Genomic DNA, 53301 nt, shown 5'->3' on the forward strand with positions numbered 1-53301 from the left:
CCAAACGCTGCCCTGGCGTTCGCCCAACCGTTCGTGGTGTTGCCATGAACCCGGTTGACCACCCACATGGTGGTGGTGAAGGTCGTACCTCTGGTGGTCGTCATCCGGTGTCTCCATGGGGCTTCCCGACGAAGGGCGCGAAGACTCGTGGTAACAAACGCACCGACAACATGATCGTCCGTCGTCGCAAGTAAATAGAGGGATACGACAGTGCCACGTTCTCTGAAAAAAGGTCCTTTTATTGATCTTCACCTACTGAAGAAGATCGAAGTGGCGGTGGAAAAGAACGATCGCAAGCCGGTGAAAACCTGGTCGCGTCGTTCGATGATCCTGCCACAAATGGTCGGTCTGACCATTGCTGTACATAACGGTCGTCAACATGTCCCAGTTCTCGTGAACGAAGACATGGTCGGTCACAAACTGGGCGAATTTGCCGGCACTCGTACCTATCGTGGGCACGTGGCTGACAAGAAAGCCAAGCGTTAAGGGGTTAGGAAATGGAAGTAGCCGCTAAGTTGTCGGGCGCTCGCATCTCCGCCCAAAAAGCCCGCTTGGTCGCCGACCAGATTCGTGGGAAGAAGGTGGGCGAAGCGCTCAACCTCCTGGCTTTCAGCAGTAAGAAAGCCGCCGAGATCATCAAGAAAGTGCTGGAGTCGGCTGTAGCCAACGCCGAGCACAACGAAGGCGCAGACGTTGATGACTTGAAGGTCAGCACCGTTTTCGTCAACGAAGGGCGTTCGCTGAAGCGCATCATGCCGCGTGCCAAAGGCCGCGCTGATCGCATCGTCAAGCGGTCTTGCCATATCACTGTCAAGGTTGCGGACAAGTAACGGAGTCGATCAGATGGGTCAGAAAGTACATCCCATTGGCATTCGCCTGGGAATCGTCAAGGAGCACACCTCCGTCTGGTACGCCAGCGGTCGGACTTATGCGGACTATTTGTTCGCTGATCTGAAGGTGCGTGAGTATCTCCAAGACAAACTAAAAAGCGCGTCCGTAAGCCGTATCGACATTGCTCGCCCGGCTCAAACTGCACGTATCACCATCCACACCGCTCGTCCCGGTATCGTTATCGGTAAGAAAGGTGAAGATGTTGAGAAACTGCGTCAGGACCTGACCAAGCAAATGGGTGTGCCTGTGCACATCAATATCGAAGAGATCCGCAAGCCGGAGCTCGACGGTATGCTGGTTGCGCAGAGCGTAGCTCAGCAGCTGGAGCGTCGTGTGATGTTCCGTCGCGCTATGAAACGCGCTGTACAGAACGCCATGCGCATTGGTGCCAAGGGCATCAAAATCCAAGTGAGCGGTCGTCTCGGCGGTGCTGAAATTGCACGTACCGAATGGTATCGCGAAGGTCGTGTGCCGTTGCACACCCTGCGTGCCGATATCGACTATGCCACGTACGAAGCGCACACCACTTACGGTGTGATCGGTGTCAAGGTTTGGATCTTCAAAGGCGAAGTTATTGGTGGCCTTAAAGAAGAGCTGAAACCCCAAGCGCCTGCGCCTCGTAAAAAAGCTGCTAAGTAAGGAGTACGCAAAATGTTGCAACCAAAGCGTACGAAGTTCCGTAAGCAGATGACCGGCCACAACCGTGGTCTGGCTCAGCGCGGTAGCAAAGTCAGCTTCGGCGAATTTGCTCTGAAGTCTGTTGCCCGCGGTCGTCTCACCGCCCGTCAGATTGAGTCCGCTCGTCGTGCTCTGACTCGTCACGTTAAGCGTGGCGGGAAAATCTGGATTCGCGTCTTCCCGGACAAGCCGATCTCCAAGAAGCCTCTTGAAGTGCGGATGGGTAAAGGGAAGGGTAGCGTTGAATATTGGGTAGCCCAGATCCAGCCAGGCAAAGTCCTGTATGAGATCGAAGGCGTTTCCGAAGAGTTGGCGCGTGAGGCTTTTGCCCTGGCTGCTGCAAAGCTGCCGCTCGCCACCACTTTTGTTAAGCGGACGGTGATGTGATGAAGGCGAATGAACTTCGTGAAAAATCAGCACAGCAGCTGAACGAGCAACTGCTCGGCCTGCTGCGCGACCAGTTCAATCTGCGTATGCAGAAAGCAACTGGCCAGTTGGGGCAGTCTCACCTGCTCTCGCAAGTTAAGCGCGACATCGCTCGTGTGAAAACTGTGCTCAACCAGCAGGCAGGTAAGTGATCATGGCTGAAGCCGAAAAAACAGTCCGTACGCTGACCGGCCGTGTCGTCAGCGACAAGATGGACAAGACCATCACCGTATTGATCGAGCGTCGCGTTAAGCACCCTATCTACGGTAAATATGTCAAGCGTTCGACCAAGCTGCACGCACACGACGAAACCAACCAGAGCAAGATCGGTGACAAAGTTTCCATTCGCGAAACTCGTCCCGTTGCCAAGACTAAGTCTTGGGCGCTGGTTGAGATCCTCGAACGCGCAGTGGACGTCTAAGGGCTAAGGGTCGGAGAAATTATATGATTCAGACTCAATCCATGCTCGACGTCGCTGACAACAGCGGTGCTCGTCGCGTTATGTGTATCAAGGTGCTGGGCGGTTCGCACCGCCGTTATGCTGGCATCGGCGACATCATCAAAGTCACCGTTAAGGAAGCAATTCCGCGCGGTAAAGTGAAGAAAGGCCAAGTGATGACTGCTGTTGTAGTCCGCACTCGTCACGGCGTTCGTCGCCCTGATGGCTCGATCATTCGCTTTGATGGCAACGCTGCTGTTCTGCTGAACAACAAGCAAGAGCCAATTGGCACTCGTATTTTTGGGCCAGTGACTCGTGAACTTCGTAATGAGAAGTTCATGAAGATCGTCTCGCTCGCCCCTGAAGTGCTCTAAGGAGATCCGACATGCAAAAGATTCGTCGTGACGACGAGATCATCGTGATCGCCGGTAAAGACAAAGGTAAGCGTGGCAAGGTGCTCAAGGTTCTCGCTGACGACCGTTTGGTCGTTGGTGGGATCAACCTGGTGAAGCGCCATACCAAGCCGAACCCAATGTCGGGCGTTCAGGGCGGTATCGTCGAGAAAGAAGCGCCTCTGCACGCTTCTAACGTGGCCATCTTCAATGGCGAAACCAACAAGGCTGATCGCGTTGGTTTCAAAGTAGAAGAAGGTAAAAAAATTCGTGTCTTCAAGTCGACCCAAAAAGCGGTTGATGCTTGAACACTGCTAGGTAGAAGACCATGGCACGACTAAAAGAGATTTACCGGAAAGAAATCGCTCCCAAGCTTAAGGAAGAACTTAAGCTTGCTAACGTGATGGAAGTTCCGCGCATCACCAAGATCACCCTTAACATGGGCCTGGGCGAAGCAATCGGTGACAAGAAAATCATCGAGCACGCTGTTGCCGACCTGGAAAAGATCACCGGTCAGAAAGTCGTTGTGACTCATGCCCGTAAGTCGATTGCAGGCTTCAAGGTTCGTGAGGGCTGGCCGATCGGCGTCAAAGTCACTCTGCGTCGCGAGAAGATGTATGAGTTCCTGGATCGTCTGCTGTCCATCTCCCTGCCGCGCGTGCGTGACTTCCGCGGCCTGAATGCCAAGTCCTTTGATGGTCGTGGTAACTACAGCATGGGCGTGAAAGAGCAGATCATCTTCCCGGAAATCGACTACGACAAGATCGATGCTCTGCGTGGTCTGGACATTACCCTGACCACCACTGCCCGTACGGATGATGAAGGTCGCGCCTTGCTGCGTGCTTTCAAATTCCCGTTCCGCAACTGATTGGAGTTGGATCATGGCCAAAACCAGCATGAAAAACCGCGAGCTGAAGCGTCAGCAAACGGTAGCCAAGTACGCTAAGAAGCGTGCCGAGCTGAAAGCTACCATCGCCGATCTGAACGCCAGTCCAGAAGCGCGTTGGGAAGCACAAGTAGCGCTGCAGAAGCAGCCGCGTGACGCCAGCGCTTCGCGCCTGCGTAATCGCTGCCGCATTACCGGTCGTCCGCACGGCGTTTATCGCAAGTTCGGTCTGTCGCGTATCAAGCTGCGTGAAGCTGCAATGCGTGGTGATGTACCAGGTCTGGTTAAAGCCAGCTGGTAAAAAACAAAGCCGGCCTAGTGCCGGCTTTGTCTTATCTGTGAATCAGGCCCCTTTGGGGCTTGATTCATTTTTGATCAGTCTCTAGAATGCTCGGCTCGCCTGAGCCTGGGTTCAATTTTTCCCAGAATTCTCAGCGACTGTAGCCGCAAGGCTAATTCTTTTTGTATCAGGAGCGTCTAGCCCATGAGTATGCAGGACCCGTTAGCGGACATGCTAACTCGTATCCGTAATGCCCAGATGGCTGAAAAGTCCGTCGTAAGCATGCCGTCTTCCACGTTGAAGGTGGCTGTAGCCAAAGTTTTGAAAGACGAAGGTTATATTGCGGGTTATCAGATCAGCGGTGAAGTTAAGCCGCAGCTGTCCATCGAGCTGAAATACTTCGAAGGCCGTCCGGTTATCGAAGAAGTTAAGCGCGTTAGCCGTCCAGGCCTTCGCCAATACAAATCCGTCGATGATCTGCCGAAAGTTCGTGGCGGTCTCGGTGTATCCATCGTCTCCACCAACAAGGGTGTGATGACGGACCGCGCTGCGCGCGCTGCCGGTGTCGGCGGCGAAGTGCTTTGCACAGTGTTCTAAGGGGGGATAAGCATGTCTCGCGTTGCTAAGAACCCCGTAAAGCTGCCCGCTGGTGTTGAGGTCAAACTCGCCGGCCAACAGCTTTCGGTAAAGGGTGCCAAGGGCACTCTCGAACTGAACGTTCACTCGTCCGTTGAAGTTCTGCAAGAAGCTGGTGAGCTGCGTTTCGCTGCTCGCAATGGCGATCAGCAGACTCGTGCAATGGCCGGTACCACTCGCGCCCTGGTCAACAATATGGTGATCGGTGTTAGCACTGGCTTCGAGCGTAAGCTGCAGCTGGTTGGTGTTGGTTACAAAGCGCAAGCCAAAGGTCAGGTGCTGAACCTCGCTCTCGGCTTCTCCCATCCGATCGACTATGAGTTGCCGGACGGTGTAGTTGCTGAAACCCCGAACCAGACCGAGATCCTGATCAAGGGTGTCGACAAACAACTGGTTGGTCAGGTCGCTGCGGAGATTCGTGACTTCCGTCGTCCTGAACCTTATAAGGGCAAAGGTGTTCGTTACGCTGACGAAGTCGTCCGCCGTAAAGAAGCCAAGAAGAAGTAGGGCATAGCAAATGACCGACAAAAAAGTTACTCGACTGCGTCGCGCTCGCAAAGCACGCCTGAAAATGCACGAGCTCGAAGCCGTGCGTCTCTGCGTGTATCGCTCTTCGCAGCACATCTATGCCCAGGTCATTTCGGCCGACGGCAGCAAGGTTCTGGCCAGCGCCTCTACCTTGGACAAAGCACTGCGTGATGGGGCCACTGGCAACATCGACGCGGCCAAGAAAGTTGGTGGGCTGGTTGCCGAGCGTGCGAAAGCCGCTGGTGTAACTCAGGTTGCATTCGACCGTTCTGGCTTCAAGTACCACGGCCGCGTCAAGGCGCTGGCTGATGCTGCTCGTGAAGGCGGGCTGGAGTTCTAAGTTATGGCAAATAACGACCAAAAGCGCGACGAAGGCTATATCGAGAAGCTGGTACAGGTTAACCGCGTTGCCAAGACCGTTAAGGGTGGCCGTATCTTCACTTTCACCGCGTTGACCGTGGTGGGTGATGGTAAGGGTCGCGTCGGTTTCGGCCGTGGCAAATCCCGTGAAGTGCCTGCTGCCATCCAGAAGGCGATGGAAGCTGCTCGTCGCAACATGATCCAGGTTGATCTGAACGGCACAACTCTGCAGTACGCAATGAAGTCTGCTCATGGCGCCTCCAAGGTGTACATGCAGCCTGCTTCTGAAGGTACCGGCATCATCGCCGGCGGCGCTATGCGTGCCGTTCTGGAAGTGGCTGGCGTGCAGAACGTTCTGGCTAAGTGCTACGGCTCGACTAACCCAGTGAACGTGGTGTACGCCACTTTCAAAGGTTTGAAAGCTATGCAGTCGCCAGGTTCTGTTGCGGCTAAGCGTGGCAAGAGCGTCGAGGAGATTCTCTAATCATGGCTAATACCGTAAAAGTCACGCTGATCAAAAGCATGACCGGCCGTATCCCCAACCATAAGCTCTGCGTTAAGGGTCTGGGTCTGCGTCGCATCGGTCACACCGTAGAAGTACTGGATACTCCCGAGAATCGCGGGATGATCAACAAGGCTTACTACATGCTGCGAGTCGAGGGTTAATTCATGTACCTGAACGATTTGAGTCCTGCGCCGGGTTCCCGTCGCGAGAAGCACCGTCCGGGCCGTGGTATCGGTAGCGGTTTGGGTAAGACTGGTGGCCGCGGCCACAAAGGTCAGACCTCCCGCTCCGGTGGCACCATTGCTCCGGGTTTCGAAGGCGGTCAGCAGCCTCTGCACCGCCGTCTGCCTAAGTTCGGCTTCGTTTCTTTGAAAGCTATGGATCGCGCACAAGTGCGTACCTCCGAGCTGAATAAAATCGAAGGCGGCATTGTTACTCTGCAGTCGCTGAAGGATGCCAACCTGATCAACCAAAACGTGCAGCGTGTGAAAGTCATGCTGTCCGGTGAAGTTACTCAGGCAGTCACCCTTAAAGGTATCGCCGTCACCAAAGGTGCGCGCGCGGCTATCGAAGCAGCTGGCGGTAAGTTCGAGGAATAAATGGCTAAGCAAGGTGCTCTCTCAGCGCTCAGCAATGGCGGGTTGTCCGAACTCTGGGCTCGTTTGCGCTTTCTGTTCATGGCGATCATCGTCTATCGGATAGGTGCACACATCCCAGTTCCAGGCATCAACCCGGACCGGCTGGCGGACCTGTTTCGACAGAATGAGGGGACCATTCTTAGCTTGTTCAACATGTTTTCCGGCGGCGCGCTGGAGCGTATGAGCATTTTTGCACTGGGGATCATGCCGTACATTTCGGCATCGATCATCATGCAGCTCATGACCGCTGTTAGCCCGCAGCTGGAGCAGTTGAAGAAGGAAGGTGAAGCTGGCCGTCGCAAGATTAGCCAGTACACCCGCTACGGCACCCTCGTCCTGGCATTTGTCCAAGCTATCGGTATGTCCGTTGGTCTGGCCAGTCAGGGCGTAGCGTTTTCGGTTGATTTCGGCTTCCACTTCGTTGCAGTCACCACGTTTGTGGCGGGTGCGATGTTCATGATGTGGCTGGGCGAGCAAATTACCGAGCGTGGTGTTGGCAACGGTATTTCGATGCTGATCTTTGCAGGCATCGTAGCCGGTCTGCCGTCGGCGATTGGGCAGTCTTTCGAGTCTGCTCGCCAGGGTGATATCAATATCTTTGCCCTGATCGCCATCGGTTTGCTGGCAGTAGCGATTATCGGTTTCGTGGTGTTCATTGAGCGTGGTCAGCGTCGCATTGCGGTGCACTACGCCAAGCGTCAGCAAGGCCGTAAGGTCTTTGCGGCGCAGACTAGCCACTTGCCGTTGAAGGTGAACATGGCGGGGGTTATCCCGGCTATTTTCGCCAGCAGCCTTCTGTTATTCCCGGCTTCGCTGGGTGCCTGGTTTGGTCAGTCTGAAGGTATGGGCTGGCTGCAGGATATTTCACAGGCTATCGCTCCTGGTCAGCCGTTGAACATTTTGCTGTTTAGTGCAGGGATCGTTTTCTTCTGCTTCTTCTATACAGCGCTGATGTTCAACCCGAAAGACGTAGCGGAGAACCTGAAGAAGTCCGGTGCCTTTATTCCGGGTATCCGTCCCGGTGAGCAATCTGCGCGCTATATCGATGGCGTGTTGACTCGCTTGACCATGTTCGGTGCTCTGTACATGACGGCCGTATGCTTGTTGCCCCAGTTTCTGGTGGTGGCTGCCAACGTACCGTTCTATCTTGGCGGGACCTCGTTGCTGATTGTGGTAGTGGTTGTGATGGACTTTATGTCGCAAGTACAATCGCACCTCGTTTCGCACCAGTACGAATCCCTGATGAAGAAAGCCAACCTGAAGGGCTACGGCAGCGGCATGCTGCGCTGAAGTCCATAAGGTTCGAGGAGTTGGTGATGAAAGTTCGTGCATCGGTGAAAAAGCTGTGCCGTAACTGCAAGATTATCCGTCGCGAAGGTGTTGTTCGCGTTATTTGCAGCTCGGAGCCGCGTCACAAACAGCGCCAAGGCTGAGTGTGAGTGAAGTGACAAACCCGGCAGCTAGTGCGCTGCCGGGTTGATTATTTGTTTCTACAGCGCTAATATCTTGCGCCCTATTTCTTGGCTTCCGGGGCGTAGGTAGCTGTCAATTGGAGTTCCACTGAATGGCCCGTATTGCAGGCGTTAACATTCCGGATAACAAGCACACTGTTATCTCGTTGACCTACATCTATGGTGTTGGTCGCACAACTGCACAGAAAGTCTGTGCTGCCGCCGGCGTTAATCCGGCTGCAAAGATCAAAGATCTCTCTGATGAGCAGATCGAGCAGCTGCGTGGCGAAGTAGCCAAGGTGAATACCGAAGGCGACCTGCGTCGTGAAGTGAACATGAAAATCAAGCGCTTGATGGACCTGGGTTGCTATCGCGGCCTGCGTCATCGTCGTGGTCTTCCGGTCCGCGGTCAGCGTACCAAGACCAACGCGCGTACCCGTAAGGGCCCGCGTAAGCCGATCCGCAAGTAATCGCATTCGCGCATCGACAGGAATCTAGTCATGGCAAAACCTGCTGCTCGTACTCGTAAGAAAGTCAAAAAGACGGTGGTTGATGGCATCGCCCACATCCACGCCTCTTTCAACAACACAATCGTGACCATTACTGACCGTCAGGGCAACGCCCTGTCCTGGGCTACCTCTGGTGGTTCGGGTTTCCGCGGCTCGCGTAAAAGCACCCCGTTCGCCGCCCAGGTGGCTGCAGAACGTGCTGGTCAAGCTGCGCTGGAATACGGTCTGAAGAACCTCGACGTTAACGTCAAGGGTCCAGGTCCGGGTCGTGAGTCCGCTGTCCGTGCATTGAACGGCTGTGGCTATAAGATCGCCAGCATCACCGATGTGACGCCCATCCCGCATAACGGGTGCCGTCCTTCGAAGAAGCGTCGCGTGTAATCAGGAGACAGTGAGAAATGGCTCGTTACATTGGTCCCAAATGCAAACTGTCTCGTCGTGAAGGCACAGATCTTTTCCTGAAAAGCGGTGTACGCGCTCTGGAATCGAAGTGCAACATCGAAGCAGCCCCAGGTATTCACGGTCAGCGCCGTGGCCGTCAGTCCGACTACGGCACCCAGCTGCGTGAGAAGCAAAAAGTTCGTCGTATCTACGGTGTGCTTGAGCGTCAATTCAGCGGTTATTACAAAGAAGCTGCCGGCAAGAAAGGCGCTACTGGTGAGAACCTGCTGCAACTGCTCGAGTGCCGTCTGGATAACGTGGTTTACCGCATGGGCTACGGCGCAACTCGCGCTGAATCCCGTCAGCTGGTATCGCACAAGTCGATCAGCGTAAACGGTAAAACTGTCAACGTACCGTCCTACCAGGTTAAAGCTGGCGACGTGGTTGCAGTCCGCGAGAAATCGAAGAATCAGCTGCGCATTGTTCAAGCTCTTGAGCTGTGTGCCCAGCGTGGCCGCGTTGAATGGGTAGAAGTAGACACTGAGAAGAAGTCTGGCGTGTTCAAAAACGTCCCGGCGCGCAGTGATCTTTCCGCTGACATCAACGAAAGCCTGATTGTCGAGCTCTACTCCAAGTAAGGGCTAGAAAATAGGTGCATCCATGCAGATTTCGGTAAATGAATTCCTGACCCCCCGTCACATTGATGTGCAGGTGGTCAGTTCGACCCGCGCCAAGATCACTCTCGAGCCTCTCGAGCGTGGCTTTGGCCATACCCTGGGCAACGCGCTGCGTCGCATCCTGTTGTCCTCCATGCCTGGCTGTGCAGTAGTCGAGGCCGAGATTGACGGTGTACTCCATGAGTACAGCGCCATCGAAGGTGTTCAGGAAGACGTCATTGAAATCCTGCTCAACCTGAAAGGTCTGGCTGTCAAACTGCACGGTCGTGACGAAGTGACGTTGACTCTGGCGAAGAAGGGCTCGGGCGTAGTTACCGCTGCCGATATTCAGCTGGATCACGATGTCGAAATCGTCAATGGCGACCACGTAATCGCCAACATGGCTTCCACTGGCGCGCTGAACATGAAGCTCACCATAGCTCGTGGTCGCGGCTATGAGCCGGCTGATGCTCGTCAGAGCGATGAAGATGAAAGCCGCAGCATTGGTCGCTTGCAGCTGGATGCTTCGTTCAGCCCGGTACGCCGTGTGTCGTACGTGGTGGAAAACGCTCGTGTTGAGCAGCGTACTAACCTGGACAAGCTGGTTATTGACCTGGAGACCAACGGTACTCTGGACCCTGAAGAGGCTATTCGCCGCGCTGCAACCATTCTGCAACAGCAGTTGGCTGCGTTCGTCGACCTCAAAGGTGACAGCGAGCCTGTTGTTATCGAGCAGGAAGATGAGATCGATCCGATCCTCCTCCGTCCGGTTGATGACCTGGAACTGACTGTACGTTCGGCTAACTGCCTCAAGGCAGAGAACATTTACTACATCGGCGATCTGATTCAGCGCACCGAAGTAGAACTGTTGAAAACGCCGAACCTGGGCAAGAAATCCCTGACTGAAATCAAGGATGTTCTGGCTTCTCGCGGTCTGTCCCTCGGTATGCGCCTCGACAACTGGCCGCCGGCAAGTCTGAAGAAAGACGATAAGGCGACTGCCTGATCGTCATCATCACCGAACGTGAGTTTGGTAAGGAATTGAACCATGCGTCATCGTAAAAGTGGCCGTCACCTTAGCCGCACCAGCGCACACCGCAAGGCCATGTTCCAGAACATGGCGGTATCGCTGTTCGAGCACGAGCTGATCAAAACTACTCTGCCGAAAGCCAAAGAGCTGCGTCGCGTTGCCGAGCCGCTGATTACTCTGGCTAAAGAAGACAGCGTTGCCAATCGTCGTCTGGCCTTCGACCGTACTCGTTCGAAAGCTATCGTTGGCAAGCTGTTTAACGACCTGGGCAAGCGCTACGCCACCCGTCAGGGCGGTTACCTGCGTATCCTCAAGTGCGGTTTCCGTACTGGCGACAATGCTCCAATGGCTTATGTTGAGCTGGTTGACCGTCCGGTCGCTGGTGCAGCTGTAGACGCTGAGTAAGTCGTAGGTTGTACGAAAAACCGGGCCTTGGCCCGGTTTTTTTATGGCTGGAATAAGCCTGTCGTGGCGTTGCCATGGCCTCTGTGGCAGTGGGCTTGACCCGCTGGCTGTGGACGGCCAGCATTAGCTCATGTTGGATGTTTGTTAAGGAAAATACCCATGAAAGGCCACGTAGAAGTTATCGATTACCTCAAGCTGCTGCTCAAGGGCGAGCTGGCCGCTCGTGATCAGTACTTCGTGCATTCGCGTCTGTATGAAGACTGGGGATTCAGCAAGTTGTACGAACGTATTAACCATGAAATGGAAGAGGAGACTCAGCACGCTGATGCCATCCTCAAGCGCATTCTATTTCTTGAAGGTACGCCGGATATGGTTCCTGATAGCTTCTGTTTCGGACAGAGCGTGCCGGAGATGCTCAAGCTTGATCTGGCGCTGGAATATCACGTTCGTGCCGCGCTGAGCAAAGGCATCGCGCTGTGCGAGCAGCATCAGGATTACCAGACCCGCGACATCCTGCTAGTGCAGCTCAAGGACACCGAAGAGGATCACGCTTATTGGCTGGAAGTTCAGCTTGGCTTGATCGGTCGGATCGGCCTGGAGAACTATCTGCAGGCGCAGATGTAAGCGTTCAGTGGTCAAAAAAAGCCCCGCTACTGCGGGGCTTTTTCTTGGGGCGGGATTAGTCTCGATCACGTTCCAGCAGCGGCTTGAGGAAGTAGCCAGTGTGCGACTGCGGCATCTCGGCGACTTCTTCCGGGGTGCCGACAGCGATGATCTGACCGCCCTTGGAGCCGCCTTCCGGGCCGAGATCCACCAGCCAGTCGGCAGTCTTGATCACGTCCAGGTTGTGCTCGATCACCACCACAGTGTTGCCGTGGTCGCGCAGGCGGTGCAGTACGTCGAGCAGTTGCTGGATATCCGCGAAGTGCAGGCCTGTGGTCGGCTCGTCGAGGATATACAGGGTCTTGCCCGTGTCGCGTTTGCTCAGCTCACGGCTCAGCTTAACCCGCTGCGCCTCGCCGCCAGACAGGGTGGTCGCGCTCTGCCCTAGCTTGATATAGGACAGGCCGACATCCATCAATGTCTGCAGCTTGCGCGCCAGAGCCGGAACGGCGTCGAAGAATACCCGCGCTTCCTCGATGGTCATGTCGAGGACTTCGGTGATGCTTTTGCCCTTGTATTTTACTTCCAGGGTTTCGCGGTTATAGCGCTTACTCTTGCACACGTCGCAGGGTACGTAGATGTCCGGCAAAAAGTGCATTTCCACTTTGATCAGGCCGTCGCCCTGGCAGGCCTCGCAGCGCCCGCCCTTGACGTTAAAGCTAAAGCGCCCCGGGCCGTAACCGCGCGAGCGTGACTCCGGCACGCCGGCAAACAGCTCGCGAATCGGGGTAAATAACCCGGTGTATGTGGCGGGGTTGGAGCGCGGTGTGCGGCCAATCGGGCTCTGGTCGATGTCAACCACCTTATCCAAGTGCTGCAGGCCGTCGATACTGTCGTGAGCCGCTGCTTCCAGGGTAGTGGCGCCATTCAGTGCTGTGGCGCTGAGCGGGAACAGGGTGTTGTTGATCAGTGTCGACTTGCCCGAGCCAGATACGCCGGTGACGCAGGTGAGCAGACCAATCGGGATTTCCAGATCGACATTGCGCAGGTTGTTGCCGCGTGCCCCTTTGATCTTCAGCGAGAGCTTTTTGTCTCGTGGCGTGCGCTTCGCCGGTACGGCAATTTTCACGCGCCCAGAGAGGTATTTGCCGGTCAGCGAATCAGGGTGGGCCATGACTTCGGCGGCTGTGCCCTGGGCGACGATCTGCCCGCCATGCACGCCGGCACCCGGGCCGATATCGACCACGTAGTCGGCCATGCGAATGGCGTCCTCATCGTGCTCGACCACGATCACCGTATTGCCGATGTCGCGTAGGTGGCGCAGGGTGCCGAGCAGGCGCTCATTGTCGCGTTGATGTAGGCCGATGCTTGGCTCGTCAAGGATATACATGACCCCGACCAGGCCGGCGCCAATCTGGCTGGCCAAGCGAATGCGCTGGGCCTCGCCGCCCGACAGCGTGTCGGCGCTGCGGTCGAGGGTCAGGTAATCCAGACCGACGTTGACCAGAAACTGCAGGCGTTCGCGGATTTCCTTGAGGATCTTCTCGGCGATTTCGCCACGTCGTCCTGGCAAGCTCAGGCTGCCGAAGTACTCGGTGGCATCGCCAATCGGCATACCACTGACCGCGGGCAGGGTTTTCTCGCCAACCCATACGTGCCGTGCTTCCCGGCGCAGGCGGGTGCCGCGGCAATCCTGGCAGGCTTGGGTGCTGAGGAACTTGGCCAGCTCTTCGCGCACGCTGGTGGATTCGGTTTCGCGGTAGCGTCGCTCCAGGTTCGGCACGATGCCTTCGAAAGGGTGCGAGCGCTTGACGATATCGCCACGGTCGTTGAGGTACTTGAAGTCAACGTTCTGCGTGCCGCTGCCGAACAGGATGCACTTCTGGTGCTCGGCGCTGAGCTCGTCGAACGGTACTTCTAGGCTGAAACCGTAATGTGCGGCGAGGGAGCCGAGCATCTGGAAGTAATAGACGTTGCGCCGGTCCCAGCCGCGGATAGCGCCCTCGGCCAAAGTCATCTCGCCGTTCACCAGGCGTTTAATGTCAAAGAACTGCTTTACGCCCAGGCCGTCGCAGGTCGGGCAGGCGCCAGCCGGGTTGTTGAAGGAGAACAGCTTGGGTTCCAGCTCGCTGATCGAGTGGCCGCACACCGGGCAGGCGAAGCGTGCGGAGAAGATGATCTCTTCGCCTTCCTCACCCTCCATCGGTGCGATCAATGCTAGGCCATCCGCCAGTTTCAGTGCGGTCTCAAAGGATTCGGCCAGGCGCTGCTGCAGATCGCCGCGCGCCTTGAAGCGGTCAACCACGGCATCGATGCTGTGTTTCTTCTGCTTGTCGAGTTTCGGCAGTTCGTCCAGCTCGTAAATCTTGCCGTTGACACGTACGCGCACAAAGCCCTGGGCGCGCAGTTCGTCGAAGATCGCCAGATGTTCGCCTTTGCGCTCGCGAATCACTGGCGCAAGCAACATCAGCTTGCTGCCTTCGGGTAGGGCGAGTACCTGATCGACCATCTGGCTGACGGTCTGCGCTTCTAGCGGCAGATCATGGTCCGGGCAGCGTGGAATGCCGGCGCGGGCGTAGAGCAGGCGCAGGTAGTCGTAGATTTCGGTGATGGTGCCGACGGTGGAGCGCGGGTTGTGCGAGGTGGATTTCTGCTCGATGGAGATCGCCGGTGACAGGCCTTCGATGGTGTCAACGTCGGGCTTTTCCATCATCGACAGAAACTGCCGAGCGTAGGCCGACAGCGACTCGACATAGCGGCGCTGACCCTCGGCGTAGAGGGTGTCGAAGGCCAGGGACGACTTGCCGGAGCCGGACAGGCCGGTGATCACGATCAACTTGTCGCGTGGCAGGGTCAGGTCGATGTTTTTCAGGTTATGGGTGCGTGCACCCCGGATCAGAATCTTGTCCACAAACAGCGGCCTCGCATGGCGGGCGGAAAACCACCGAGTATACGGCTCGGGAGGCGGGCGCGGCAAAGCGTCACTGCTGTGCCGCGCTCATTGAGTGCTGATAGAATCGCCGCCTATTTCGACAGGGCATTTCCCATGCATGATCCGCACAGCGAGCGCATGAGCGGCAGTGAAACCCGCGCAGCCGGTGGTCTGGCGTTGGTCTTTGCGTTCCGCATGCTCGGTATGTTTATGGTGCTGCCAGTGCTGGCAACCTATGGCATGGAGTTGCAGGGCAGCACGCCAGCGCTGATCGGCCTAGCCATCGGTGCCTACGGGTTGACTCAGGCGTTTCTGCAAATTCCGTTCGGCATGCTCAGTGACCGCATTGGTCGGCGGCCGGTGATCTATGTCGGCCTGCTGATTTTTGCCGGCGGCAGCCTGCTGGCGGCCAATGCTGATTCCATCTATGGGGTGATTGCCGGGCGTATTCTGCAGGGCGCTGGGGCGATTTCGGCAGCAGTGATGGCGTTGCTGTCTGATCTGACCCGCGAGCAGCACCGCACCAAAGCCATGGCGATGATCGGCATGAGCATCGGCTTGTCCTTTGCCGTAGCGATGGTGGTTGGCCCGCTGCTGACCCGTGCCTATGGTCTGTCGGGCCTGTTTCTCGCAACTGCAGCCATGGCCCTGCTTGGTATTGTTATCGTCGCCGGATTGGTGCCAGGTTCTGCCGGTCCGTTGCAGCATCGCGAGTCCGGTGTGAGCAAGCAGGCGCTACTGCCGACGCTCAAACACACCGATCTGCTGCGTCTAGATTTCGGCATTCTGGTGTTGCACGCGATTCTGATGGCCAGCTTTATTGCCCTGCCACTGGCGCTGGTAGAGCAGGGCGGCCTGGCCAAGGAAGAGCATTGGTGGGTCTATCTGACCGCGCTGCTGGTTGGCTTCTTCGGCATGGTGCCGTTTATCATTTATGGCGAGAAAAAACGCCGGATGAAGCATGTGCTGCTCGGCGCGGTGACGGTGCTGCTGCTGTGTGAGCTGTTCTTCTGGTGGTTCGGCACTAGCCTGCGCGCGCTGGTGCTGGGCACGGTGGTGTTTTTCACCGCGTTCAACCTGCTGGAAGCCTCGCTGCCATCGTTGATCAGCAAGGTTGCCCCGGCGGGCGGCAAAGGCACGGCGATGGGCGTGTATTCCACCAGTCAGTTCCTCGGTGCGGCCATTGGCGGCATCCTCGGTGGCTGGCTGTATCAGCACTACAGCCTGTCGGGTGTGTTTGCGGGCTGCGCTGTGCTGGCTCTTTTTTGGCTGGCCTTTGCTGTTACTATGCGCGAACCGCCGTATGTCACCAGCCTGCGTCTGCCGCTTTCAGCTGCGGCGTTGCAAGAGGCGGGGTTGGCCGAGCGTTTACAGGCTGTGCCCGGAGTGGCGGATGCCATAGTGGTGCGCGACGAAGCCGCCATCTATATCAAAGTGGATATTCAACAATTGGACCGCACGTCCCTCGAGCGCCTCATAGAGCCGGTGCCGGTGGCGTGCTGAAAGCCTAGGAGAACGTTATGGCCCGTGGGGTTAACAAAGTCATTCTGGTCGGCACCTGCGGACAGGACCCGGAAACTCGCTACCTGCCAAGCGGCAACGCGGTCACCAACCTGAGCCTGGCGACCAGCGAGCAGTGGACCGACAAGCAGACTGGCCAGAAGGTCGAGAAAACCGAGTGGCACCGTGTTTCGCTGTTCGGCAAGGTTGCCGAGATTGCTGGCGAGTACCTGCGCAAAGGTTCGCAGGTATATATCGAGGGCAAACTGCAGACCCGCGAGTGGGAAAAAGACGGCGTTAAGCGCTACACCACCGAAATCATCGTCGACATGCAGGGCACCATGCAGCTGCTTGGCGGACGTCCGGATAACGCGGGTGGCGGCGACTCCGCTCCACGTCAGCAGCGCGCTGCACCGCAGCGCGAGCCGCAGCAGTCGGCACCACGCCCTGCGCCGCAACAAGCGCCTCAGCCAGCTGCGGATTTCGACAGTTTCGATGACGATATCCCGTTCTGATCAGCTGAGTTAGCGCTCTATCATGCGTATGCGGCTGATGCTGCTGGGTGGCGGTAATGCGCTGGGGCAGGCACTGATCCGCCTCGGCGCCGAGGAGGACATTGGCTTCCTTGCGCCGAAACCGCCGGAGTCAGGCTGGGATCCCGCCAGCCTGACCCAGTTGCTTGATGACACCCGTCCCGATGCCTTAATCAACCTTGCCTACTATTTCGACTGGTTCCAGGCCGAAGCTGTCAGCGAGGCGCACTTTGCTGCCCAGGAACGTTCCGTCGAGCGTCTGGCCGAACTCTGTCAGCATCACCAGATCCGCCTCCTGCAGCCGTCCAGCTACCGCGTGTTTGATGGCTCGCGGGCTACTGCCTATACTGAGAAAGAAGAGCCGCAGCCGCTGGGTGTGCGTGGCCAGGCGCTGTGGCGTTTTGAGCAGCGCGTGCGGGCGATCTGCCCGCGCCATGTGCTGCTGCGTTTCGGTTGGTTACTGGATGACAGTGCCGAGGGTTTGCTCGGGCGTTTTCTCATCCGCGCTGCACAAGATGAGCCGCTGATGCTGGCCGATGACCGGCGTGGCAACCCGACCCCAGTCGATGATGCTGCGCGGGTGATTCTCGCCGTGCTCAAGCAACTAGATTGCCAGACGCCGCTGTGGGGTACCTATCACTACGGCGGGCATGAGGCGACCACTTCGCTGGCGCTGGGGCAGGCGGTACTCAGTGAAGCACGCAACTTCCGCAGCAACCTGGTTGATGAGGTAAGCCCGCAGGCGCACAGTGCGCGGCCGGATGCTGCTGAGGAACCGCAGCATGCGGTGCTATCATGCAAGAAAATCCTTCACACCTTCGGCATCAAACCGCGAGCCTGGCGCTCGGGGCTGCCGAGCCTACTGGATCGTTATTATCGCCATGTCTGACTCACGCCCTGTTCTAGTTACCGGCGGTGCCGGCTTTATCGGCTCGCACCTGGTCGATGCTTTGCTGGCGCAGGGTTACCCCGTGCGGGTGTTGGATAACCTGTCGATGGGCAAGCTGGCCAACCTGCCGTTGGATAACCCGCAGTTGCAGTTTATTCAGGGTGATGTGGCTGATGCTGCCGTGGTGGCGCAGGCGGTTGCCGGCTGTGTGGCCGTGGCGCACCTGGCTGCGGTGGCCTCGGTACAGGCCTCGGTTGATGATCCGGTGGCTACTCATCAGAGCAACTTCGTCGGCACCCTGAATGTCTGTGAGGCCATGCGCCTGCATGGCGTCAAGCGCGTGCTGTTCGCCTCCAGTGCGGCGGTGTATGGCAACAATGGCGAAGGTCTGGCGATTGATGAAGCCACGCCGAAGGCGCCGCTGACGCCTTATGCGGCGGACAAGCTGGCCAGCGAGCACTATCTGGATTTCTATCGTCGGCAACATGGTCTGGAGCCGGCGATCTTTCGCTTCTTCAATATCTTCGGTCCGCGGCAGGACCCGTCTTCGCCGTACTCCGGGGTGATCAGCATTTTTACCCAGCGCGTCCAGCAGGGGCTGCCAATCAGCGTGTTCGGTGATGGTGAGCAGACTCGTGACTTCTTTTATATCGAGGACTTGCTGGCACTGCTGACCCAGGCGCTGACTGCGCCGCAGGTTGAGGAAGGAGCGGTGAATGTGGGCTGGAGTCAGGCGGTCAGCCTGAATCAGTTGCTGGCGCTGATCGGCGAGCTGTGCGGCGGCTTGCCAGCGGTCAATTACCAGGCTGCGCGGGCCGGCGATATTAGTCATTCGCGGGCGGATAACCAGCGCTTGCAGGCGCATTATCAGCTGCCGGCGGCAACGCCGATGCGCGAAGGCTTGCGGCGCTTGCTGGCGCAGTCTTGAATTTTCTCCAGACGACAAAAAACCGGCCATTTAGGCCGGTTTTTTATTACTGGGCTCTTAGAACTTGTAGCCCAGACCGACCATGTAAACGAACGGATCTACGTCAACATCAACCTTGACCTTTTCGCCGCCAAAAGAGGTGGTGCCGGTGGTGTCGATATCGATATAGCGCACCTGAGCGTTGAGCATGATGTTGTCAGTCAGCATGTAGTCCATGCCTACCTGCGCCGCTAGGCCCCAGGAGTCCTTCATGTCCAAGCCGCTGAAGCCTTTGTCTTCCGCTGCACTGCTCAGCTTGGTATCGAAGAACCACGTGTAGTTGATACCTGCCCCCACATAGGGCTGGAAAGCCGAGTTGGAATCCATTGGGTAGTACACCACGCTCAAGGTCGGCGGCAGTTGCTTGAGTTCGCCCAGCTTGCCATTCAGGCCGGCGAAACCACCAGGCATGCCTTTAACACCGACGTTATGGCTGAACGGCGTGGCCGCCAGCAGCTCAATGCCGATGTTGTTGGTCAGCATATAAGCGAAGTTCAGGCCCAGCTGGGTGTCGCTGTCCAGGGTCGCCTTGGTGCCGGCTACGTCGGTGTTGAGTGCGCCAACCCAGATGTCGCTGCTGCTTTCCTGTGGGTCAGCGGTGATTGCACCGGCTCGCACAATGATGTCGCCTGCTTGGTGCGCGTGTGCCAGTGGAGCGGCAATAGCCAGGGCCAGCAGTGAGGTGGTGAGAAATGAGGTGCGCATGGTCTGCTCCCATAAAACATCGGTTCGTATTGGTTGAATGCGATGGTAGAGAAGTCTCCAGGAGGTGCTGTTGATCCAGAGCAATAAAAGTAGCTGGCTATCTAATTGCGGATAGCTATGTTTACGATCTTGCATTAACCAATATGTTATATTGTTTCTTTTTGGCGTATTGCTGGCTGAATGAGTAGTGCTTATGGTTGCTTGAGAGACGTAATGCAGTTGATAATGCTTCTCTTTATGTACGTTCTCTTAACAAGGAATGCCCCATGATCCCTCTGCCGAAGCGCCTGTTGGCAGTCGCTCTGGTTCTGGCCAGTACGCCGCTTGCGGCGACTCCTCTGGATGCCGCGTTGGATGAAAGTCAGCAACTGGCTGCCGATGCCAAGGCCTCGCAGGCGCGCGTTGAACGGCTCGATGACGCCAGCCGGGAAATGCTTACCGAGTACCGAAATGCCCTGCAGCAGGCCGAGGCTTTGCAAGGTTATAACGCTCAGTTACGTGAACTGGTAGCAGCGCAGCGCAAAGAGCTGACCGGCTATCAGCAGCAGCTCGATGGCATCGAGCGCACTCAGGAGGCGGTGACGCCACAGATGCGCCGCATGGTCGAGGTGCTGGGTGAATTTATCGCCGCCGATCTGCCGTTCCTGCCGGATGAGCGCAGTGATCGCCTAGCTCAGTTGCAGGATTTGCTGCCGCGTGCGGATGTCAGCCTGGCCGAAAAATACCGACGCATCCTCGAGGCGTATCAGGTGGAGAGCGATTACGGCCGCACCCTGGAAGCCTGGCGCGGTGAGCTGCCAAGTGAGGGCACGTCGCGCAGCGTCGAATTCCTCCGTCTGGGGCGCGTGATGCTGTATTTCCAGACCCTTGATGGCCATGAAAGCGGCTGGTGGAACCCGCAAACCCGCAGCTGGCAGATCCTCGACGGCAGCGCCCGACGTCCATTGCGCCAAGCGATTGCGATTGCCCGCCAGGAGCAGGCCCCGGCCGTGCTTGACCTGCCCGTGAAGACCCTGGCGCTGGAGGCCAAGCCATGAATCGTCGCGTTCTCGCTTTTACCCTGGCCCTGCTGCCCGCCCTAGCTGGCGCTGCCGAACCCCTGAGCCCGGATCAACTACTGCAACGTATTCGCAGCGAACGCGCGGCTGAAGTCAGCGCCATGCAAGGCCGCGAGCAGGCCTTTATTGCCGAACGTGGCGAGCGTGCCCAGCTGCTGGCCACTGCGCGCAGCGCCCTGGCCACGCAGAAGGCCGAAGCCGAGCGACTGAAGGCTGAGTTTGACCGCCAGGAAGCCGAATTGGCCGATCAGGAAAAGCTCCTCAGTCAGCGCGCCGGTCACCTCGGCGAACTGTTTGGCGTAGTCCGGCAGAGCGCCGGGGATGTCGCCGGCCAATGGCAGGACAGCCTGCTCAATGCCCAGTACCCCGAGCGTCTGGCGCGTCTCAAGGCACTAGCCGAAAGCCGCACGCTGCCCTCGGCCGCCGACCTCGATGGTTACTGGATGCTGCTGCTCGAAGACCTCACCGCCAGCGGCCGGGTCGAGCGGCTGCAACTGCCGGTAGTGGCTGCAGATGGCACGCGTAATCCGCAGGATGTGCTGCGGGTCGGCGCGTTCTCCGCTTACGGGGCCGATGCCTTTCTGCGTTATGACGCCGATGCCGGCGAGCTGCTAGCGCCGCTGCGTCAGCCGTCAGGCCTGGGGCTGGTGGCGGATTATCTGGACAGCAGCGCCGCAGTCGCCAGTCTGCCGGTTGACCCAAGCCGCGGCACCTTGTTGGCACAGTTGCAGCGCGAACCCAGCTTGTGGGATCGCGTACAGCAGGGCGGCCTGGTCGGCTGGGTGATTCTGGTTCTCGGCGCATTCGGTCTGCTACTGGCGATCTGGCGCATGGTCTACCTGACCCGTGTGGGTCGTGGCGTCAGTGCGCAGATGCATGAACTCAGCGCCCCGCGTGGCGACAACCCGCTGGGGCGAATCATCGGCGTGCTGGGGCCTAAACCGCAGTTGTCCGATCTGGAAACCCTGGAGCTGAAGCTCGACGAGGCGATCCTGCAGGAAACCCCGCCGCTGGAAAAAGGCCAGGGCCTGCTCAAGCTGCTTAGCGCTGTGGCGCCGCTGCTCGGTCTGCTCGGCACCGTGACCGGCATGATCGTCACCTTTCAGGCGATTACCCAGGGCGGTGGCGGCGATTCGCGATTGATGGCTGACGGTATCTCGCAAGCACTGGTGACCACGGTGTTGGGTCTGGTGGTGGCGATTCCGCTGCTGTTCCTGCACACCCTGCTGGCCAGCCGCAGCAAGGGCCTGATTCAGCTGCTGGAGCAGCAAAGCGCCGGGCTGATTGCCCTGCACCTGTCCGGGGCGCCGCGCCGTGACTGATTGGTTGGCGCTGTGGTTGCGCCTGGTGGACAGCGGCCATGCCTTGCTCGATTTCATGAGCGCCGGTGGCGTGGTGATGTGGGCGTTGGCTGGCCTGTGCGTGGTGTTCTGGACCCTGGTATTCGAGCGTTTCTGGTACATGCGCCGGGTATTCCCGGAGTGGGTCAGCGAGCGCCGTCAGGCCTGGCAGCAGGTGCTGAGCGACGACACCGGCAACTGGCAGCGCGCGGTGCGCAGTGCCTGGTTGGCGCAGGCGCAGCAACACCTGCTTGGCCCGTTGCGCCTGAGCAAGACCCTGGTGGCGATGTACCCGCTGCTGGGCTTGCTTGGCACGGTCAGTGGCATGGTCGCGGTGTTCGACGTACTGACCATCAACGGTACCGGTAACCCGCGCGGCATGGCGGCTGGGGTCTGGCAGGCGACTCTGCCGACCATGGCCGGCATGGTATTGGCGATTAGTGGATTGTTCAGCCTGGCGCGTCTCGAACGCGATGCGCGCCGGGCCCTAGAGCGGCTGGCTGACCAGCTGCGTCACGACTGAGACTCGACACATGAGAATGCGCCGTCACCACCAGCAAGACGAAGACACCGGCATCGACCTGACGCCGATGCTCGACGTGGTCTTTATCATGCTGATCTTCTTTATCGTCACCAGCTCCTTTATCAAGGAAGCCGGCGTCGAAGTGCAGCGGCCCCAGGCGGAAACCGCCAGCCCGCAGGACAAAGGCAATATCCTCATCGCCATCACTGCCGATGGGCAGGTGTGGATGGACAAGAAAGTTGTCGACGTACGCAGCGTGCGTGCCCATGTCGAGCGCATGCGCGTCGACCAGCCGGACGGCGCCGTGGTGGTGCAGGCCGATCAGGACGCGCGTACCGGCCTGGTGGTGCAGGTGATGGATCAGGCGCGCCTGGCGGGCGTGCAGGACGTGGCTCTGGCGGCTACGGCGGGAGCGCTTTGATGCGTTTGCCACTGTCTTTTGTTGCGGCCTGTGTGATGGCGCTGGCGCTGTTCGGCCTGATGCTTTACATGGTCGCGCCGCCCAGCAGCAAGCCGAGTGAGGAACCGCTGACGGTGGCCAATTTCGTCCGTCTCGACGGCGACTCCAGCGACACCGCGACACGTACCCGCCAGCAGGCACCGCAACCGCCGCAAGCACAAACGCCGCAAACCCCGACACCCCCTACGCCGATGACGGCCACCCCGAGCGCCAACCTGCCGGCACTGGATCTGCCGGTGCCGAGCCTGAGCAGCGGCATTGCCGTCAACAGCGCGCCGACACCAAGCCTGACGGGGCTGGCAGCGGGTGCTTCGGCGCCAAGCGCACCAGCCCCGAGCGATGCTGGTGGTCAGCCAGGCGGCCCGGAAAGTGAAGTGATGCCGCTCAACGATGTCAGCCCGGATTACCCGCGCTACGCCTTGCAACGCGGTATCGAAGGCCACGTGAAGCTGGCGTTCACCATCAACCGCGCAGGTGCGGTAGAAAACGTACGGGTTATTGAAGCCAGCCCGCAAAACGTGTTCGAGCGCGAAGCCCGCCGCGCAGCTGTGCGCTGGCGTTTTGCGCCGCGCACCGAAGGCGGTCTGGCGGTGGCCCGTGAAGCGGTGAAAACCCTGTACTTCCGTCTGGAAGGAGCTCGCTGATATGTATCGTCTACTGTTGCTGATCGCGTTGTGTAGCGCTGGTGCCGCGCAGGCGGCTGGGCAGAGTGTTGATCCGGGCGTGTTTCGCGCGCTGGATGCGGCGCAGACCGCACAGAAGAAAGGCGACTACGCGGCCGCGCGCCGCGCTCTGGATGCTGCCAAGGGCACGCCGGGTAGCCTGGAAGAGGCGCTGCTGTGGCGCAGCCGCGGTTATCTGGCCTGGGCCGAAGGGCAGAACACCCAGGCCATCGAGCTGCTGGATAAGGTGCTGAAGAGTGGCAAGCTGGACGCCGAGCTGCAGGCCGCTGAAGAGCTGAACCTGGCCCGTCTGAACCTGGTCGAGCGCCGCTACGCCCAGGTGGTGACTCTGCTGGCGCCGGGGCAGGCCAGCGCCAATGAAGAGGTGCTGCAGATGCTGGTGCAGGCCTATCAGGGGCTTGGACAGCCGGCCAAGGCGCTGCCTTTGGCCGAGCGTTATGTGCAGGCTAATCCGCAGGCCGCCGATAGCTGGCTGCAGTTTCTCGTCGCAATGAATGCTGATCTGAAGAAATACGCCGCCGCTGAGCGCTGGCAGCGCCAGTTGCTGGCGCGTCAGCCGAATAACGCCCAAGGTTGGCGTCAGCTGGCAGCCTTGCAGCAGCTGAGCGGCAGTCACGACAAATCGCTGGCCACCTTGCGCGCGGCGTACCAGAAGGGCCTGCGTTTCAATGAAAGCGAGCTGGACAACCTGGTGCTGCTGGCCGGGGCTGCCGATCAACCCTGGCAAGGGGCCAAGCTGCTCGCCGGGATGCTCGACCAGGGCCTGTTGCCGCGCACCAGTGCCCGCGAAGAGCGTCTGGGGCTGCTCTGGTGGCAGGCGCGTGAACGCAGCAAGTCGGCACTGATCTTCCGCGAGCTGGCGCAGCGCTCAGGCAGTGCCAAGCATTGGCTGCACCTGGCCCAGTTAGAGCTGGAACAGGCGCGCTGGCAGGCCGGGCTGGACGCCCTGGCCAAGGCCGAGCGTGCCGGTGCCGAGCGCAGCAAAGTGCGCGCCTGGCGTCAGTGGGCGGAAAGCGAGTTGAGCCACCAGCGAGACAGTCGTCTGGCCAGTGCCGGCTAGTCGCTACGCGTTTGTAGCGCCCAATAAAAAGCCAGACCTGAGGTCTGGCTTTTTTCTGCCTGGCGCTGCGCCGTGTGTCAGCTATCCGGCAACTCATAGGCATAAATCTTTTCGGCCTGCATCTGGTAACCCGCTTCGGCCAGCTCGCTGCTGGTCTGCTCGACCTTGAGCGGGCCTTCGATCCAGAACGGTTGATACAGCGCATCGAGCAGCACGCCCAGCTCGCTGGTGACGTGAACGATCTGATTCGACGGCGGTGGCGGCACGTGGATGCACGCGCCGAAGTACGGCACCAGCAGGAATTCAGTCACCCGGCCTTCGTCGGTGACATCCAGCGGCACGATATAGCCCGGCAGTTTTACCGCTTGGCCATCCAGTGCCTGCACCACTGGGGCGGCCGGCGATTGCTGCTGGCTGGCTGGGCCGGATTCGGCCAGGGCGTCTGCCAGCTGCGACAGGTCGTGTATGGGCGCAGGTTCAGTGACTTGCGGCGGTGCATCAGCGGGGACCATTTCCGACCAGGTCAGCTCGCGCACCTCGGCAGCCGCCAGCGGCAGGGCCAGGGTGAACAGCAGGGTGGCGAGCAGGGAGCGGTGCATGCAGACAGCCTCATAAGCGGATCGATAAGCCATCGGCCAGGGATTGGCGATACGCACGCCAGGCCGGTACACAGCCCATCAACAGGGCGGCGCTCAGGATAGCGCCGAGCAGCGTCCACTCATAGCGGGTTGGCAGATTCAGCGGCAGGTACAGGCCGTAATTCGCCTGCACATAGCCCTGCGCGCCCGCGATACCCAAGTATAGCAACAGCAAACCGAGCAGCACGCCGGCCAGGGCCAGGGCAAAGGCTTCGACGATCAGCAGGCTGGCGATATGCCAAGGCCGCGCGCCGACCGAGCGCAGAATCGCCATCTCGCGGCGGCGTTCGTTGAGGCTGGTGAGAATCGCCGTAAGCATGCCGATCAGTCCGGTCAGCACCACGAACAGCGAGACCACGAACAGCGCTTTCTCGGCGGTACCCATCAGGCTCCACAGCTCCTGCAGGGCTACGCCGGGCAGGATCGCCAGCAGCGGTTCACCGCGAAATTCGTTGATCTCCCGTTGCAGGCTGAAGGTGGCGATCTTGCTTTTCAGGCCGAGCATGACGGCGGTGATCTGCTTGGGTTGCAGGTCCATGGCCCGCGCTTGTTCCGCGCTGACCTTGGCCGCACCGCGTGCGGGCATGCCGTTTTGCCAATCGACATGCAGGGCTTCCATGCCGGCCAGCGAGATATGCAAGGTGCGGTCTACTGGCGTGCCGGTGCGTTTGAGTATGCCGACCACCTTAAACGGTTTGTCGTCATGTTTGACCAGGCTGATGGTGGCCACACCGTGTGCCAGTACCAGCTCCTGATTGAGCTGGTAGTTGAGGGCCTTTGCCACTTCTGCACCGAGCACCACTTCAAACGGGTCGTCGGCAAAGGCGCGGCCACTGCTCAGTTGCAGCGGCTGGCTGCGGGCGTAGCGGTAGTGCTCGAAATACGCCGGGCTGGTGCCCATCACCCGGTAACCGCGGTGCGAGTCGCCGAGGGAGATCGGGATGGCCCACTTGACCTGACGATGGTCGGCGAAGTGCTCGAAGCTCTCCCAGCGAATATTGTTGGTGGCGTTACCGATGCGGAACACCGAGTACAACAGCAGGTTCACGCTGCCTGAGCGCGCACCGACAATCAGGTCAGTGCCGCTGATGGTGTTGGCAAAGCTGGCGCGGGCCTCGGTGCGCACCCGCTCGACCGCGAGCAACAAACACACAGAAAGCGCGATGGCGAACACCGTCAGCCAGGCGGTAAAGCGGCGGTTGCCCAGGCTGGCCAGGGCGAGACGCAGTAGGTACATCGTTAAATCTCCGCCAAACGGGTGGCTTTGTTCAGTTCGGCCAACGACAGGCAGCGGTCAAACAGCCGCGCCAGGCTTTGGTCGTGGCTGACAAATAGCAGGCTGGAGCCGGCCTCGCGGCACTCGGCGAACAGCAGCTCGAGAAAGGCTTCGCGGGCGTCGGCATCCAGTGCCGAGGTGGGCTCGTCGGCGATTACCAGCTCCGGTTGGCCAATCAGTGCGCGGGCGGCGGCGACGCGTTGTTGCTGGCCGATCGACAGGTCACCGGCGCGGCGTTGCAGCAGTTCTGGCTGGTGCAAACCGAGGTGGGCGAGCAGCGCGTTGGTGGCCTTGGTCACGCTGCCATGGCGCTGTATCGCGCGGCTGGCGCGCAGCTTGGAGAAGTGGCAGGGCAGCTCGACGTTCTCGCGCACTGAGAGAAACGGCAGCAGGTTGAACTGCTGGAAGATATAGCCGGTGTGATCGACGCGAAAGCGGTCGCGGGCGCCGGCGGAGAGCTTGCTCAAGTCTTGATCGAGCAGCTGGATGCTGCCGCGGTTGGGTTTCTGCACGCCGCCGAGCAGGCCTAGCAAGGTGGTCTTGCCGCTGCCGCTGGGGCCTTTGAGAAACAGGCTTTCGCCGCGTTGCAGGGTGAAGCTGTCGATGTCCAGCAGCTCGGGCTGGCCGGGCCAGGCAAAGCCGAGGTTGGATAGGTGGATCAGGGCTGCGCTCATAAAGTAAGCGGCCGGGTTACCCCGGCCGTTCTGCTGCAAAAAGGGGTGGTTAGAAACTCAGGGCCGGCTGCGCGGGTGTCAGCTCCATGCCCTGCTGGCCATTCGGGCCGATCAGTTGTACCTGAATTTTCTCAGTGGCGGGGAAGTGCTTGAAGAGCTCGCCCAGGTCAAGTTGTTTCAATTCTTCAGGCTTCTGGCAGTCGAGGCTGTAGTGTGCGTGGACATCGCTGTGTTCGCTGTCATGGGACTCTTCGTGTTTGTGTTCTTCGTGCTTATGTTCAGCAAATAGTGGGCTTTCCAGCTCTTGCTTGCTGACGTTGCAGTCACCAGCGGCCAGGCCGAAGAGTGTCTGCGGCTGTTCCAGCTGGCTGCGGGCGGCGGCGACCTTGGCTTTGTCGGCATCGCTCTTGGCGGCGTGTTCGAAACCCACCAGGTTCATGGCCGGGCTTTCCAGCTGCAACTCCAGCACCTTGCCGTCCAGCGCTACGTTGAGTTGTGCGGCGCCGTGCTCGTGGGCCTCCAGGCTGCCGTGTTCGGCGTGATCATGTGCGTGCTCATGTTCATGGCTATGCGCGGCAACGCCGGTGGCAAGGGGCAGCAGGGCAAACGGCAAGGCAAGTAGCAGGCGGCGCATGTTGATCTCCGGTCAGAAATAATTACTTGTTACGTTATAACAACTTTTTACTGGGTATGGCTAGCCTTCCTTGGCGGCCCGTTGCGGACGTGGGAGCATGGCGGTTGATCAGTTGAGGGCAGAATGATGGTGCGAATTCGTGGGCAGATCGGCGCCTGGCCGGTGGACCTGACGGTTGAGTTGGATGCGCAGGACTGGGCGCAGCTGGCCCAGCACGTGACCCTTGAAACAGCCGTTGCGCCGGCTCTTGCGGCCGCGCCGGTGGCCAATGATGCGCTGTGGCAGACCACCCTGGAGCTGCTGCGCCAGGCCGGACAAGTCGACGGGCCGCAATTGCTCGGGCAATTGGCCGGGCTGGCGGGCGGGGAGGCTGCGGGCAAGCGCCTGCTGGTGCGTCTGCGCCATTGTGCAAAGGTGCGCGTGGAAACCGGCGCCGATGCGCCGATTTATCACTGGGTGGGCTAGTTCACGTCGACGCGTGTGATCAGTAAATCGCTTGATACAGCTTGCGCCGATAAGCGGTGACCAGCGGGTGGTCATTGCCGAGCAGGTCAAAGACTTGCAGCAGGGTCTTGTGCGGTAGGCCGTCGGCGTAGCTGCGGTTGCGGATAAACAGCTTGAGCAGGGCGTCCAGCGCTGGTTCGTAATGCTGGCGTGCCAGTTGCTGGATCGCTAGCTGGTAGCTTGCTTCATCGTCGTCGGCATTCTGCGCCAGGCGGGTTTTCAGGCTGGCGACATCGGGCAGCTCGCCGGCCTGGCGCAGGAATGTCAGCTGCGCGCGGGCGCCGGCCAGAGCCTGTTTATGTTCATCGCCTTTGACCGCGCCGAGCACCGCCTCGGCTTCGCCCAACTCGCCACGCTCAGCCAGGCAGCGTGCGTAGAGAATCAGCGCGGCGGCGTGCTCGTTGTTTTCCGTCAGCAGTGCCTTGAGTACGGCTTCTGCGTCGGCAAAGCGGCCTTCGCTGAACAGTGCCTGCGCCGCTTCCATCGGGTCGGCCGCTGCAGGCGCTGGCTCGGCGACGTGGGGTTTGAGCATCTCGCGGATCGCCGACTCCGGCTGCGCGCCGGCGAAGCCGTCTACCGGCTGACCATCCTTGAACAGCACCACGGTGGGCAGGCTGCGGATGCCGAAACGGGCAACGATGTCCTGCTCAATATCGCAGTTGACCTTGGCCAACAGCAGCTCGCCGTTGTATTCCTCGGTGATCTTCGCCAGCAGCGGCATCAGCGCTTTGCACGGCGCGCACCATTCGGCCCAGAAATCCACCAGTACCGGCTTCTGAAAGGAGTTCTCGATCACCAGCTGTTCGAAGCTGGCGCTGCCTGCGATATCAAAAATATAAGGGGAGTCGCTCATGGTCGGTCTCGGCTGGGCGCATGTGGTGATGGGCTGGAATGCGATGAACTATAAATGTGGACGTAGCGTGCTGGATACAAGGGGTGGTCAAGTGCGCTCGGCGTGGTACAGGCTGACATGGCGAAACTCCGCTGGCTCGGCCAGGTCCGGCCAGGTGCAGGCTTCGAGTACGCCGAGTCGCTGGTACAGCGGGTGCTGGAAGTCGCGTACTCGCGAGTCGGCCACCAGCGCTTGGCGGCCACGGCTGAGGAATTGGTCGAGCAGCGGCAGGTTAGCGCGGTCGTAGAGCACGTCGGCGACGATAATCAGGTCGAAACGGTCAGCCTCGGCGAAGAAGTCCGCGGAATAACTCAGCACCACATCATTCAGTGCCGCGTTGGCCTGGCAGGACGCAATCGCCAGCGGGTCGAGGTCGCAAGCCACCACTTCCAGCGCACCGGCCTTGGCCGCAGCAATCGCCGCCACGCCGGAGCCTGCGCCGAAATCCAGCACGCGTTTGCCGCGCACCCACTCGGGGTGCTCGGCCAGCCAGCGCGCCAGCACCAGGCCGCTGGCCCAGCAGAAACACCAGTAGGGCGGTTCTTCGAGGATCAGGCGGGTCTCTTCCGGGCTAAAATAGCGGTCCATGTTCGCCGGGTCGATCAGCCAAAGCTTGATCTCGGTGCCGGGCAAGGTTTGCGCGCTTAGCTGGGCATCACCCAGCAGTTCGCTGAGCGCTGCCTGCAAGGCGGCGGGTGCTGTCATGGCGCCGGTACCAAGCGCAATTCACCAAGGGCCTGGGTGTCACCGCGGGCAATCGATTGTTCGGGCAGGCGCAGAATCAGCCGGCCGGCCTGATTGGCGCGGCCGTGCAGCTCGATGCGACTGTGTTTGTTAAAAGTTTCCGGGTTGAACGGCAGGCGAAATGCCAACGGCTTGCCGGTGCCGCGCAGCTGGATATTGCCCAGCAGCGCCTGCGGTCGGCCGCGCTGATCGACCGCCAGCAGGGCCAGCTCGACATCCGCCTCGTTGGGTACATTCAACAAGCTGCCCCTCAACTCGCGCTGGTAGGCCGGCAAAGGCGCAGCTTCTGCCGGTGCTGGCGTCGGCGATGTTGCTGCGGGTTTGGCGGGCGGCGAACTGTCGCTGGCGCAGGCCGCCAGCAGGGCGATCAGGCTCAGTAGAATCAGCGGTTGCAATGGCTTGGGGGCTTTCATCGAGGGTATCAACTCCGCTGGTTTGCGTGGGCGCCTGTATACCGCAAACCCCTCAGCTTGTCTTGCCTGCGGGATGCGCTACCATGGCTAACTTCGTTCTAAGGCTGCCCTTATTTATGCACTGTCCCTTCTGCGGTGCCAATGACACCAAAGTGATCGACTCGCGCCTGGTTGCCGAGGGTGAGCAGGTGCGTCGTCGGCGTGAATGCCTGGCCTGTGAAGAGCGCTTCACCACCTTCGAGACCGCCGAGCTGGTGATGCCACGCCTGATCAAGCAGGACGGCAGCCGCCAGCCCTTTGATGAGGACAAGCTACGCGCCGGCATGCAGCGTGCACTGGAGAAGCGCCCGGTGAGTATCGAACGCTTGGAAGCGGCCATCGCCCATATCAAGCACAAGCTACGCGCCACCGGTGAGCGTGAGATCAAGTCATTGGTCCTCGGTGAGCTGGTCATGGGGGAGCTGCAGAAGCTCGATGAAGTGGCCTATATCCGCTTCGCCTCGGTGTACAAACGCTTTCAAGACCTCAACGAGTTCCGCGAGGAAATCGACCGCTTGTCCCGCGAACCAGTCAAAGGCTGACGATGAATTCAGATCACGCCTTTATGGCTCGCGCGCTGGAACTGGCCCGTAAAGGCTTGTACTCCACCCACCCCAATCCGCGCGTTGGCTGCGTGATTGTTCGCGATGGCCGCATCATCGGCGAAGGCTGGCATGCCCGCGCCGGCGAGCCGCACGCCGAAGTGCACGCGTTGCGTCAGGCCGGCGAAAAGGCCCGTGGTGCAACCGCCTACGTCACCCTGGAACCCTGCAGCCACCACGGGCGTACGCCGCCGTGCGCCGATGCGCTGATCAATGCCGGGATCACTCGCGTCGTAGCTGCCATGCAAGACCCCAATCCGCAGGTCGGCGGTGATGGCCTGCTGCGGCTGATGCACGCGGGTATCGCGGTACAGAGCGGCGTGCTTGAAGTTGAGGCGCGGGCGCTGAATGCCGGCTTTATCAAACGAATGGAACAAGGCCTGCCGTTTGTGCGGGTCAAGCTGGCGATGAGCCTAGATGGGCGTACCGCCATGGCTAGCGGCGAAAGCCAGTGGATTACCGGGCCGGCCGCGCGCGCCGCAGTGCAGCGGTTGCGTGCGCGCTCCAGCGTGGTATTGACCGGTGCCGATACGGTGCTGGCCGATGATGCGCGCTTGACCGTGCGCCCTGATGAGTTGGGCCTGGGAGCGGAACTAAGTGCCTTGGCCCAAGCACGGCCACCATTGCGTGTGTTGGTTGATGGACGTTTGCGCGTGCCGCTTAGCGTACCGTTCTTCCAGGCCGGTGCTGCCATGGTGGCGACCTGCGCCGCCGCTTCGGCGCGTGATCGCTATCTGGACGATGGACACGAACTATTGGCCGTGCCTGGCAGCAACGGGCATGTTGACCTGCGCCGGTTGCTGGTCGAGCTGGCCAGCCGTGGTGCTAACGAAGTGCTGGTAGAGGCCGGTCCGCGTCTGGCCGGGGCGTTTGCTCGCCTGGGTCTGGTGGATGAGTACCAGCTGTTTGTGGCGCCCAAGCTGCTGGGTTCCAGTGCTCGGCCGCTGCTCGACCTGCCGTTGGCGCGGATGGCTGATGCGCCAGCGCTGAAAATTGTCGAGATGCGTGCAGTGGGTGATGACTGGCGGATCATCGCGGTGCCACAGCCGGCTGCTTGATGGTTGCTTATTCCTGCTGTCGTTTGGCCATGCAGGGCGTAGGCGATTTGTGGTAAAACGCGTCTCGGCTACGCAAGTGGCCGCAACGTTCTCAGGGCGGGGTGTAATTCCCCACCGGCGGTAATGGCTGCAAAGCCTAGCCCGCGAGCGCTTGTCAGGTGGTGTAACCCGCCGAGCAAGGTCAGCAGACCCGGTGTGATTCCGGGGCCGACGGTTAAAGTCCGGATAAAGAGAGAGCGGGATTGCCTATCAGGGCACGCGAAGGCGTGCTCACGAAATCCCTATCGATCAAACACGCCCTGTTTTTTATAAAACAGGAGTTGGTCTAGATGTCTGATTTTTATTCTGTGTTCCAGGCTTCTGGCGTTGTTCGCCAGCGTTCTGCCGTGAGCGCGATGCAGGGGGTGGCATGTTTACCGGCATAATCGAAGCCATTGGCAGCATCCGCGCACTAACGCCCAAGGGCGGTGACGTACGGGTGTATGTGGAGACTGGCAAGCTCGACCTTGCTGACGTCAAACTCGGTGACAGCATTGCGGTTAACGGCGTGTGCCTGACTGCTGTGGAGCTGCCGGGTGATGGTTTCTGGGCTGATGTCAGCCGCGAAACCCTGGCGCATACCGCCTTTATCAGCTTGAAAGCCGGCAGCAAGGTCAATCTGGAGAAGGCGCTGACGCCTACCAGTCGCCTCGGTGGTCACCTGGTCAGCGGCCATGTGGATGGCGTCGGTGAAGTCATCGCGCGCGCCGATAACGCCCGCGCCGTGCAGTTCACCATTCGCGCGCCGCGCGAACTGGCCAAATACATCGCCCACAAGGGCTCGATCACTGTCGATGGCACCAGCCTGACCGTCAATGCGGTCAACGGCGCCGAATTCGAGCTGACCATCGTGCCGCATACCCTGGCCGAAACCATCATGGTCGACTATCGCCCTGGCAGTCAGATCAACCTCGAAGTGGATCTGCTAGCCCGTTACCTGGAGCGTCTGCTGCTCGGTGACAAGGCCGCCGAGTCGAAAAGCTCGGGCATGACCGAAAGTTTTCTCGCCGAACACGGCTACCTGAACAAATAAGGAATCGCCAGCATGGCTCTTAACAGTATTGAAGAACTGGTCGAAGACATCCGCGCCGGCAAGATGGTCATCCTGATGGATGACGAAGACCGCGAGAACGAAGGCGATCTGATCATCGCGTCCGAGTGTGTGACCGCCGAACATATCAACTTTATGGCGCGCTTCGCCCGTGGCCTGATCTGCATGCCGATGACCCGCGAGCGCTGCGAAACCCTCAAGCTGCCGCTTATGGCGCCGCGTAACGGTTCCGGTTTCGGCACCAAGTTCACCGTGTCCATCGAAGCGGCAGAAGGGGTGACTACTGGTATCTCTGCTGCCGACCGCGCGCGCACCGTGCAGGCCGCTGCAGCGAAAAACGCCAAGGCCGACGACATCGTCAGCCCAGGCCATATCTTCCCGCTGATGGCTCAGCCAGGCGGCGTACTGGCGCGGGCCGGCCACACCGAAGCGGCCTGCGACCTGGCGCGCATGGGCGGTTTTGAACCGAGTGGGGTGATCTGCGAAATCATGAACGACGACGGCACTATGTCGCGTCGTCCTGAGCTGGAAGTTTTTGCCGCCGAACACGGCATCAAGATCGGCACGATTGCCGATCTGATTCACTACCGTTTGATGCATGAACGTACGGTTGAGCGTGCCAGCGAGCAGGTGCTCGACACCGAGCTGGGCCAGTTCAACCTGGTGACCTACCGTGATGGTGTAGAGGACACCGCGCACATGGCCCTGACTCTGGGCACGGTGTGTGCGGAAGAGCCGACTCTGGTGCGCGTGCACAACATGGACCCGCTGCGCGACCTGTTTCTGGTCAACCAACCGGGTCGTTGGAGCCTGCGTGCGGCTATGGCCGAGGTGGCAAAGGCCGGTAGCGGCGTGGTGCTGCTGCTGGGTAATCCGCTGACCGGGCCTGAGCTGCTGGCGCTGCTGGATCGTCAACAACCGGCCAACCCGACCACCTACAGCACTGTAGGTGCTGGCTCGCAGATTCTGCGCGACCTCGGCGTGCGCAAGATGCGTCTTATGAGTTCGCCGATGAAGTTCAATGCAATATCCGGTTTCGACCTGGAAGTTGTAGAATACTTGCCCGCTGAATAACGACCGCCGCGCTACGCGCTGTTTCGTCGGGCTATCCATTTTTTGTCCCCTGGCTCTTTAACGCTATATGAGAATTGTTTTATGACCCTGAAGACCATCGAAGGTACTTTCATCGCCCCCAAAGGCAGCTTTGCACTGGTCGTCGGCCGCTTTAACAGCTTCGTTGTCGAAAGCCTGGTAAGCGGCGCCGTTGATGCCCTGGTTCGCCACGGCGTAAGCGAAAGCAACATCACCATCATCCGCGCGCCGGGTGCCTTCGAGATTCCGCTGGTCGCGCAGAAAGTCGCCCAGCGTGGCGATTTCGACGCCATCATCGCTCTCGGTGCGGTGATCCGTGGCGGTACTCCGCACTTCGAGTACGTGGCTGGCGAATGCACCAAGGGCTTGGCCCAGGTGTCCATGGAGTTCGGCGTACCAGTTGCATTCGGCGTGCTGACTGTCGATTCCATTGAGCAAGCCATTGAGCGTTCCGGCACCAAGGCCGGCAACAAGGGCGCGGAAGCTGCATTGTCCGCCCTGGAAATGGTCAGCCTGCTGGCGCAGTTGGAGGCCAAGTGAGCCAGAGCGACGGTAACGGGCAGCAGCCACAAGCGCCGAAAAAAGGTCCCAGCAGCAAGACCCTCGCGCGCCGTCAGGCGCGTACGCTGGCCATGCAGGCGTTGTACTCCTGGCACATGGCTGGGCAGTCGCTGAACGAGATCGAAGCGCAGTTCCGCGTCGATAACGACTTCACTGCAGTTGACGGTGCCTACTTCCACGAGATTCTGCATGGTGTACCGCGGCAGAAAACCGAGATCGATGGTGCCTTTGAGTCCCTGCTGGATCGCCCACTGGATGAAATCGATCCGGTTGAATTGTCGATTCTGCGTCTGTCGACCTACGAGCTGAAGAACCGCGTGGATATTCCCTATCGCGTGGTGATCAACGAAGGCATCGAGCTGGCCAAGGTGTTTGGCGCAACTGACGGGCACAAGTTCGTCAACGGCGTGCTGGACAAGCTGGCACCGCGCTTGCGTGCGGACGAAGTTCGCGCCAACAAGCGTTAAGCCTGTTTTGGGTGAGTTCGAGCTGATCCGTCATTACTTCGCCGCTGCGTCCTGTGCGCAGGCTGGCGAAGGCGTGGCATTGGGCATTGGCGACGACTGTGCCCTGCTGCAAGTGCCGGCTGGCGAGCAGCTGGCAATTTCTACCGACACCCTGGTTGCCGGGGTGCATTTTCCCGAGTCGCCTGACCCGTTTCTGCTGGCGCAACGTGCGCTCGGCGTTTCGGTCAGCGATCTGGCCGCCATGGGCGCCGCACCTGTCGGCTTTACCCTGGCTTTGACCCTACCCTGTGCCGAACCGGATTGGTTGCAGGACTTTGCCCGCGGCCTGGATCAGATGGCGCAACACTGCGCGATTCGTCTGGTCGGCGGTGATACCACCCGTGGTCCCCTGAGCCTCACCCTGACTGTGTTCGGCCGTGTGCCGATTGGTATGGCGCTGACCCGCAAGGGCGCGCAGGTCGGTGATCTGCTCTGCGTCGGCGGTGAGTTAGGTGATGCCGCCGGCGCTTTGCCGTTGGTGCTGGGGCAACGCCAAGCCGATCCGGCAGTGGTCGAGCCGTTGCTGGCGCGCTACTGGTCGCCCGTGCCGCAGCTCGATCTGGGCGTTGCGTTGCGTGGCAAGGCCACGGCTGCACTGGATATCTCCGATGGCTTACTGGCCGATTGCGGGCATATCGCCGCAGCATCTGGCGTGGCGCTGCTGATTGAGCAGGCACAGGTGCCGCTGTCTGTAGCCTTGCTGGCATTTGCCGGGGAGTCGGCAGCGCGTCAGTGTGCATTAAGCGGTGGCGATGATTACCGCCTGGCGTTCACCCTGCCGGCAGCCTATCTGGCGGATTTGCAGCAAGCAGGTTGGCCTGTGCGCGTTATTGGTCGTGTGGTGGCCGGTGAGGGCGTTACTCTGCTCGACTCGCAAGGTCAGCCCGTTCAGCTGCCACGCAGCGGCTATCAACATTTTGGAAGTACCAGTGACTGATCATCCCAAGCAAGTCCCCGCCGAGTTCGTGCCGCCTTCTGTATGGCGCAACCCCTGGCACTTTCTGGCCTTCGGCTTCGGCTCCGGCACTTTGCCAAAAGCCCCAGGTACCTGGGGCTCGCTGGTGGCGCTGCCGTTTATTCCGCTATTTCAGATGCTGCCGGACTGGGGCTACTGGCTGATGCTCGGCATCACCATGCTGTTTGGCTTCTGGTTGTGCGGCAAGGTGGCCGATGACCTGCGGGTGCACGACCATGAAGGCATCGTCTGGGACGAAATGGTCGGCATGTGGATTACCCTCTGGCTGGTGCCTGACGGCTGGGGCTGGCTGCTGCTAGGCTTCCTATTGTTCCGTGTGTTCGACATCCTCAAGCCCTGGCCGATTCGCTGGATTGATCGGCATGTGCATGGCGGTGTCGGCATCATGCTCGATGACGTGCTCGCCGGTGTGTTCGCCTGGATGGCTCTGCAACTGGTCATCTGGGGTTGGGCCAATGGGCTGGCTGCGGCGCTAGGCTGGTAATCAGAAAGGGATCGCTAATGGGCCGCTGCTGTCGGTGGTTGCTGTGGTTGGTCATCAGCGTTGCCAGCGGGCTGGTGTGTGCCGCTGAGCTGACGCAGATTCGTATTGCCAGCGAAGTGTGGGAAGGGCATACCCATGCTGATGGCAGCGGCATGGCCTGGGAGATCTTTCGTGCGGTATTCGAGCCAGCCGGCGTGCAGTTGGATATCCATAGCGTGCCTTACACCCGCTCCATTGGCTTAGTGCAGCGCGGTGCTGCCGATGCCTGGGCAGGCTCTTACCTAAATGAAGTCGCGCAGGGCGTGTTCTATCCGCGTTGGTATTACGATACCGACCAGATTGCCGCGCTCGGCTTGCGGGATAAACCCATCCCCACCCAGGAGTCCCTCGGCGAGTCTCGGCTGGTATGGATGCGTGGCTATGAATACCAGCGTTATTTGCCAAATTTGCGCCAGTACCGCGAAGTGCTCCGCCGTAGCGGTATCCTCGGCATGCTGGGCGTGGGTCATGTGGATTTTTATCTTGATGCCCTGACCGAAGTTGAGGATGTGCTGAGCACCGCCAGTCAGCCTGATCGCTACCGTGTTACCCCGCTGACCAAGCTGCCGGTCTACCTAGGGTTTGCCGATACCCCGCGTGGTCGAACGCTGGCTGAGCTGTTCGATAAGCGCATGGATAGCCTGGTGGCGGATGGCAGCCTGCGCCCGATTTTTCAGCGCTGGCAGCAACCTTACCCGTTTGACTAACCTGTGCGAGACGTTCCATGTACGCCTTGAAAGTACTGTTGTTAAGCCTGCCGCTGTTACTTGGTAATGGGGTGATGGCGGCCACCCAGGTGCGGGTTGTCGGCCTGTTCCCTGGTGCGGCGGTGTTGAATGTCGATGGTCAACGTAAACTGGTCAAAGTCGGCCAAATCGGCCCAGGCGGGGTTGTGGTGGTCAGTGCCGACAGCCGTGGAGCGGTGTTGCGTGTCGATGGCGTTGAGCGCAGTTACAGCCTGAGTCGTGAGTACAGTGAAGGTTTTGCCGAAGCGCAGAAGAAGCGGCTCAGTGTGGCCAAAGGTATTGGCGGCCATTACTGGGTTACAGGCTCAGTAAATAGTCATTCGGTACAGTTTCTGGTGGATACAGGGGCTAGCTCTATTGCTTTGAATGATGGTCATGCGCGGCGTTTAGGCATTGATTATCGGGCCGTAGGTTCGCCGTTGCAGGTCAGCACCGCTAGCGGTACGACACGCGGTTGGCGCGTGACGTTGGACCGAGTGAAGATCGGTGAACTAGAGGTTCTGGGTGTCGAGGCCGTAGTGCTGGAAGGCGGTTCGCCTACCGAGGCCTTGCTCGGCATGAGCTTTCTTAGCCGAGTAGGCTGGAAGGTCGAGCAGGATGTGCTGGTGTTGGAGTCCAAATACTAGCGGCTTGGTAACCTCGCGTTGCCTCGATCCTTATCATCAGTAATTCAGGCTAAGCGGCTGTCGGGGCCTGCTGTTACAATGCCTACCTGATTTCCCTGCCCATTTCTTTAGGAGCATCCGGTGTCCGTCGTGTTTGTCGCCGCCTCCCAACTGCCTACGCCCTTTGGTGTATTCACCATGCATGGCTTCCTTGAGCAAGCCACTGGCAAGGAACATGTTGCCCTGACTTTTGGCGATGTGGCCGATGGCGCGCCCGTGCTGGGCCGTTTGCACTCTGAATGCCTGACCGGCGATGCGTTGTTCAGCCTGCGTTGCGACTGCGGTTTCCAGCTTGAAGCGGCGCTGCGCGCGATTGCCAATGAGGGCCGTGGCGTGTTGCTTTACCTGCGCCAGGAAGGTCGTGGCATCGGCTTGCTGAACAAGATCCGCGCCTATGAGTTGCAGGATGGCGGCGCCGATACCGTTGAGGCCAACGAACGCCTGGGCTTTGGCGCCGATCAGCGTGACTACGCGATCTGCTTGCCGATGCTTGACCACCTGGGTGTCAGCCAACTTAAGCTGATGACCAATAACCCGCGCAAGGTCAAGGCGCTGGGCGATATGGGCATCAAGGTGGCGACCCGTGTGCCGCTGCAGATCGATCACAACCCGCATAACAAAAAATACCTCGCGACCAAGGCCGGCAAGCTCGGGCATATGCTCGGCAGTCTGCACCAGGGCGAGGTTGAGGAAAGCCTGTGACGCGCGGTCAAGTGCGTCGTCGACTGGCGCTGGAGTGGTGGCGTCAGCTGGCTGTGACCCTGGCCCCTTTGTTTGTGCTCAACCTGCTGTTTGGTGCCGAGCAGAAAACCGGCCTGCTGACCATGCCACTGTTTATCGCCGGGCTGGCCTCGATGTTTGTCAGCCTGCCGCTGTTCAGCGCCTACAAACGTGCACTGGTGGCTACCGAAAAAGCCCTTGATACCGCAGATGAGCACGATGCCTGGCTGGAGTTGGCGCGTGTGCGTCGCCTGGCCTTTCTCGGTGCAGCGTTGCCGGCCTGGATTGCCGCCGTCGCGGTATTCGCCGGCCTGGAGGCGATTCCGCTGATTCTCCTGGCGATTTCCAGCATCGTTCTGTTGTACCTCTACCGCATTCCTCGCCAACTCGGCTGATGCGCGCCATCACCCTCTGCCTGCTGTTGTTGCTGGCATTGCCTGCCGCTGCGGTCGAGCGGGTGGTGACTCTGGCACCTTCCCTGACTGAAATCATGCTGGAATTGGACGCCGGCAATCTGCTGGTCGGCTTGCTCGATGGCGGTGAGCGTCCGGCAGCTGTGGCCCAACTACCCTCTGTTGGCCGGTATGGCCAGCTTGAGCTGGAAAGCTTGCTCGAACTGCAGCCCGATCTGGTGCTGCTCTGGCCTGACAGCATCAGCCGTGCGCAACGTCAGCAGCTGCAACGTATGGGTATTCCCCTGCTGGTTGTTGAGCCACGCAAGCTGGCTGACCTGGCTGAGAACTTCATCGAAATCGGCACGCGTGTCGGCCGTGCCGATCAGGGCCAGCAACTGCGTCAGCAATTCAATAGCGGGCTGGCCGCGCTGCGTCAGCGCTATCAGCGTGAACAGCCATTGCGCCTGTTCTATCAGGTCTGGGATACGCCGCTGTACACCATCGGCGGCCAGCAGATTATCAGCGACGCCCTGAGTATCTGCGGTGCCGAGAATATCTTTGCCGAGCTCACCTTGCCTGCGCCGCAGGTCAGCGTCGAGGCGGTGTTGCAAGCGAACCCCGAGGTGATCCTGGCTGGCACGCAGGAGCAGTTGGATGCCTGGCGCATCTGGCCTGGCGTGGTCGCAGTCGAGCGTAAGCAACTGTGGCGGGTACCGGATGCAGGCCTGGAGCGGCCGAGCTTTCAGATGCTGGCGGCGGTGGAGCGGTTATGTGAGGTGTTGAGCCGCGCTCACTAAGAAAACCCCCGCGCTATGGCGGGGTTCTGTCTTGGGGTCAGTCTATTGAGCGTTTGGTTGATGGCTCAAAGCTGAGGTGTCCAGGTCACAGCAAACAACGCGGTGCGGCCTTCATTGTTGTAGCCGAAGCGTCCGTTAGTTGTGCTGTAAGTCGCCTCGGCATAATCCTTATCGAACAGGTTGTTCAGTTTCAGGTCGAAGGCCACTTCCTCGGTAGCCTGCCATTTTCCGCGCAGGCTAAGCAGGCCGTAACCGCTCAGCTCACGGGTGTTGTCGGCATCGTCATAGCGGCCACTGACCGCGCGCCAACTGGCTCCTACTGCAAACTCACCGAAGGGGCGATCCAAGTCCAGGCTCAGCGTGCGCTTGGCGCGGCGTGCGAGGGTGTGGCCAGTGTCGCGATCCCGTGGATCGATCAGTGCGAGTGCGAGGTTGCCCTGCCAGCCATACAGCTCCTGTTTTATGGCTGCCTCGAAGCCATTGATGCGAGCGGTCTGCACGTTCTGCGGAATAAAGTTCTGGTCGAGAACAATCGCGTCCTGCAGGTCGATACGATACAGCGATAGTTCCAGCGCGCCGCTTTCGCTGTAGCGGCTGCGCCACTGGGCTTCGTAGCTTTTCGACGTTTCTGGCTTTAGGTCGGGGTTAGCGCTTGCTGAGCAAAAGCCGCCGAAACAGAAGTCGGGGTAGTACAGGTCGTTGAAGGTCGGTGCGCGAAAGCCTTCGCTGTAGGACAGAATCAAATCGTTGTCGTTGTTGAATGGCACAGTCAACGCGGCGTTCCAGCTGTTCTCGCTGCCGAACTGCTGGTTTTTGTCATGGCGCAGACCCAGTTCGGTCGAGAAGTATTCGGCGTTGTAGCGGTGCTGAATAAATGCCGCCTGATTCCAGCGCGAGTCCTCGACAAAGTCCGTGTTACTACGCAGACGATCTTCATACCAGTCGGCGCCCAGCAGCACTTGGTGTCGCTCGTTGAGAGTCAGGGTGTTTACCCAATTGGCCGAGTCGCGATAGGTGTTGAAGCTGTAGAACGAGTCAGCGCTGGCCTGAGGCTGGTCGTTACCGGTGTCGCGCTTATCTTCGCTGTGGCCAATTTCCAGGCGGCTATTCCAGACTTCGCTGAAGTTGGCATCGATGTAGCTGGACAGGCTGCTGAGCTGGAAGTCTGTGCTGGGCAGTGAGGTGCTGAAGATGTCTTCGAACTCGGCCTGGCCGCGTTGGTCGATGGCGCTGAAGCCGATTTTCAGATCGTCATTGAATCGGTGCGAGAGGTTCAGGCTCAGCGATTTATTGCGGTAGGCATCGTTATCGCCGTTGGCGCCGAAGTTATCGCGTGTGGCATCAATCCCTTGGGTTTCATCGAGAGCCGCTCCCAGGCTGAAGCGGGTTTGCGCGTCACCGCCGGACACGCCAAGGCTACGCTCGAAGGTCTGATTGCTGCCGGCGCCAAAGCGCACATAGGGCTTGAGTCCATCACCGCTGCCTTGACGGGTGAAAATCTGCACGACGCCACCGATGGCATCCGAGCCATACAGCGCCGAGCGTGCGCCGCGTACGACTTCAACGCGTTCGATCTGCTCCGGGCTGAGAAATTCCAGGCTGCTGGTGCCGCTGGACGCGGCAGAGATGCGTTGGCCGTCTACCAAAACCAGGGTTTGCGCAGTTGAGGTGCCACGCACGAATAGGCCGGTCTGGCTGCCCGCGCCGCCGGTACGGCTGACGCTGACGCCGGGCACCCGCTCAAGCAGCTCTGCCACGCTGCGCACTTGCAGGCGTTCGATGTCCTTGCGGGTAAATACCGTGGTTGCGGCGGTCGCCTGCTTGATCGGTTCGGCATGTCGCCCGGAGGTCACAACCAGTGGCTGCACTTCGAGTGGGTCAGCATGGGCAGTCAGCGGCAGCAGCGCCACAGCCAGGGCAAGGCGGGACAATTTCACGTAGAGAATCCTCAAAAGGTCGAACGGCTTTTGAGAAGGGCAGGTGCAAGAACGGGCGCGCGGACGCAGCCTGAGCTTGACGGTGATGCCCTCCGCAACACCAGTCACATCCAGCAAGGCCGGTCTCCGGACTCTCGACTAGCGCGGCCTCGCCTTCCCGGAATGACCCAGTGGCGCGTGAGGCGGCGTACAGATCCTGATCTGTGGTCGATTACCGTTGCGGGGGCAGTACCGGGTTGGCTCTTCATGAGCGCACCGGCTTCCCGTTTAACGCCGCTTCTTTCGGAAGTGGCGAACCTTGGCAGAAGTAAAACGCCGCGCACCTTAATGCGCGGTTGGATGAATTACAAGCAAGTCTGACTCAGCTCTGGATGAGCGGTATTCATGCTGGAAGGCTGGCGAGGCGCGCGCGGATGGCTGCTTCTATAGCGGGTGCATCCAGACCGCATTCGGCAAGCATCTGCGCTGGTTTGGCGTGCTCGACGTAGTAGTCCGGCAGGCCCAGATTCAGCATTGGCTTGAGGATACCCGCGTGGGCGAGGAATTCGTTGACCGCACTGCCGGCACCGCCCATCACACAGTTCTCTTCAATCGTCACCAGCAACTCGTGACTGGCTGCCAGTTGGCGCACCAAGGTCTCGTCCAAGGGTTTGACAAAGCGCATATCCACGACCGTTGCATCCAGGCTTTCACCGACCTTAAGTGCTTCGCTCAGTTGTACGCCGAATACCAGCAAGGCGACTTTGCTGCCTTGGCGGCGGACGATGCCTTTGCCGATTTCCAGTGGCTTCAAGCTTGCTTCGATAGCCGCATTAGGGCCACTGCCGCGCGGGTAGCGCACCGCCGCCGGACCGTCGAACAAGTGGCCGGTGGTAAGCATGCGGCGCAGCTCGTTTTCATCGCTCGGCGTCATCACCAGCATGCCGGGGATGCAGCGCAGGTAGGAAATATCGAAGCTACCGGCGTGGGTCGGGCCGTCTTCGCCGACCAGGCCCGCGCGGTCGATGGCGAACAGCACATCAAGGTGCTGCACCGCCACATCGTGGATCAGCTGGTCATAGGCGCGCTGCAGGAAGGTCGAGTAGATCGCCACTACGGGCTTGGCGCCATCGCAGGCCATGCCGGCGGCCAGGGTTACGGCGTGTTGTTCGGCGATGGCCACGTCGAAATAGCGCTCGGGATAACGCTCACTGAACGCCACCAGATCCGAGCCTTCCTTCATTGCCGGAGTAATGCCGACCAGGCGCGGGTCTGCCGCGGCCATATCGCACAGCCATTGGCCAAATACGCTGGAGTATTTCGGCCCAGAGGCTTGCTTGGGTTGCGCTGCTGGCGCGTTGATCGGCTCCAGCTTGGTGATCGCGTGATAGCCAATCGGGTCAGCTTCGGCTGGGGCAAAGCCCTTGCCCTTCTTGGTTACCACATGCAGAAACTGCGGGCCGTCGAGGTCGCGCATATTACGCAGGGTGGCGAGCAAAGTCGGCAGGTCGTGACCGTCGATCGGGCCGATATAGTTCCAGCCCAGCTCTTCGAACAGGGTACCGGGCACCAACATGCCTTTGGCATGTTCTTCGGTCTTGCGCGCGATCTCCCAGGCGCCTGGCAGGCGCGAGAGGATCTTCTTGCTGCCCTCGCGCATGCTGGCGTAAGTGCGGCTAGAGAGGATTTTGGCCAGGTAGTTGGACAGGCCGCCAACGTTCTTGGAGATCGACATGTCGTTGTCGTTGAGGATCACCAGCATGTTGGCGCTGACGTCGCTGGCGTGGTTCAGCGCCTCGAAGGCCATGCCGGCGGTCAGGGCGCCGTCGCCGATGACTGCCACGGCCTTGCGTTTGCTGCCCTGAATGCGCGCGGCAATGGCCATGCCCAGGGCCGCGCTAATGCTGGTGCTGGAGTGGCCAACGCCGAAGGTGTCGTATTCGCTTTCTGAGCGGCGCGGGAAGGCGGCGATGCCATCCTTCTGCCGCAGGCTGCCCATCTGCTCGCGGCGGCCAGTGAGGATCTTGTGCGGATAGGCCTGATGGCCGACGTCCCATACCAGGCGGTCGTCCGGGGTGTCGAAGACGTAATGCAGGGCTACGGTCAGTTCGATCACGCCCAGACCTGCGCCGAAATGCCCGCCCGTCTGCCCGACCGTATACAGCAGGTATTCGCGTAGCTCGTCGGCCAGGGTTTCCAGCTCGGCTTCGCCCAGGCGGCGCAGCTCGTCCGGCGTATTGGCGCGGTCTAGAATGGGCGTCAGCGGGCGCTCACGGGGAATCTCGTGGAAGGTCGTCGGCATCAGGCAGATCGTTATAGGTGTAAAAGATGCGGCAGTTTACCCGATGCGCCGGAAACTGCCCAAACATGCTTCGGCCAGGCCGCAACCAATGAATTCGTAGGACGGATGGGGCTGCATAGGTGCTAACCCATCGGGCACGGTGAAGGGCTGTCACCCAGCCTACGGATTGCTGCCCTCTACCAGGTATCCACTGTGCGCTTCTTGCCTTCGCGAGGCGCGGAGCGGGGTGCGGCATTTAGCCCGCGTAGCAGCCAGGCGCGGGTTTCCACCGGGTCGATGACCGCATCGATCTCCAGAAAGCTGGCCATATTGATGCCCTTGCCGTTCTGGTAAGCCTTGGCCACCAGCTTGTCGAACAGCTGCTGGCGCGCGTCGGGCTCTTCGATAGCCGCCAGCTCCTTGGCAAAACCCAGACGCACGGCACCTTCTAGGCCCATCGCACCAAACTCGGCACTGGGCCAGGCGATAGTAAACAGCGGCGAATGGAAGCTGCCGGCGGCCATGGCTTGCGCGCCGAGGCCATAACCCTTGCGCAGCACCACGGTGAAAAACGGCACCGTCAGGCTGGCGGCGGCAACGAACATGCGCGACACGTGGCGCACCGTGGCCTGTTTTTCTGCCTCGGGGCCTACCATAAAACCGGGCGTGTCGCACAGCGACAGCAGCGGGATATCGAAGGCATCGCACAGCTGCATAAAGCGCGCGGCTTTGTCGCCGGCCACTGCGTCGATGGCACCACCCAAGTGCGCGGGATTGTTGGCCAGCAAGCCGAAGGGTTTACCTTCAATGCGGATAAATGCGGTGATCAGCCCCGGGGCAAGCTGGCGGCGCAGTTCCAGTACCGAGTCGCGGTCGGCCAGGGTGGCGATGACCTGGCGGATGTCATACACGCGCAGGCGGTTCTCAGGGATGACATGCCGCAGCTCGCGCTGATCGGCGCATTGCCAGTCGCTGAGCGGGCCCTGGAAGTAGCTCAGGTATTGCTTGGCGACCTGCACGGCCTCGGTTTCATCCGCCACCAACACATCGATGACCCCATTGGGCCCCTGCACGCTGACTGGGCCGACCTGTTCCGGTTTGAAGCTGCCCAGGCCGCCGCCTTCGATCATCGCCGGGCCGGCCATGCCGATGGTGGCGTTCTCGGTGGCGATAATCACATCACAGCAACCGAGCAGGGCGGCATTACCGGCAAAGCAGCGCCCAGACACTACGCCGACCAGCGGCACCAGGCCGGAGAGTTTGGCCATGCCGACAAAGGTGTGGCAGTCCAGCCCGGCCACGCCGACGAAATCGGTATCGCCGGGGCGACCGCCGCCACCTTCGGCAAACAGCACCAGCGGCAAACGCCACTGCGCGGCGAGGCCGAGCATGCGGTCGGTCTTCTTGTGGTTCATCACGCCTTGGGTGCCGGCGAATACCGTGTAGTCGTAGGCGATGGCCATGCAGCGCGCGGCTTCGCTGCCGAATGTCTCCGCGTTGACCGTGCCGATGCCGGCGACCAGGCCATCGGCAGGGCTTTGTTCGATCAGCTCCTCCAGCGAGCGTCGGCGGCGTTGCGCGGCAATCGCCAGAGCGCCGTATTCGCTGAAGCTGCCGTCATCCAGCAGCTCGGCAAGGTTCTCGCGCACCGTGCGCTGGCCGGTTTTGCGCCGCTTGGCCACGGCCTGCGGGCGGCGTTCGTCACGGGTCACGGCATGGCGCTCAAGCACCTCGGCCAGGTCCGCACGAATATGCTCCAGGTCCAGGCTTTGTTCGTTTTGCTGGTTGGCGGCATCGACCTCGGCGGGTTCGATAAACAGCAGCGCTTGGCCTTCATTCAATGCGCTGCCGATCTGCACCGCCAGTTGGCGGACGATGCCGCTGTGGCTGGCGCTAACCACGAATTCCATCTTCATTGCTTCCAGCACGGCGATGCTCTGGCCGACCGCGACGGCATCGCCCTCGGCCACCTCCAGGCTGACCACCACGCCGGTGCTGTGGGTTTGCAACGGCAGGCAGCCCGGCGGTGTGTCTTGTACTTGATTGCTGGCTTGGCTAGTTGCCTGAGTATCGGCAAAGAAGTGATGCGGATGGGCTTGGGGCTGCGCTGCCAGCAGCTCGCTCAGGTGGCTTTCGACAAAGCGCGTGGTCAGTTGATAACTCGCCACTTGCGGTAAACGCAGCAGGTTTTGCAGCAGGTGCAGGTTGTTCGCCACACCCTCCAGGCGGAACTCGCATAGCGCGCGGTAGGAGCGTCGCAGGGCGCTGGGGAAGTCCGGCGCGTGGACGATCAGCTTGGCCAGCAGCGAGTCGTAGCTGGGGCTGACCGGATAGCCGGCGTAGCCGTAACCATCCACGCGCAGGCCAGGGCCGCTGGGCGGTTGGTAGGCGCTCAGAGTGCCGGCGGCCGGACGCGTGCTGCCATCGGTGTTCATGCTTTCCAGGTTGATACGCAGCTGCACGGCGCAGCCATTGACGGGCGGCGGCTGCAGCAGGCCGAGGTTGGCGAGTGACTGACCGGCGGCGAGCTTGAGCTGGGTGTGCAGCAGGTCAACACCGGTGACCTGCTCGGTGACGGTGTGTTCGACCTGAATGCGCGGGTTGGCCTCCATAAAGTAGAAGCGCTCGGGCCGCTCGGCATCCAGCAAAAACTCGAAGGTGCCCAGGCCTTGGTACTTTGCCGCTCCGGCCAGCTTTAGCGCGCAGGTGATCATGCGCTCGCGGGTGGCGGCGGGTAGGTCCGGGCTGGGGGGCGATCTCCACCAGCTTCTGCTGGCGGCGTTGCAGGCTGCAGTCGCGCTCCCACAAGTGGCTGACCGCGCCGCTGGCATCGCCCAGTACCTGTATTTCGATATGCCGGGCCTGGCTGACCAATTGCTCGATATACAGCGCGTCATTCCCGAATGCAGCGCGGGCTTCCGATTGGCAGCGGGCAAAGGCTTCGTCCAGTTCATCGGCTCGCAACACTGGGCGCATACCGCGGCCACCACCGCCGGCCAGGGCTTTAAGCATTACCGCGCCATGTTCGGTGAAGAACCCGTGGGCTTCGGCAAGGCTGATTGGTCGATTAACCCCCGCCACCATCGGCACCGCGCAGCGTTCGGCTAATTCCCGCGCCGCTGCCTTGTCGCCAAACAGCTGCAGAACCTCGCTGCTGGGGCCAACAAAACACAAACCGGCGGCCTGGCAGCGGCGGGCGAACTCGGCGTTTTCCGCGAGAAAGCCGTAACCCGGGTGCACGGCATCGCAGCCCTCGGCTTGGGCGATGGCGATCAGCTGATCCATGCCCAGATAGGCCGCTACGCCACGGCCGTTGAGGGCGACGGCGCTATCAGCTTGGCGCACATGCAAGGAGGCTGCGTCATCTTCGGCGTACACCGCCACAGAGCGGATGCCCAGTTCACTGGCGGCGCGGGCGATACGGATGGCGATTTCGCCACGGTTGGCGATTAGCAGAGCGGCGAAGGGCGCGGTGGTAAAGGGCATGGTGGCTCCAGATTTTTATTCTGCGAGCCATCTTAGGCGCTCTGCGCGCGAGGTAAACCAAGCCTTAGCGGCTGAGGGTTGGGCTATTGATGTGGGTGATAAGGGGCGGGGTGATCGCGGGCTTGCCCGCGATGGGGATTACGCAGGCTTAGCTGCGGCGTTCGACGATATAGCGCGCCAGGTCTCGCAGCGGCTCAGCGGCCTGGTCGAACGGGCGCAGGGCGTGCAGGGCTTGATCGCGGAGCTCCAGAGCATAGGCCTTGGCTGCGTCAAGGCCGAGCAATGCTGGATAGGTGGGTTTGTCGTGGGCCTGGTCCTTGCCCTGAGTCTTGCCCAAGGTGGCGGTGTCACTTTCCACGTCGAGGATGTCGTCCTGCACCTGAAACGCCAGGCCGATGGCACGGGCATAAGCGTGCAGGGCTTTCAACGCGTGTTCGTCCGCCTGACCGCTGGCCAAGGCGCCTAGTTGTACGCTGGCTTCGATCAAGGCGCCGGTCTTGTGCCGGTGCATGATTTCCAAGGCGTTCTGGTCGAGCTGCTGGCCCACCGAACCGAGGTCGATGGCCTGACCGCCGACCATCCCCGCCGGGCCGGCGGCGCGAGTCAGGGCACTGAGCATGGCCAGGCGCAGGTCGGCGTCATGCGGGTTATGCGTAGCGTCGGCGAGTACTTCAAAGGCCAGGCTTTGCAGGCCATCGCCGGCGAGAATCGCACAGGCTTCATCGAAGGCGATATGGGTAGTGGGCTGGCCGCGGCGCAGGTCGTCATCGTCCATCGCCGGTAGATCGTCGTGGACCAGAGAGTAGGCGTGGATCAGTTCCACCGCGCAGGCTGCGGCATTGGCGCGCTCAGGCTCACCGCCGAGGGCTTCGCAGGCGGCGTAGGCCAGGAGCGGGCGCACGCGTTTGCCGCCATTGAACAGGCTGTAGCGCATGGCGGCATAGAGGCGTTCCAGCTCCGGGCGTGGGCTGCTCAGGAGGTTTTCCAGGGCGGCATCGACGCGGCTTTGGCAGCTGCTCTGGTAGGCCGCAATCATGCCTGCTGATCCGCGTCGAAGGGGGCTTCCTCCAGCTCGCCGTCGCGCTCCATCAGTATTTGCACTTTCTGTTCGGCCTGGGCCAGGGCGGTCTGGCAATCGCGGGTCAGGCGCACGCCTTGCTCGAAGGCGGTCAGCGAGTCTTCCAGCGACAGCTCGCCGTTTTCCAGACGTTCGACCAGGTTTTGCAGATCGGTCAGGGATTGCTCGAAGTCGAGCGCGGCTTTTTTGCGGGCGGCCATGGCGGATATCTCGGGGTAGATCGGGGAATCGGGACCGGCGCGACACTAGCAGAGCAGGGCCTGGCGGGCAAATCAGCGGGCGGCATGCGGGCTTACCGGGAGGGGCTTTCGCTATGGCGCCTGCTTCGTCCAACCTCCTGCATTCATGCAGACGTTCGCGGCTCAAGCGCTTCCCTCCGGGTTGGTAGCCCGCTCGGCTGTCATCCGATCACGCCATAACCGCGTGCCATCAGTACCGCTAGTAATGGGATGGCGAGAAGAAGCGCCAGTTCCAGGCGAATCACCGTGATCACCAGGCGCGCCTTGGCTGCGCTGACTTGCGGCACTTCGCCGGCCTTTAAGCTGTTGCGCCAGTTGAGGAATACAAAGGTCGGTACCGCGGAAATCAGCCCAACCAGAATGAATAGACCGACTTTGGCGTGAAACAGGCTGTTGCTCAGGTAATAGTCCAGGCCTTTGCCGTACCAGAGCACCCGTGCCAAGCCGGTAAACAGCACCACGCCGGCGCAGATGCCATAAGCGATGTCGGTGATGATCAGGCTGCGTGCGCGGCGCAGGTCCAGCGGCAGTTTGAATTGCACATGCTCGATGCTGAGCAGGGCGAATAGCAGAAAGATCGACAGGTAATGCAGGTACGCGGCAATTGCTTGACCCATGCAGGAGTCCCTTCACGTGGTTGATTAGTTAGCTGGCGAGTTCGACCCGGTTGCGGCCGTTGCCTTTGGCCTGATACAGCGCCTGGTCAGCGCGGTTCAGAGTGGCTGTCGGGAGCTCCAGAGGGTTGCGCAGGGCTGCGCCGATGCTGATGGTCAGGTTGAGTTGCAGCTCGTCGATGGTCACCGGCTCCTTGTTCAGGGCGCTACGAATGCGCTCGGCGATCTGCAGCAATTCATGCTGGTCGTGTACCTGCAGCAGCACCACGAACTCCTCGCCACCGCTGCGCGTCACCACATCTTGCGGGCGCACGGCTGCGCTGATCCGTCGCGCGGTTTCCCATAGCACCTGATCGCCAGCGGCATGGCCGTGACTGTCGTTGACCTTCTTGAAGTAATCCAGGTCGCAGAACAGCACGCCGAGCTGCAGGCCGAGGTCGTCGGCCTGTTCCTGCTGCTTGGGCAGAAAGTGGTTGAGGCCCGCGCGGTTCCACAGCTGGGTTAATGGGTCGAGCATGGTCTTGCGCTGTTCACGGCTCAGCGCCGCGCGCAGCTGCGCGGTCTGCTCGCTGATGTGACGCAGCTTGAGGTAGCCCTCGACCAGCACGGCCATGTCGATAAACAGGCGCAGTTGTTTGTCCGTCAGCTGTCGCGGGGCTGGATCGATCATGCACAGGGTGCCCAGCGGCTGCCCCTCCTGAGAGAACAACGGCTGTCCGGCATAGAAGCGGATATGCGGGTTGTTGAGCACCACGGGATTGTCGTGAAAGCGCAGGTCGTTGTAAGTGTCTTCGACCACCAGCGGGCGGGTGCCGAGAATGGCGTGAGCGCAGAAGGAAATGGTGCGCGGCGTTTCGGTGATCTCCAGGCCGATGCGCGATTTGAACCACTGGCGGTCATGGTCGATCAGGCTGACCAGTACGGTTTTAACTGCGAAGACCTCGCGCACCACCTTCACCAGGGTATCCAGGTAAGGGTCTGCTGGCGTGTCGATCAGCTCGCTATCATCGAGGATCTGTTGGCGCAGAACTTCATCGTGGGGCATTTCAGGGATGAGCATGGGTTGCTCCTGATTGGCTGGGGGCGAACCATTGGTCTGCACGGGTCAGGCGGTAAGCATAGCCACCCAGGCACAGACTGCGCAGCCCCATAAAACATAGGAAAGCCAGCCATAAGCCCTGGTTGCCGAGCGGTTGTAGCGCCCAGGCCAGCGGCAGGCTGAGTAGCAGGGCCAGGAGCATGGCATCGCGCATTTCACGGGCGCGCGTGGCACCTATAAACAGGCCGTCGAGCAGGTAGCTCCACACCGCAATCAACGGCAGTAGGGCGAGGTATGGCAGGTAGGTGAATGCGGTCTCTCGCACCACATTAATGCTGGTTTGTAGCTCGATAAACCAGTGCCCGCCGAGCATAAAGAACAGGGCAAACGCCAGGCTGGCGAGCAGCGACCAGCCCCCCGCGACGATCAACGTGCGGCGCAACGCCCGGCGATCACGGGCCCCGAGGGCATGGCCGCACAACGCTTCCAGCGCATGGGCCAAGCCATCAAGGGCGTGGGCGGTCAATAACAGACCGTTGAGGAGCAGCGCATTGGCTGCCACGGTGGCATCGCCGAGGCGTGCGCCCTGCATAGTGATCAGAAAAAACACGGCTTGCAGGGCCAGGGTGCGGATGAAAATGTCGCGGTTAACGGCCAGCAGCGGTCGCCAGTTCAGCCAGCGACGCAGGGCTGCCCAGTCCAGCGTGCCGGCATAGGCGCGCAGGGCGCGGCGGGCCAGGTACAACCCGAGCAGTACACCGCTCCATTCGGCAATCACCGAGGCCCAGGCCGCGCCGGCCACGCCCCATTCCAGGCCGAGGACAAACCATAGATCAAGCGTGACATTCAGCAGGTTGGTGGTCAGCAAAATGGCCAGTGGGCCCCGGGCGTTTTGCGTGCCGAGTAGCCAGCCGACCAAGGCATAAGTGGTCAGCGCGGCGGGTAGACCGAGTAGGCGGATATGCAAATAGCTACGCGCCAGCCCGTCGAGTTGTGCAGAAGGATTCATCAACCCGAGTGCGGCGTCACTCAGCGGAATCGCCAGGCTGATCAGCAGCACCGCCAGAAGCACGCCGAGCAGCAGGCCTTGCAGCAACACCTGGCGCAGTGCGCCGCCATCACCGCGTCCGGCCGCTTGGGCGCTGAAGCCGGTAGTGCCCATCCGCAGGAATCCCACCGTCCAGGCCAGCAGGGTGTAGAGGCTGCTACCAACGGCTACGGCCGCCAGTTGATGGGCATGCGGCAAATGGCCGATCACTGCGCTGTCGACCAGTGCGACCAGCGGCACTGAGATATTGCTAAGGATCATCGGCGCAGCCAGCGCCCACACCCGTTTATGGGTGGGCGCATGCTGCCAGGCGTCACGTATGGCGTTTATCAACTGCACTCTCAAACTTGATTGGCGATAACTGCAACGAAATGCGCGGGCGCGTGTCACAGGCGGGTTATTAAACACTGATCGGCTGGCGTGCGCTGCCCAGCAATTTTGCGTGCGCATGCTTAGTGGTCGGTTAGCGCCTCGACTATAGTGTCAGGCCTCTGCACCTACCCTTGTTGGAGCCCGCAATGCCGAAGAATGGACTGCTTCTGGCACTTGTCCTGAGCCTGCTCAGCGCCTGTGATTCATCCACCCCTGGGCCTGCCGAAGTAACGGCGACCCAAGCGACTCCCGTCAGTAGCGAGGCAGCCAAGCCGGCGGTCGACCGCAAGGCGCTGGCCGAACGTTACGCCGGTCGCGAACTGACCGTGGTGGATGTCTCGGAAGTGCAGCTGGAAGGTGCCAGCACACTGTCTGTCAGCTTCTCGGTGCCGCTTGACCCCGAGCAGAAACTCGCCGAGCGCCTGCACCTGGTCGATAGCAAAGACGGCAAGGTCGATGGTGCCTGGGAACTGACGGACAACCTGATGGAAGTGCGCCTGCGCCACCTGGAGCCGCAGCGCAAGCTGGTGCTGACCGTGGATGCCGGTCTGCTCGGGCTGAATGGCAAGAGCCTCGCCGCCGAGCAGGTCACCCGCCTGGAAACTCGCGACCTGCAGGCCAGTGTTGGCTTCGCCAGCCGTGGCTCCTTGCTGCCCACGCGCCTGGCCGAAGGTCTGCCGGTGATCGCGCTGAACGTCGACAAGGTGAATGTTGAGTTCTTCCGCATCAAGCCCGAATCGTTGCCGGCCTTCCTTAACCGCTGGGGCCGCTCGAGCAATCTGGATAACTGGGAAGCCCGCAGCCTGCTGCCGATGGCCGATCTGGTCTACGGTGGCCGCTTCGACCTGAACCCTGCGCGCAACACCCGCGAAACCCTGCTGCTGCCGATTGCCGGCCTGGAACCGTTCAAGCAGCCCGGCGTTTACCTGGCAGTAATGCGTGAAGCCGGCAGCTACAACTATTCGCAGCCGGCCACGTTGTTCACCCTGAGTGATATCGGCTTGTCCGCGCGGCGCTACCAGAACCGTATCGATGTCTTCACTCAGGCCCTGGCAGGCGGCGATGCGCTGGGCGATGTACGCCTGGAAATCCTCAATGGCGAAGGCCAGGTGCTGGCCGAAGGCAAGACCGACAGCGCCGGCCATAGCGAACTGCCGCTGCCACCGAAGGCCGAAGTGCTGCTGGCTCATCAAGGCGAGCAGACCAGCTTGCTGCGCTTGAACAGCTCGGCGCTGGATCTGGCCGAGTTCGATATTGCCGGGCCTGCCGCCCACCCGTTGCAGTTCTTCGTGTTTGGCCCGCGTGATCTCTATCGCCCGGGCGAAACCGTACTGCTCAA

The 53301-nt window shown here is 60.5% G+C and carries 65 protein-coding genes, 2 pseudogenes and 2 riboswitches (1 of these 69 cut by a window edge); of the genes and pseudogenes, 50 read left to right on the forward strand and 17 right to left on the reverse strand.

Annotated elements, in window-relative coordinates:
* The 25 genes and pseudogenes from ACIGEK_RS17985 to bfr all read left to right on the forward strand — a co-directional run.
* A pseudogene (locus ACIGEK_RS17985) lies at window positions 1–194 on the forward strand (50S ribosomal protein L2); the annotation flags it as partial.
* Between the two features lie 16 nt (window positions 195–210).
* On the forward strand, window positions 211–486 hold the full coding sequence (rpsS, locus tag ACIGEK_RS17990; RefSeq protein WP_010486981.1) for a 30S ribosomal protein S19: 276 nt from the start codon (window positions 211–213) through the stop codon (window positions 484–486).
* An 11-nt stretch (window positions 487–497) separates the two neighbouring features.
* Window positions 498–830: a 50S ribosomal protein L22 gene (gene rplV / locus ACIGEK_RS17995; RefSeq protein WP_003210077.1), complete on the forward strand. Its 333-nt coding sequence runs from the start codon at window positions 498–500 to the stop codon at window positions 828–830.
* A 13-nt stretch (window positions 831–843) separates the two neighbouring features.
* Window positions 844–1530 carry a 30S ribosomal protein S3 gene (rpsC, locus tag ACIGEK_RS18000; RefSeq protein ID WP_069519907.1) on the forward strand — a complete coding sequence of 229 codons (687 nt, stop codon included), beginning with the start codon at window positions 844–846 and terminating at the stop codon, window positions 1528–1530.
* 12 nt (window positions 1531–1542) lie between these two features.
* Window positions 1543–1956 carry a 50S ribosomal protein L16 gene (rplP, locus tag ACIGEK_RS18005; protein ID WP_090255798.1) on the forward strand — a complete coding sequence of 138 codons (414 nt, stop codon included), beginning with the start codon at window positions 1543–1545 and terminating at the stop codon, window positions 1954–1956.
* A complete protein-coding gene (gene rpmC, locus ACIGEK_RS18010) occupies window positions 1956–2147 on the forward strand; it encodes a 50S ribosomal protein L29 (RefSeq protein WP_002555481.1) in 192 nt (63 codons plus the stop codon). The genes rplP and rpmC overlap by 1 nt, the downstream gene beginning before the upstream one ends.
* A gap of 2 nt (window positions 2148–2149) precedes the next feature.
* Complete coding sequence (rpsQ, locus tag ACIGEK_RS18015; protein ID WP_090255823.1) at window positions 2150–2416, forward strand: 30S ribosomal protein S17; 267 nt, start codon at window positions 2150–2152, stop codon at window positions 2414–2416.
* Between the two features lie 23 nt (window positions 2417–2439).
* Window positions 2440–2808 (forward strand): 50S ribosomal protein L14, encoded by a 369-nt coding sequence (rplN, locus tag ACIGEK_RS18020; protein ID WP_014854220.1) that lies wholly within the window; start codon window positions 2440–2442, stop codon window positions 2806–2808.
* A gap of 11 nt (window positions 2809–2819) precedes the next feature.
* Window positions 2820–3134, forward strand: a complete 315-nt coding sequence (rplX, locus tag ACIGEK_RS18025; protein ID WP_008374158.1) for a 50S ribosomal protein L24 — start codon at window positions 2820–2822, stop codon at window positions 3132–3134.
* A 20-nt stretch (window positions 3135–3154) separates the two neighbouring features.
* Window positions 3155–3694: a 50S ribosomal protein L5 gene (gene rplE, locus ACIGEK_RS18030; RefSeq protein WP_397494648.1), complete on the forward strand. Its 540-nt coding sequence runs from the start codon at window positions 3155–3157 to the stop codon at window positions 3692–3694.
* A 13-nt stretch (window positions 3695–3707) separates the two neighbouring features.
* Window positions 3708–4013, forward strand: a complete 306-nt coding sequence (rpsN, locus tag ACIGEK_RS18035; RefSeq protein ID WP_090243102.1) for a 30S ribosomal protein S14 — start codon at window positions 3708–3710, stop codon at window positions 4011–4013.
* A 183-nt stretch (window positions 4014–4196) separates the two neighbouring features.
* Entirely contained in the window at window positions 4197–4589 is a 393-nt protein-coding gene (gene rpsH, locus ACIGEK_RS18040; protein ID WP_069519903.1) for a 30S ribosomal protein S8, read from the forward strand.
* 12 nt (window positions 4590–4601) lie between these two features.
* On the forward strand, window positions 4602–5135 hold the full coding sequence (gene rplF / locus ACIGEK_RS18045) for a 50S ribosomal protein L6 (protein WP_397494649.1): 534 nt from the start codon (window positions 4602–4604) through the stop codon (window positions 5133–5135).
* A 10-nt stretch (window positions 5136–5145) separates the two neighbouring features.
* Complete coding sequence (gene rplR / locus ACIGEK_RS18050; RefSeq protein ID WP_397494650.1) at window positions 5146–5496, forward strand: 50S ribosomal protein L18; 351 nt, start codon at window positions 5146–5148, stop codon at window positions 5494–5496.
* A 3-nt stretch (window positions 5497–5499) separates the two neighbouring features.
* Window positions 5500–6000 (forward strand): 30S ribosomal protein S5, encoded by a 501-nt coding sequence (gene rpsE, locus ACIGEK_RS18055; protein WP_090255789.1) that lies wholly within the window; start codon window positions 5500–5502, stop codon window positions 5998–6000.
* A 2-nt stretch (window positions 6001–6002) separates the two neighbouring features.
* On the forward strand, window positions 6003–6182 hold the full coding sequence (gene rpmD, locus ACIGEK_RS18060) for a 50S ribosomal protein L30 (protein WP_079204534.1): 180 nt from the start codon (window positions 6003–6005) through the stop codon (window positions 6180–6182).
* A gap of 3 nt (window positions 6183–6185) precedes the next feature.
* Window positions 6186–6620 carry a 50S ribosomal protein L15 gene (gene rplO / locus ACIGEK_RS18065; RefSeq protein ID WP_090243121.1) on the forward strand — a complete coding sequence of 145 codons (435 nt, stop codon included), beginning with the start codon at window positions 6186–6188 and terminating at the stop codon, window positions 6618–6620.
* Entirely contained in the window at window positions 6621–7949 is a 1329-nt protein-coding gene (gene secY / locus ACIGEK_RS18070) for a preprotein translocase subunit SecY (protein WP_296218083.1), read from the forward strand.
* Between the two features lie 26 nt (window positions 7950–7975).
* Entirely contained in the window at window positions 7976–8092 is a 117-nt protein-coding gene (gene rpmJ, locus ACIGEK_RS18075) for a 50S ribosomal protein L36 (protein ID WP_046788135.1), read from the forward strand.
* A 131-nt stretch (window positions 8093–8223) separates the two neighbouring features.
* Window positions 8224–8580 (forward strand): 30S ribosomal protein S13, encoded by a 357-nt coding sequence (gene rpsM, locus ACIGEK_RS18080; protein WP_090377333.1) that lies wholly within the window; start codon window positions 8224–8226, stop codon window positions 8578–8580.
* A gap of 30 nt (window positions 8581–8610) precedes the next feature.
* Window positions 8611–9000 carry a 30S ribosomal protein S11 gene (rpsK, locus tag ACIGEK_RS18085; protein WP_013789773.1) on the forward strand — a complete coding sequence of 130 codons (390 nt, stop codon included), beginning with the start codon at window positions 8611–8613 and terminating at the stop codon, window positions 8998–9000.
* A gap of 17 nt (window positions 9001–9017) precedes the next feature.
* On the forward strand, window positions 9018–9638 hold the full coding sequence (gene rpsD / locus ACIGEK_RS18090) for a 30S ribosomal protein S4 (RefSeq protein WP_160016246.1): 621 nt from the start codon (window positions 9018–9020) through the stop codon (window positions 9636–9638).
* A gap of 22 nt (window positions 9639–9660) precedes the next feature.
* Entirely contained in the window at window positions 9661–10662 is a 1002-nt protein-coding gene (locus tag ACIGEK_RS18095) for a DNA-directed RNA polymerase subunit alpha (protein WP_397494651.1), read from the forward strand.
* 42 nt (window positions 10663–10704) lie between these two features.
* Window positions 10705–11091, forward strand: a complete 387-nt coding sequence (rplQ, locus tag ACIGEK_RS18100; protein WP_069519894.1) for a 50S ribosomal protein L17 — start codon at window positions 10705–10707, stop codon at window positions 11089–11091.
* A gap of 159 nt (window positions 11092–11250) precedes the next feature.
* Window positions 11251–11715, forward strand: a complete 465-nt coding sequence (gene bfr, locus ACIGEK_RS18105) for a bacterioferritin (protein ID WP_397494652.1) — start codon at window positions 11251–11253, stop codon at window positions 11713–11715.
* 55 nt (window positions 11716–11770) lie between these two features.
* On the opposite strand, the gene uvrA is transcribed toward bfr, so the two are convergent.
* Window positions 11771–14605 carry an excinuclease ABC subunit UvrA gene (gene uvrA / locus ACIGEK_RS18110; RefSeq protein ID WP_397494653.1) on the reverse strand — a complete coding sequence of 945 codons (2835 nt, stop codon included), beginning with the start codon at window positions 14603–14605 and terminating at the stop codon, window positions 11771–11773.
* Between the two features lie 135 nt (window positions 14606–14740).
* On the opposite strand from uvrA, the gene ACIGEK_RS18115 reads away from it, so the two are divergent.
* Genes ACIGEK_RS18115 through ACIGEK_RS18130 form a run of 4 tightly spaced genes read left to right on the forward strand, consistent with a single transcriptional unit; the run spans window position 14741 to window position 18476 of the window.
* On the forward strand, window positions 14741–16129 hold the full coding sequence (locus ACIGEK_RS18115; RefSeq protein WP_397494654.1) for an MFS transporter: 1389 nt from the start codon (window positions 14741–14743) through the stop codon (window positions 16127–16129).
* Window positions 16130–16146: 17 nt separating this feature from the next.
* Entirely contained in the window at window positions 16147–16641 is a 495-nt protein-coding gene (locus ACIGEK_RS18120; protein ID WP_397494655.1) for a single-stranded DNA-binding protein, read from the forward strand.
* Between the two features lie 22 nt (window positions 16642–16663).
* Complete coding sequence (locus ACIGEK_RS18125; protein WP_397494656.1) at window positions 16664–17548, forward strand: sugar nucleotide-binding protein; 885 nt, start codon at window positions 16664–16666, stop codon at window positions 17546–17548.
* Window positions 17541–18476 (forward strand): NAD-dependent epimerase/dehydratase family protein, encoded by a 936-nt coding sequence (locus ACIGEK_RS18130; protein ID WP_397494657.1) that lies wholly within the window; start codon window positions 17541–17543, stop codon window positions 18474–18476. Before ACIGEK_RS18125 ends, ACIGEK_RS18130 begins: the two co-directional genes overlap by 8 nt.
* A 57-nt stretch (window positions 18477–18533) precedes the next feature.
* Here ACIGEK_RS18130 and ACIGEK_RS18135 read toward each other — a convergent pair whose 3' ends face one another.
* Window positions 18534–19220, reverse strand: a complete 687-nt coding sequence (locus ACIGEK_RS18135) for an OmpW family protein (RefSeq protein WP_397494658.1) — start codon at window positions 19218–19220, stop codon at window positions 18534–18536.
* A 266-nt stretch (window positions 19221–19486) separates the two neighbouring features.
* Between ACIGEK_RS18135 and ACIGEK_RS18140 the strand changes: the two genes are divergently transcribed.
* From ACIGEK_RS18140 to ACIGEK_RS18165, 6 genes are read left to right on the forward strand one after another with little or no spacing between them, the layout of a single operon-like run.
* Window positions 19487–20257, forward strand: coding sequence for a DUF3450 domain-containing protein (locus ACIGEK_RS18140; RefSeq protein WP_397494659.1), 771 nt, complete (start codon window positions 19487–19489; stop codon window positions 20255–20257).
* Window positions 20254–21600, forward strand: coding sequence for a MotA/TolQ/ExbB proton channel family protein (locus ACIGEK_RS18145; RefSeq protein ID WP_397494660.1), 1347 nt, complete (start codon window positions 20254–20256; stop codon window positions 21598–21600). Before ACIGEK_RS18140 ends, ACIGEK_RS18145 begins: the two co-directional genes overlap by 4 nt.
* Window positions 21593–22141, forward strand: a complete 549-nt coding sequence (locus ACIGEK_RS18150) for a MotA/TolQ/ExbB proton channel family protein (RefSeq protein WP_397494661.1) — start codon at window positions 21593–21595, stop codon at window positions 22139–22141. The genes ACIGEK_RS18145 and ACIGEK_RS18150 overlap by 8 nt, the downstream gene beginning before the upstream one ends.
* A 10-nt stretch (window positions 22142–22151) precedes the next feature.
* Window positions 22152–22562 carry a biopolymer transporter ExbD gene (locus ACIGEK_RS18155; RefSeq protein ID WP_160016213.1) on the forward strand — a complete coding sequence of 137 codons (411 nt, stop codon included), beginning with the start codon at window positions 22152–22154 and terminating at the stop codon, window positions 22560–22562.
* The gene (locus ACIGEK_RS18160; protein ID WP_397494662.1) at window positions 22562–23245 is read left to right on the forward strand and encodes an energy transducer TonB; all 684 of its coding nucleotides are present in this window, start codon (window positions 22562–22564) and stop codon (window positions 23243–23245) included. The genes ACIGEK_RS18155 and ACIGEK_RS18160 overlap by 1 nt, the downstream gene beginning before the upstream one ends.
* Window position 23246: 1 nt before the next feature.
* Window positions 23247–24344: a tetratricopeptide repeat protein gene (locus ACIGEK_RS18165; protein ID WP_397494663.1), complete on the forward strand. Its 1098-nt coding sequence runs from the start codon at window positions 23247–23249 to the stop codon at window positions 24342–24344.
* Window positions 24345–24421: 77 nt separating this feature from the next.
* Here ACIGEK_RS18165 and ACIGEK_RS18170 read toward each other — a convergent pair whose 3' ends face one another.
* Genes ACIGEK_RS18170 through ACIGEK_RS18185 form a run of 4 tightly spaced genes read right to left on the reverse strand, consistent with a single transcriptional unit; the run spans window position 24422 to window position 27566 of the window.
* Window positions 24422–24943, reverse strand: a complete 522-nt coding sequence (locus ACIGEK_RS18170) for a DUF3299 domain-containing protein (protein WP_397494664.1) — start codon at window positions 24941–24943, stop codon at window positions 24422–24424.
* A 10-nt stretch (window positions 24944–24953) separates the two neighbouring features.
* Complete coding sequence (locus ACIGEK_RS18175) at window positions 24954–26219, reverse strand: ABC transporter permease (RefSeq protein WP_397494665.1); 1266 nt, start codon at window positions 26217–26219, stop codon at window positions 24954–24956.
* Window positions 26220–26221: 2 nt separating this feature from the next.
* On the reverse strand, window positions 26222–26932 hold the full coding sequence (locus tag ACIGEK_RS18180) for an ABC transporter ATP-binding protein (protein WP_397494666.1): 711 nt from the start codon (window positions 26930–26932) through the stop codon (window positions 26222–26224).
* Between the two features lie 49 nt (window positions 26933–26981).
* On the reverse strand, window positions 26982–27566 hold the full coding sequence (locus ACIGEK_RS18185) for a DUF2796 domain-containing protein (RefSeq protein ID WP_397494667.1): 585 nt from the start codon (window positions 27564–27566) through the stop codon (window positions 26982–26984).
* A 126-nt stretch (window positions 27567–27692) separates the two neighbouring features.
* Here ACIGEK_RS18185 and ACIGEK_RS18190 point away from each other — a divergent pair, with 126 nt between their 5' ends.
* Entirely contained in the window at window positions 27693–28031 is a 339-nt protein-coding gene (locus tag ACIGEK_RS18190; RefSeq protein WP_397494892.1) for a hypothetical protein, read from the forward strand.
* 19 nt (window positions 28032–28050) lie between these two features.
* Here the strand turns inward: ACIGEK_RS18190 and trxA are convergent, their stop codons facing one another.
* The 3 genes from trxA to ACIGEK_RS18205 form a co-directional block, all read right to left on the reverse strand.
* Complete coding sequence (trxA, locus tag ACIGEK_RS18195) at window positions 28051–28923, reverse strand: thioredoxin (RefSeq protein ID WP_397494668.1); 873 nt, start codon at window positions 28921–28923, stop codon at window positions 28051–28053.
* Between the two features lie 87 nt (window positions 28924–29010).
* Window positions 29011–29667 (reverse strand): class I SAM-dependent methyltransferase, encoded by a 657-nt coding sequence (locus ACIGEK_RS18200; RefSeq protein ID WP_397494669.1) that lies wholly within the window; start codon window positions 29665–29667, stop codon window positions 29011–29013.
* The gene (locus ACIGEK_RS18205; RefSeq protein ID WP_397494670.1) at window positions 29664–30119 is read right to left on the reverse strand and encodes a YbaY family lipoprotein; all 456 of its coding nucleotides are present in this window, start codon (window positions 30117–30119) and stop codon (window positions 29664–29666) included. The genes ACIGEK_RS18200 and ACIGEK_RS18205 overlap by 4 nt, the downstream gene beginning before the upstream one ends.
* A 116-nt stretch (window positions 30120–30235) precedes the next feature.
* Here ACIGEK_RS18205 and nrdR point away from each other — a divergent pair, with 116 nt between their 5' ends.
* From nrdR to ACIGEK_RS18270, 13 genes are all read left to right on the forward strand, one after another.
* The gene (gene nrdR, locus ACIGEK_RS18210) at window positions 30236–30700 is read left to right on the forward strand and encodes a transcriptional regulator NrdR (RefSeq protein WP_160016202.1); all 465 of its coding nucleotides are present in this window, start codon (window positions 30236–30238) and stop codon (window positions 30698–30700) included.
* 2 nt (window positions 30701–30702) lie between these two features.
* Window positions 30703–31818 carry a bifunctional diaminohydroxyphosphoribosylaminopyrimidine deaminase/5-amino-6-(5-phosphoribosylamino)uracil reductase RibD gene (gene ribD, locus ACIGEK_RS18215; protein WP_397494671.1) on the forward strand — a complete coding sequence of 372 codons (1116 nt, stop codon included), beginning with the start codon at window positions 30703–30705 and terminating at the stop codon, window positions 31816–31818.
* 83 nt (window positions 31819–31901) lie between these two features.
* A riboswitch (FMN riboswitch) is annotated at window positions 31902–32060 on the forward strand.
* A 167-nt stretch (window positions 32061–32227) separates the two neighbouring features.
* Entirely contained in the window at window positions 32228–32890 is a 663-nt protein-coding gene (locus ACIGEK_RS18220; protein WP_397494672.1) for a riboflavin synthase, read from the forward strand.
* Between the two features lie 12 nt (window positions 32891–32902).
* On the forward strand, window positions 32903–33982 hold the full coding sequence (ribBA, locus tag ACIGEK_RS18225; protein WP_397494673.1) for a bifunctional 3,4-dihydroxy-2-butanone-4-phosphate synthase/GTP cyclohydrolase II: 1080 nt from the start codon (window positions 32903–32905) through the stop codon (window positions 33980–33982).
* 81 nt (window positions 33983–34063) lie between these two features.
* Entirely contained in the window at window positions 34064–34540 is a 477-nt protein-coding gene (ribE, locus tag ACIGEK_RS18230; RefSeq protein WP_397494674.1) for a 6,7-dimethyl-8-ribityllumazine synthase, read from the forward strand.
* Window positions 34537–35028: a transcription antitermination factor NusB gene (nusB, locus tag ACIGEK_RS18235; protein WP_397494675.1), complete on the forward strand. Its 492-nt coding sequence runs from the start codon at window positions 34537–34539 to the stop codon at window positions 35026–35028. The genes ribE and nusB overlap by 4 nt, the downstream gene beginning before the upstream one ends.
* 7 nt (window positions 35029–35035) lie before the next feature.
* Entirely contained in the window at window positions 35036–36004 is a 969-nt protein-coding gene (thiL, locus tag ACIGEK_RS18240; protein WP_397494676.1) for a thiamine-phosphate kinase, read from the forward strand.
* The gene (locus tag ACIGEK_RS18245) at window positions 35997–36527 is read left to right on the forward strand and encodes a phosphatidylglycerophosphatase A (protein ID WP_397494677.1); all 531 of its coding nucleotides are present in this window, start codon (window positions 35997–35999) and stop codon (window positions 36525–36527) included. Before thiL ends, ACIGEK_RS18245 begins: the two co-directional genes overlap by 8 nt.
* Window positions 36528–36544: 17 nt before the next feature.
* Window positions 36545–37273 (forward strand): substrate-binding periplasmic protein, encoded by a 729-nt coding sequence (locus tag ACIGEK_RS18250; RefSeq protein WP_397494678.1) that lies wholly within the window; start codon window positions 36545–36547, stop codon window positions 37271–37273.
* Between the two features lie 17 nt (window positions 37274–37290).
* Window positions 37291–37938, forward strand: coding sequence for a TIGR02281 family clan AA aspartic protease (locus ACIGEK_RS18255; RefSeq protein WP_397494679.1), 648 nt, complete (start codon window positions 37291–37293; stop codon window positions 37936–37938).
* A 120-nt stretch (window positions 37939–38058) separates the two neighbouring features.
* Window positions 38059–38679: a GTP cyclohydrolase II gene (gene ribA, locus ACIGEK_RS18260; protein WP_397494680.1), complete on the forward strand. Its 621-nt coding sequence runs from the start codon at window positions 38059–38061 to the stop codon at window positions 38677–38679.
* Window positions 38676–39092 carry an MFS transporter gene (locus tag ACIGEK_RS18265; protein ID WP_397494681.1) on the forward strand — a complete coding sequence of 139 codons (417 nt, stop codon included), beginning with the start codon at window positions 38676–38678 and terminating at the stop codon, window positions 39090–39092. The genes ribA and ACIGEK_RS18265 overlap by 4 nt, the downstream gene beginning before the upstream one ends.
* Entirely contained in the window at window positions 39092–39889 is a 798-nt protein-coding gene (locus ACIGEK_RS18270) for a cobalamin-binding protein (protein WP_397494682.1), read from the forward strand. The genes ACIGEK_RS18265 and ACIGEK_RS18270 overlap by 1 nt, the downstream gene beginning before the upstream one ends.
* A 65-nt stretch (window positions 39890–39954) precedes the next feature.
* Here ACIGEK_RS18270 and ACIGEK_RS18275 read toward each other — a convergent pair whose 3' ends face one another.
* From ACIGEK_RS18275 to ACIGEK_RS18310, 8 genes and pseudogenes are all read right to left on the reverse strand, one after another.
* Complete coding sequence (locus ACIGEK_RS18275; RefSeq protein WP_397494683.1) at window positions 39955–41826, reverse strand: TonB-dependent receptor domain-containing protein; 1872 nt, start codon at window positions 41824–41826, stop codon at window positions 39955–39957.
* Between the two features lie 99 nt (window positions 41827–41925).
* Window positions 41926–42142: riboswitch (cobalamin riboswitch) on the reverse strand.
* Window positions 42143–42208: 66 nt separating this feature from the next.
* Entirely contained in the window at window positions 42209–44107 is a 1899-nt protein-coding gene (gene dxs / locus ACIGEK_RS18280; protein ID WP_397494684.1) for a 1-deoxy-D-xylulose-5-phosphate synthase, read from the reverse strand.
* A 176-nt stretch (window positions 44108–44283) separates the two neighbouring features.
* Window positions 44284–47572 (reverse strand): annotated as a pseudogene (locus ACIGEK_RS18285) (carboxyl transferase domain-containing protein).
* 148 nt (window positions 47573–47720) lie between these two features.
* Complete coding sequence (gene ispA, locus ACIGEK_RS18290; protein WP_397494685.1) at window positions 47721–48608, reverse strand: (2E,6E)-farnesyl diphosphate synthase; 888 nt, start codon at window positions 48606–48608, stop codon at window positions 47721–47723.
* Window positions 48605–48850, reverse strand: a complete 246-nt coding sequence (locus ACIGEK_RS18295) for an exodeoxyribonuclease VII small subunit (RefSeq protein WP_160016186.1) — start codon at window positions 48848–48850, stop codon at window positions 48605–48607. The genes ispA and ACIGEK_RS18295 overlap by 4 nt, the downstream gene beginning before the upstream one ends.
* Before the next feature lie 200 nt (window positions 48851–49050).
* Complete coding sequence (locus ACIGEK_RS18300) at window positions 49051–49506, reverse strand: DUF2214 family protein (protein WP_397494686.1); 456 nt, start codon at window positions 49504–49506, stop codon at window positions 49051–49053.
* A 28-nt stretch (window positions 49507–49534) separates the two neighbouring features.
* Entirely contained in the window at window positions 49535–50563 is a 1029-nt protein-coding gene (locus tag ACIGEK_RS18305) for a sensor domain-containing diguanylate cyclase (protein WP_397494687.1), read from the reverse strand.
* Entirely contained in the window at window positions 50550–51920 is a 1371-nt protein-coding gene (locus ACIGEK_RS18310) for an MATE family efflux transporter (protein WP_397494893.1), read from the reverse strand. Before ACIGEK_RS18310 ends, ACIGEK_RS18305 begins: the two co-directional genes overlap by 14 nt.
* A gap of 188 nt (window positions 51921–52108) precedes the next feature.
* Between ACIGEK_RS18310 and ACIGEK_RS18315 the strand changes: the two genes are divergently transcribed.
* Window positions 52109–53301: the start of an alpha-2-macroglobulin family protein gene (locus tag ACIGEK_RS18315; protein ID WP_397494688.1), read on the forward strand. The gene runs 3730 nt beyond the window's last position; only the first 1193 of its 4923 coding nucleotides appear in the window; it begins with the start codon at window positions 52109–52111; its stop codon lies beyond the right edge, outside the window.

Source organism: Pseudomonas sp. NPDC079086 (assembly GCF_044542155.1).
GTDB lineage: Bacteria > Pseudomonadota > Gammaproteobacteria > Pseudomonadales > Pseudomonadaceae > Aquipseudomonas.

Excerpts from the sequence above, each read along its gene's own strand:
- rpmJ (WP_046788135.1), top strand. The coding sequence starts at position 7,976 with ATGAAAGTTCGTGCATCGGTGAAAAAGCTGTGCCGTAACTGCAAGATT.
- rplE (WP_397494648.1), top strand. The coding sequence starts at position 3,155 with ATGGCACGACTAAAAGAGATTTACCGGAAAGAAATCGCTCCCAAGCTT.
- ACIGEK_RS18205 (WP_397494670.1), bottom strand. The coding sequence starts at position 30,119 with ATGAAAGCCCCCAAGCCATTGCAACCGCTGATTCTACTGAGCCTGATC.
- rpsE (WP_090255789.1), top strand. The coding sequence starts at position 5,500 with ATGGCAAATAACGACCAAAAGCGCGACGAAGGCTATATCGAGAAGCTG.
- secY (WP_296218083.1), top strand. The coding sequence starts at position 6,621 with ATGGCTAAGCAAGGTGCTCTCTCAGCGCTCAGCAATGGCGGGTTGTCC.
- ACIGEK_RS18295 (WP_160016186.1), bottom strand. The coding sequence starts at position 48,850 with ATGGCCGCCCGCAAAAAAGCCGCGCTCGACTTCGAGCAATCCCTGACC.
- rpsQ (WP_090255823.1), top strand. The coding sequence starts at position 2,150 with ATGGCTGAAGCCGAAAAAACAGTCCGTACGCTGACCGGCCGTGTCGTC.
- rpsK (WP_013789773.1), top strand. The coding sequence starts at position 8,611 with ATGGCAAAACCTGCTGCTCGTACTCGTAAGAAAGTCAAAAAGACGGTG.
- rplN (WP_014854220.1), top strand. The coding sequence starts at position 2,440 with ATGATTCAGACTCAATCCATGCTCGACGTCGCTGACAACAGCGGTGCT.
- ACIGEK_RS18185 (WP_397494667.1), bottom strand. The coding sequence starts at position 27,566 with ATGCGCCGCCTGCTACTTGCCTTGCCGTTTGCCCTGCTGCCCCTTGCC.
- ACIGEK_RS18180 (WP_397494666.1), bottom strand. The coding sequence starts at position 26,932 with ATGAGCGCAGCCCTGATCCACCTATCCAACCTCGGCTTTGCCTGGCCC.
- trxA (WP_397494668.1), bottom strand. The coding sequence starts at position 28,923 with ATGAGCGACTCCCCTTATATTTTTGATATCGCAGGCAGCGCCAGCTTC.
- bfr (WP_397494652.1), top strand. The coding sequence starts at position 11,251 with ATGAAAGGCCACGTAGAAGTTATCGATTACCTCAAGCTGCTGCTCAAG.
- ispA (WP_397494685.1), bottom strand. The coding sequence starts at position 48,608 with ATGATTGCGGCCTACCAGAGCAGCTGCCAAAGCCGCGTCGATGCCGCC.
- rplR (WP_397494650.1), top strand. The coding sequence starts at position 5,146 with ATGACCGACAAAAAAGTTACTCGACTGCGTCGCGCTCGCAAAGCACGC.
- ACIGEK_RS18175 (WP_397494665.1), bottom strand. The coding sequence starts at position 26,219 with ATGTACCTACTGCGTCTCGCCCTGGCCAGCCTGGGCAACCGCCGCTTT.
- ACIGEK_RS18140 (WP_397494659.1), top strand. The coding sequence starts at position 19,487 with ATGATCCCTCTGCCGAAGCGCCTGTTGGCAGTCGCTCTGGTTCTGGCC.
- ACIGEK_RS18255 (WP_397494679.1), top strand. The coding sequence starts at position 37,291 with ATGTACGCCTTGAAAGTACTGTTGTTAAGCCTGCCGCTGTTACTTGGT.
- rpmD (WP_079204534.1), top strand. The coding sequence starts at position 6,003 with ATGGCTAATACCGTAAAAGTCACGCTGATCAAAAGCATGACCGGCCGT.
- rpsH (WP_069519903.1), top strand. The coding sequence starts at position 4,197 with ATGAGTATGCAGGACCCGTTAGCGGACATGCTAACTCGTATCCGTAAT.
- rpmC (WP_002555481.1), top strand. The coding sequence starts at position 1,956 with ATGAAGGCGAATGAACTTCGTGAAAAATCAGCACAGCAGCTGAACGAG.
- ACIGEK_RS18305 (WP_397494687.1), bottom strand. The coding sequence starts at position 50,563 with ATGCTCATCCCTGAAATGCCCCACGATGAAGTTCTGCGCCAACAGATC.
- ACIGEK_RS18145 (WP_397494660.1), top strand. The coding sequence starts at position 20,254 with ATGAATCGTCGCGTTCTCGCTTTTACCCTGGCCCTGCTGCCCGCCCTA.
- rplX (WP_008374158.1), top strand. The coding sequence starts at position 2,820 with ATGCAAAAGATTCGTCGTGACGACGAGATCATCGTGATCGCCGGTAAA.
- ACIGEK_RS18125 (WP_397494656.1), top strand. The coding sequence starts at position 16,664 with ATGCGTATGCGGCTGATGCTGCTGGGTGGCGGTAATGCGCTGGGGCAG.
- rpsM (WP_090377333.1), top strand. The coding sequence starts at position 8,224 with ATGGCCCGTATTGCAGGCGTTAACATTCCGGATAACAAGCACACTGTT.
- rplO (WP_090243121.1), top strand. The coding sequence starts at position 6,186 with ATGTACCTGAACGATTTGAGTCCTGCGCCGGGTTCCCGTCGCGAGAAG.
- ACIGEK_RS18220 (WP_397494672.1), top strand. The coding sequence starts at position 32,228 with ATGTTTACCGGCATAATCGAAGCCATTGGCAGCATCCGCGCACTAACG.
- rplV (WP_003210077.1), top strand. The coding sequence starts at position 498 with ATGGAAGTAGCCGCTAAGTTGTCGGGCGCTCGCATCTCCGCCCAAAAA.
- ACIGEK_RS18135 (WP_397494658.1), bottom strand. The coding sequence starts at position 19,220 with ATGCGCACCTCATTTCTCACCACCTCACTGCTGGCCCTGGCTATTGCC.
- ribE (WP_397494674.1), top strand. The coding sequence starts at position 34,064 with ATGACCCTGAAGACCATCGAAGGTACTTTCATCGCCCCCAAAGGCAGC.
- ACIGEK_RS18190 (WP_397494892.1), top strand. The coding sequence starts at position 27,693 with ATGGTGCGAATTCGTGGGCAGATCGGCGCCTGGCCGGTGGACCTGACG.
- ACIGEK_RS18270 (WP_397494682.1), top strand. The coding sequence starts at position 39,092 with ATGCGCGCCATCACCCTCTGCCTGCTGTTGTTGCTGGCATTGCCTGCC.
- nrdR (WP_160016202.1), top strand. The coding sequence starts at position 30,236 with ATGCACTGTCCCTTCTGCGGTGCCAATGACACCAAAGTGATCGACTCG.
- ACIGEK_RS18300 (WP_397494686.1), bottom strand. The coding sequence starts at position 49,506 with ATGGGTCAAGCAATTGCCGCGTACCTGCATTACCTGTCGATCTTTCTG.
- rpsC (WP_069519907.1), top strand. The coding sequence starts at position 844 with ATGGGTCAGAAAGTACATCCCATTGGCATTCGCCTGGGAATCGTCAAG.
- ACIGEK_RS18130 (WP_397494657.1), top strand. The coding sequence starts at position 17,541 with ATGTCTGACTCACGCCCTGTTCTAGTTACCGGCGGTGCCGGCTTTATC.
- ACIGEK_RS18200 (WP_397494669.1), bottom strand. The coding sequence starts at position 29,667 with ATGACAGCACCCGCCGCCTTGCAGGCAGCGCTCAGCGAACTGCTGGGT.
- ACIGEK_RS18120 (WP_397494655.1), top strand. The coding sequence starts at position 16,147 with ATGGCCCGTGGGGTTAACAAAGTCATTCTGGTCGGCACCTGCGGACAG.
- ribBA (WP_397494673.1), top strand. The coding sequence starts at position 32,903 with ATGGCTCTTAACAGTATTGAAGAACTGGTCGAAGACATCCGCGCCGGC.
- rpsN (WP_090243102.1), top strand. The coding sequence starts at position 3,708 with ATGGCCAAAACCAGCATGAAAAACCGCGAGCTGAAGCGTCAGCAAACG.
- ACIGEK_RS18155 (WP_160016213.1), top strand. The coding sequence starts at position 22,152 with ATGAGAATGCGCCGTCACCACCAGCAAGACGAAGACACCGGCATCGAC.
- rplP (WP_090255798.1), top strand. The coding sequence starts at position 1,543 with ATGTTGCAACCAAAGCGTACGAAGTTCCGTAAGCAGATGACCGGCCAC.
- ACIGEK_RS18095 (WP_397494651.1), top strand. The coding sequence starts at position 9,661 with ATGCAGATTTCGGTAAATGAATTCCTGACCCCCCGTCACATTGATGTG.
- rpsD (WP_160016246.1), top strand. The coding sequence starts at position 9,018 with ATGGCTCGTTACATTGGTCCCAAATGCAAACTGTCTCGTCGTGAAGGC.
- ACIGEK_RS18165 (WP_397494663.1), top strand. The coding sequence starts at position 23,247 with ATGTATCGTCTACTGTTGCTGATCGCGTTGTGTAGCGCTGGTGCCGCG.
- ACIGEK_RS18115 (WP_397494654.1), top strand. The coding sequence starts at position 14,741 with ATGCATGATCCGCACAGCGAGCGCATGAGCGGCAGTGAAACCCGCGCA.
- ACIGEK_RS18160 (WP_397494662.1), top strand. The coding sequence starts at position 22,562 with ATGCGTTTGCCACTGTCTTTTGTTGCGGCCTGTGTGATGGCGCTGGCG.
- ACIGEK_RS18170 (WP_397494664.1), bottom strand. The coding sequence starts at position 24,943 with ATGCACCGCTCCCTGCTCGCCACCCTGCTGTTCACCCTGGCCCTGCCG.
- ACIGEK_RS18250 (WP_397494678.1), top strand. The coding sequence starts at position 36,545 with ATGGGCCGCTGCTGTCGGTGGTTGCTGTGGTTGGTCATCAGCGTTGCC.
- dxs (WP_397494684.1), bottom strand. The coding sequence starts at position 44,107 with ATGCCGACGACCTTCCACGAGATTCCCCGTGAGCGCCCGCTGACGCCC.
- rplQ (WP_069519894.1), top strand. The coding sequence starts at position 10,705 with ATGCGTCATCGTAAAAGTGGCCGTCACCTTAGCCGCACCAGCGCACAC.
- rplF (WP_397494649.1), top strand. The coding sequence starts at position 4,602 with ATGTCTCGCGTTGCTAAGAACCCCGTAAAGCTGCCCGCTGGTGTTGAG.
- ribD (WP_397494671.1), top strand. The coding sequence starts at position 30,703 with ATGAATTCAGATCACGCCTTTATGGCTCGCGCGCTGGAACTGGCCCGT.